This is a genomic window from Pseudomonas sp. GZJR-8 (genome assembly GCF_002916705.1).
Taxonomy (GTDB): Bacteria; Pseudomonadota; Gammaproteobacteria; order Pseudomonadales; family Pseudomonadaceae; genus Aquipseudomonas; species Aquipseudomonas synxantha_A.
The window spans coordinates 114,280-154,917 of the sequence record NZ_JXSI01000015.1 but is presented as its reverse complement, the minus strand read 5'-3'; the positions used below and the strand labels follow the sequence as shown (position 1 = coordinate 154,917).

Annotated in this window: 38 protein-coding genes and 3 pseudogenes; 21 read left to right on the top strand and 20 right to left on the bottom strand. The window is 59.7% G+C overall.

Annotated elements, in window-relative coordinates; genetic code table 11:
* On the bottom strand, positions 1-1,413 hold a 1,413-nt coding region (locus tag TK42_RS24415), incomplete at its 3' end, for a DUF6531 domain-containing protein (protein ID WP_256584796.1).
* Between the two features lie 273 nt (positions 1,414-1,686).
* Between TK42_RS24415 and TK42_RS24410 the strand changes: the two genes are divergently transcribed.
* The gene (locus TK42_RS24410; RefSeq protein ID WP_078820862.1) at positions 1,687-2,772 is read left to right on the top strand and encodes a DUF1615 domain-containing protein; all 1,086 of its coding nucleotides are present in this window, start codon (positions 1,687-1,689) and stop codon (positions 2,770-2,772) included.
* On the opposite strand, the gene TK42_RS24405 is transcribed toward TK42_RS24410, so the two are convergent.
* Entirely contained in the window at positions 2,773-3,567 is a 795-nt protein-coding gene (locus TK42_RS24405) for a DUF4349 domain-containing protein (RefSeq protein ID WP_032876770.1), read from the bottom strand. It abuts the gene before it with no gap.
* Between the two features lie 85 nt (positions 3,568-3,652).
* On the opposite strand from TK42_RS24405, the pseudogene TK42_RS24400 reads away from it, so the two are divergent.
* Positions 3,653-3,898: pseudogene (locus TK42_RS24400) on the top strand (PaaI family thioesterase); the annotation flags it as partial.
* Between the two features lie 245 nt (positions 3,899-4,143).
* Here the strand turns inward: TK42_RS24400 and TK42_RS24395 are convergent.
* Genes TK42_RS24395 through TK42_RS24385 form a run of 3 tightly spaced genes read right to left on the bottom strand, consistent with a single transcriptional unit; the run spans position 4,144 to position 6,726 of the window.
* Complete coding sequence (locus TK42_RS24395) at positions 4,144-5,325, bottom strand: acetyl-CoA C-acetyltransferase (protein WP_078820863.1); 1,182 nt, start codon at positions 5,323-5,325, stop codon at positions 4,144-4,146.
* 11 nt (positions 5,326-5,336) lie between these two features.
* Entirely contained in the window at positions 5,337-5,996 is a 660-nt protein-coding gene (locus TK42_RS24390) for a CoA transferase subunit B (protein ID WP_005786928.1), read from the bottom strand.
* A 31-nt stretch (positions 5,997-6,027) separates the two neighbouring features.
* Positions 6,028-6,726 (bottom strand): CoA transferase subunit A, encoded by a 699-nt coding sequence (locus TK42_RS24385; RefSeq protein ID WP_103735352.1) that lies wholly within the window; start codon positions 6,724-6,726, stop codon positions 6,028-6,030.
* 133 nt (positions 6,727-6,859) lie between these two features.
* Between TK42_RS24385 and TK42_RS24380 the strand changes: the two genes are divergently transcribed.
* Positions 6,860-7,762, top strand: coding sequence for a LysR family transcriptional regulator (locus TK42_RS24380; RefSeq protein WP_032876764.1), 903 nt, complete (start codon positions 6,860-6,862; stop codon positions 7,760-7,762).
* Between the two features lie 55 nt (positions 7,763-7,817).
* Here TK42_RS24380 and TK42_RS24375 read toward each other — a convergent pair whose 3' ends face one another.
* The 6 genes from TK42_RS24375 to TK42_RS24350 all read right to left on the bottom strand — a co-directional run bounded on the left by TK42_RS24375 (position 7,818) and on the right by TK42_RS24350 (position 15,545).
* Positions 7,818-8,147, bottom strand: a complete 330-nt coding sequence (locus TK42_RS24375; RefSeq protein ID WP_003190335.1) for a hypothetical protein — start codon at positions 8,145-8,147, stop codon at positions 7,818-7,820.
* A 469-nt stretch (positions 8,148-8,616) separates the two neighbouring features.
* Positions 8,617-9,471: an NAD-dependent protein deacetylase gene (locus TK42_RS24370; protein ID WP_103735351.1), complete on the bottom strand. Its 855-nt coding sequence runs from the start codon at positions 9,469-9,471 to the stop codon at positions 8,617-8,619.
* Between the two features lie 8 nt (positions 9,472-9,479).
* Positions 9,480-9,920: a CBS domain-containing protein gene (locus TK42_RS24365; RefSeq protein ID WP_103735350.1), complete on the bottom strand. Its 441-nt coding sequence runs from the start codon at positions 9,918-9,920 to the stop codon at positions 9,480-9,482.
* A 130-nt stretch (positions 9,921-10,050) separates the two neighbouring features.
* Positions 10,051-12,000, bottom strand: coding sequence for a DNA topoisomerase III (locus TK42_RS24360; protein ID WP_103735355.1), 1,950 nt, complete (start codon positions 11,998-12,000; stop codon positions 10,051-10,053).
* A 166-nt stretch (positions 12,001-12,166) separates the two neighbouring features.
* A complete protein-coding gene (locus TK42_RS24355) occupies positions 12,167-13,789 on the bottom strand; it encodes an MFS transporter (protein ID WP_005786943.1) in 1,623 nt (540 codons plus the stop codon).
* A gap of 88 nt (positions 13,790-13,877) precedes the next feature.
* Entirely contained in the window at positions 13,878-15,545 is a 1,668-nt protein-coding gene (locus TK42_RS24350; protein ID WP_103735349.1) for a GMC family oxidoreductase, read from the bottom strand.
* A 129-nt stretch (positions 15,546-15,674) separates the two neighbouring features.
* Here TK42_RS24350 and TK42_RS24345 point away from each other — a divergent pair, with 129 nt between their 5' ends.
* On the top strand, positions 15,675-16,568 hold the full coding sequence (locus TK42_RS24345; protein WP_032876753.1) for a LysR family transcriptional regulator: 894 nt from the start codon (positions 15,675-15,677) through the stop codon (positions 16,566-16,568).
* 123 nt (positions 16,569-16,691) lie between these two features.
* Here TK42_RS24345 and TK42_RS24340 read toward each other — a convergent pair whose 3' ends face one another.
* The 3 genes from TK42_RS24340 to TK42_RS24330 all read right to left on the bottom strand — a co-directional run bounded on the left by TK42_RS24340 (position 16,692) and on the right by TK42_RS24330 (position 20,644).
* The gene (locus TK42_RS24340; protein ID WP_103735348.1) at positions 16,692-18,551 is read right to left on the bottom strand and encodes a DUF3857 domain-containing transglutaminase family protein; all 1,860 of its coding nucleotides are present in this window, start codon (positions 18,549-18,551) and stop codon (positions 16,692-16,694) included.
* 177 nt (positions 18,552-18,728) lie between these two features.
* The gene (locus tag TK42_RS24335; RefSeq protein ID WP_103735347.1) at positions 18,729-20,075 is read right to left on the bottom strand and encodes a glutamine synthetase family protein; all 1,347 of its coding nucleotides are present in this window, start codon (positions 20,073-20,075) and stop codon (positions 18,729-18,731) included.
* 11 nt (positions 20,076-20,086) lie between these two features.
* On the bottom strand, positions 20,087-20,644 hold the full coding sequence (locus TK42_RS24330; RefSeq protein WP_032881000.1) for a helix-turn-helix domain-containing protein: 558 nt from the start codon (positions 20,642-20,644) through the stop codon (positions 20,087-20,089).
* A 268-nt stretch (positions 20,645-20,912) separates the two neighbouring features.
* On the opposite strand from TK42_RS24330, the gene TK42_RS24325 reads away from it, so the two are divergent.
* Both TK42_RS24325 and TK42_RS24320 read left to right on the top strand, forming a co-directional pair.
* Positions 20,913-21,221 carry an RcnB family protein gene (locus TK42_RS24325; protein WP_005786954.1) on the top strand — a complete coding sequence of 103 codons (309 nt, stop codon included), beginning with the start codon at positions 20,913-20,915 and terminating at the stop codon, positions 21,219-21,221.
* 88 nt (positions 21,222-21,309) lie between these two features.
* Positions 21,310-22,503: an MFS transporter gene (locus TK42_RS24320; RefSeq protein ID WP_032876744.1), complete on the top strand. Its 1,194-nt coding sequence runs from the start codon at positions 21,310-21,312 to the stop codon at positions 22,501-22,503.
* Here TK42_RS24320 and TK42_RS24315 read toward each other — a convergent pair.
* Together TK42_RS24315 and TK42_RS24310 are read right to left on the bottom strand one after the other, a co-directional pair.
* Complete coding sequence (locus TK42_RS24315; RefSeq protein ID WP_032876742.1) at positions 22,466-22,738, bottom strand: DUF1652 domain-containing protein; 273 nt, start codon at positions 22,736-22,738, stop codon at positions 22,466-22,468. The two genes, TK42_RS24320 and TK42_RS24315, sit on opposite strands and share 38 nt — an antisense overlap.
* 103 nt (positions 22,739-22,841) lie before the next feature.
* Positions 22,842-24,338 carry a PAS domain S-box protein gene (locus TK42_RS24310; RefSeq protein ID WP_032876741.1) on the bottom strand — a complete coding sequence of 499 codons (1,497 nt, stop codon included), beginning with the start codon at positions 24,336-24,338 and terminating at the stop codon, positions 22,842-22,844.
* A 203-nt stretch (positions 24,339-24,541) separates the two neighbouring features.
* Between TK42_RS24310 and TK42_RS24305 the strand changes: the two genes are divergently transcribed.
* From TK42_RS24305 to TK42_RS24295, 3 genes are all read left to right on the top strand, one after another.
* The gene (locus TK42_RS24305) at positions 24,542-25,510 is read left to right on the top strand and encodes a hypothetical protein (protein ID WP_103735346.1); all 969 of its coding nucleotides are present in this window, start codon (positions 24,542-24,544) and stop codon (positions 25,508-25,510) included.
* 78 nt (positions 25,511-25,588) lie between these two features.
* On the top strand, positions 25,589-26,209 hold the full coding sequence (locus TK42_RS24300) for a lipoprotein (RefSeq protein WP_032876738.1): 621 nt from the start codon (positions 25,589-25,591) through the stop codon (positions 26,207-26,209).
* A 263-nt stretch (positions 26,210-26,472) separates the two neighbouring features.
* Positions 26,473-26,724 carry a hypothetical protein gene (locus tag TK42_RS24295; RefSeq protein ID WP_103735345.1) on the top strand — a complete coding sequence of 84 codons (252 nt, stop codon included), beginning with the start codon at positions 26,473-26,475 and terminating at the stop codon, positions 26,722-26,724.
* A 59-nt stretch (positions 26,725-26,783) separates the two neighbouring features.
* On the opposite strand, the gene TK42_RS24290 is transcribed toward TK42_RS24295, so the two are convergent.
* Complete coding sequence (locus TK42_RS24290; protein ID WP_256584795.1) at positions 26,784-27,014, bottom strand: DUF6124 family protein; 231 nt, start codon at positions 27,012-27,014, stop codon at positions 26,784-26,786.
* A 407-nt stretch (positions 27,015-27,421) separates the two neighbouring features.
* On the opposite strand from TK42_RS24290, the gene TK42_RS24285 reads away from it, so the two are divergent.
* Together TK42_RS24285 and TK42_RS24280 are read left to right on the top strand one after the other, a co-directional pair.
* On the top strand, positions 27,422-27,766 hold the full coding sequence (locus tag TK42_RS24285) for an FKBP-type peptidyl-prolyl cis-trans isomerase (RefSeq protein ID WP_103735344.1): 345 nt from the start codon (positions 27,422-27,424) through the stop codon (positions 27,764-27,766).
* Positions 27,767-27,777: 11 nt separating this feature from the next.
* Positions 27,778-28,377 carry a GNAT family N-acetyltransferase gene (locus tag TK42_RS24280; protein WP_103735343.1) on the top strand — a complete coding sequence of 200 codons (600 nt, stop codon included), beginning with the start codon at positions 27,778-27,780 and terminating at the stop codon, positions 28,375-28,377.
* Between the two features lie 12 nt (positions 28,378-28,389).
* On the opposite strand, the gene TK42_RS24275 is transcribed toward TK42_RS24280, so the two are convergent.
* On the bottom strand, positions 28,390-29,127 hold the full coding sequence (locus tag TK42_RS24275; protein WP_032876730.1) for a helix-turn-helix transcriptional regulator: 738 nt from the start codon (positions 29,125-29,127) through the stop codon (positions 28,390-28,392).
* Positions 29,128-29,201: 74 nt separating this feature from the next.
* Here TK42_RS24275 and TK42_RS24270 point away from each other — a divergent pair, with 74 nt between their 5' ends.
* From TK42_RS24270 to TK42_RS24240, 7 genes are all read left to right on the top strand, one after another.
* The gene (locus tag TK42_RS24270; RefSeq protein ID WP_103735342.1) at positions 29,202-30,362 is read left to right on the top strand and encodes a cytochrome P450; all 1,161 of its coding nucleotides are present in this window, start codon (positions 29,202-29,204) and stop codon (positions 30,360-30,362) included.
* Positions 30,359-30,703, top strand: a complete 345-nt coding sequence (locus tag TK42_RS24265; RefSeq protein WP_032876723.1) for an antibiotic biosynthesis monooxygenase — start codon at positions 30,359-30,361, stop codon at positions 30,701-30,703. The genes TK42_RS24270 and TK42_RS24265 overlap by 4 nt, the downstream gene beginning before the upstream one ends.
* A gap of 508 nt (positions 30,704-31,211) precedes the next feature.
* The gene (locus TK42_RS26915) at positions 31,212-31,382 is read left to right on the top strand and encodes a hypothetical protein (RefSeq protein ID WP_158254351.1); all 171 of its coding nucleotides are present in this window, start codon (positions 31,212-31,214) and stop codon (positions 31,380-31,382) included.
* Between the two features lie 166 nt (positions 31,383-31,548).
* The gene (locus TK42_RS24255; RefSeq protein ID WP_005786976.1) at positions 31,549-32,265 is read left to right on the top strand and encodes an MgtC/SapB family protein; all 717 of its coding nucleotides are present in this window, start codon (positions 31,549-31,551) and stop codon (positions 32,263-32,265) included.
* Between the two features lie 290 nt (positions 32,266-32,555).
* Positions 32,556-33,182, top strand: a complete 627-nt coding sequence (locus tag TK42_RS24250) for a response regulator transcription factor (protein ID WP_032876719.1) — start codon at positions 32,556-32,558, stop codon at positions 33,180-33,182.
* 7 nt (positions 33,183-33,189) lie between these two features.
* Complete coding sequence (locus tag TK42_RS24245) at positions 33,190-36,804, top strand: transporter substrate-binding domain-containing protein (RefSeq protein WP_177464530.1); 3,615 nt, start codon at positions 33,190-33,192, stop codon at positions 36,802-36,804.
* Between the two features lie 135 nt (positions 36,805-36,939).
* Positions 36,940-37,362: a chemotaxis protein CheY gene (locus tag TK42_RS24240; RefSeq protein ID WP_103735341.1), complete on the top strand. Its 423-nt coding sequence runs from the start codon at positions 36,940-36,942 to the stop codon at positions 37,360-37,362.
* A gap of 40 nt (positions 37,363-37,402) precedes the next feature.
* Here the strand turns inward: TK42_RS24240 and TK42_RS24235 are convergent, their stop codons facing one another.
* Entirely contained in the window at positions 37,403-38,482 is a 1,080-nt protein-coding gene (locus TK42_RS24235; RefSeq protein WP_103735340.1) for a 3-deoxy-7-phosphoheptulonate synthase, read from the bottom strand.
* A 619-nt stretch (positions 38,483-39,101) separates the two neighbouring features.
* Between TK42_RS24235 and TK42_RS24230 the strand changes: the two genes are divergently transcribed.
* A complete protein-coding gene (locus tag TK42_RS24230) occupies positions 39,102-39,851 on the top strand; it encodes a carbon-nitrogen hydrolase family protein (protein ID WP_103735339.1) in 750 nt (249 codons plus the stop codon).
* On the top strand, positions 39,852-40,283 hold the full coding sequence (locus TK42_RS24225) for a GNAT family N-acetyltransferase (RefSeq protein WP_103735338.1): 432 nt from the start codon (positions 39,852-39,854) through the stop codon (positions 40,281-40,283).
* Positions 40,284-40,322: 39 nt separating this feature from the next.
* Here TK42_RS24225 and TK42_RS26860 read toward each other — a convergent pair.
* A pseudogene (locus tag TK42_RS26860) lies at positions 40,323-40,385 on the bottom strand (DNA-binding protein); the annotation flags it as partial.
* Positions 40,386-40,467: 82 nt separating this feature from the next.
* Between TK42_RS26860 and TK42_RS27215 the strand changes: the two are divergent.
* Positions 40,468-40,599 (top strand): annotated as a pseudogene (locus TK42_RS27215) (helix-turn-helix domain-containing protein); the annotation flags it as partial.
* Positions 40,600-40,638: the final 39 nt, after the last annotated feature.

Genomic DNA, 40,638 nt, shown 5'->3' with positions numbered 1-40,638 from the left:
CGACACACAAAGCCTGTGCGCCAGCGCATGACTCCAGCCAAACCCCAACCCGCAATCCAGTTCCACCGCACTGGTGCGATACAGCCGCGTCCACTCAAACGGCAAAATCCCGTCCAGCGCGCCATCGGTAAGGGTCAGCAATTCCTCGCCGGTGACCATCGACACCGGGCAACCATGAGTGACCGTCTTATCTGCTGGAGCCGCCGCATCTCCCTTCGGATTCGACGCCACGGCAGGCGCATCATCCACCGATTCCTGGCGGACCAACGTGGTGCGTTGGGTCTTGCTGCGCACCATCGACACCGGGTTCGAAACCAGCGTATCGCCTGCCTTCAACGGCACCACCGGCACGGCCTTGACCGGTGTCGCGGCACTGCTCAGTAACACCGGCTTGGCGACCTCGACATGCGGCCCCAACCCTGGCCCCACTACTTGCTTGGCCAGCAATTCCAACAACGCTCGTGCGCGCCCGGATTTGACGTGACTGAGCACACCAGCCCCCAATCGCACCACTACGCCCATCGCACCCAAGACGCGAATCAGCAGCAGATTGATCAGGACCTCACCGGTAATTTCGCCCCACAGTTCAGCCATCTCCGGCGGCGGGAGCATGCGCATCCAGCTGACCAGCGCCGATAGATAGATAAACAACAGCGGCTCATCACTGAGCACCAGCAAGCCCTGGGCGATCGCGTCACTGCTCAGTGTCAGCAGTTCATCGAGCTCAGTTTGAGAAAGGTATTGCAGCAGTTTTTCGCTGTTGGGCTTGAGGTCCGCCAGCAGCGCCGACAGCTCGCCAATGTTGTCCCACAGGCTGTAAAGCGCCTTGACCATGCCGCTGGCAAAGGCCGCCTCCAGCAGGCGGCGCCGCTCAAGCGGGCGAGCGTCTGCGTAACTTTTCCACTGGGCTTGGAAAGTGTCGGTCCACTCTTTGCGCAGCCGGGCTTCCAGCGCTGCGATCACCGACTGGTAGGAGGCATACAGCGCCTTGAGGTGATCCTGGGAAACGTTGGGGTAAAAGCTCACCCGATATTGCTGGTTGCGATCACACTCGGTGATCTCAAGGATGCCGCTCGGGCCGATGGTCTTGTGGATGGGCTCGCCCAGCGGACCGCCGTTTGGATCAACGCGTTGCAGCATCACCGCTGTGTCGCCGATCGGCACGAACCGCGTGCTCTGGAACATATGCACCAGGGTCAACGTACCGTTGGCCCGGCAGGTGGCGACGGTGCTGCTGGGAAACAGGGAGCGATTGATCGGGGCAACGAGCGTTACCTCATCGCCGACCTTGAACACCTGCTCAAGCTCCAGCGCCGAGAAGCTCCAGAAGCTATTGGCCCAATCGTCAAAGGTGTTCAAGCAATCGCGAAAGTCACGGAAGACGCCTTCAACGTCGACCGTTTTCACGTTCATTGGGGTCAGGGCCAGCCTGCCAATGACCGGGTTCAAGCGCCAACCCCATCAACCGGGGGCGTAACGAAAACAACCATCTGCAATCCCTCGCACTGTTCAATCAGGCGAGGGACTTTGCAGCGGTTCACAGGGCAGGGGAGTAGCGCTTATCCGGCAGTTATGTGGGATGTTTCAGCTAAGGCTAGGCATCCGCTTCGGCTCACCGACGAACCCCGGTTAGACTTACCTGTCGATATCAGCACTGCCCGGCCTGTCGTTAACCAAGGAAGCCTCATGTATCCAAGTCGTCTGTTCTTTTGCCTCATGCCTTTGCTGGTGCTGGCCGGCTGTTCCACCTCCCGTGGCCCGCAGCAACCCGAGCGCAGTGAGGCCGAGGTGAAGGCGCAGATCGTGCGCCTGCTGCCGGCCAAGGTGTCGGACCGCAACGGTTGGGCCCAGGACATCTACACCGCCTTCGACACCCAGAAAATCTACCCCAGCACCGAAAACATCTGCGCCGTGCTGGCGGTGACCGAGCAGGAGTCTACCTATCAGGTCGACCCGCCTGTGCCGGGCATGGGCAAGATCGCCCAGGATGAAATCCTGCGTCGCGCCGGCAAGGTGCATGTGCCCGCGTTCGTGGTACGCAGCGCCCTGCAATTGCGTTCGCCCACCGGCAAAACCTACGCCGACCGCTTGAATGCCGCACGCACGGAGAAGGACTTGAGCGCGATCTTCGATGACTTCATCAGCATGGTGCCCCTGGGTAATACCTTGTTTGGCGGCTTCAACCCGGTGCACACCGCAGGCCCGATGCAGGTCAGTATCGACTTTGCACAAAAACAGGCGCGGGGTTATCCCTACACGGTGGACGGTACGATTCGCCGTGAAGTGTTCACCCGTCGCGGCGGTATGTACTTCGGCATCGCCCATTTGCTCGGCTACCCGGTGAGCTACGACCAGCCGCTGTACCGCTTTGCCGATTTCAATGCCGGTTGGTACGCCAGCCGCAATGCTGCGTTCCAGGCCGCGGTCAGCCGCGTGACGGGCAAAGAGCTGGCGCTGGATGGGGACTTGATCCGCTATGGCTCCCTGCTGCCCGGCACCACCGAACTGGCAGTGCGCTCACTGGGGGCGAAGCTGGACATGCGCAACCCGAGCATCCGCAGCCAGTTGGAGCAGGGCGATCAGTTGGATTTCGAGGACACTACGTTATACAAGCGCGTCTTCAGCCTGGCCGACCAGGCGGCCGGCAAACCGCTGCCACGGGCGATCCTGCCGGGCATTGTGCTCAAGAGCCCGAAGATCACCCGCAACCTGACCACGGCCTGGTTTGCCAAGCGTGTGGATGAGCGCTATCAGCGCTGTATCAAGCGCTGATCAGCTGCGACGCTTGACGAACCGGCGCCACAACCCAACCCACAGCCACACCACCGGGAACGCCAGGATCACAAACGGCAGCACATAGCTGGCACGCTCCAGGGCGTCTGCCGTGCCGTTCACCAGGTTGTCTCCCAGGTGGCTGAACATCCGGCTGAAACGTGACGCTTGGTTCGCACCGTCAGAAGAGCGGAAATTCAGGGTCACGCGATTGGTATCGAGGCGGCGTTGCTGGCCGGCGGCAACCTGGGCCAATGCCTGCAACTCATTTTCAATACTTGCTTGCTCCTTGCTCAGAACGATCAAGTCACTGACGTTGATATCCTTGCGCTTGGCCAGTTCGTCGAGGCGTTGCTGCTGGGCTTGCAGGCGCTGCTGGCGGCGGCGCACATCGTCGACCGCATCGGCCAGGTCTTCGGCGGTAGTGATGCGCTGGCCGAGTTTGCCGCCTTCAGCCGCGAGGGCGACCATCGGTTCCACACCCGTGGGTGCGATCCGCAGGATGATCTGGCCGCCGTTGCTGTCTTCGGTAATGCCAAGGATATTGCAGGCACCAAAGCGTGCCGTTTCACACGCCTCGCGGGTGGCCTGCATACGCGGCGCGAGCAGGGCGCCGGGCAGGGCCAGGGTCAGTTCATGCTCATAGGCCAGTTGCGCCCCGGCCTTGCCCTGTTCGCCATTGATGACCGTGGCGCGAGAGTGGTCCTTGGGTGAGCAACCGGCCAAGGCCAGGCCAGCGAGCAAAATCAACAGCGGCGCGCGAAGCGGGTGGGAATTGCCGTCCAGGTGGCGCATTACGTTTCCTTGAAATGTGCAGGAGAAATTGATCGCGATTAAAGCCGGTCTGGTCCATTAACGCAAAGCATTGCCGGGGATTTGCCTGGCCGATATTGGCATGGGATACGCCATGGCGTTTTCCAGTGAGCCACCGCTGCCGTTGATTACTGCCAGCATGACCTTGGACTACCTGGGCGCCGTGCAGGTGGGGGAGTGGATGGTGGTACGTTTGGAAAGCCACAAGCGCGGGCGGCAGATGGCGTTTGCGACGCTGAGTTTGCAAGTGCAGGAGCGCATTGTCCTGCGTGCGAGTGCGGTGTTTGCGGTGCCACAGGGTGACAGGCAATGAGATCAAATGTGGGAGCTGGCTTGCCTGCGATAGCGGTGTATCAGTCAGCAATAATTTGACTGACACACCGCTATCGCAGGCAAGCCAGCTCCCACCGTCTGACCGAGTGCTTACAGGTAGGGAATCGATAAAAGAAAAGGCCTGGCTTTTCGTGGAACCGGGCCTTTTCTGTGTTGCTCTTATTGGCATGGGGCTACTACGCAGCCCAACGGGAGCAAGCTCCCTCGCCACAATAGCGATCCGATTCAGTTGCGCTCGAGCGCCAGGGCCACGCCTTGGCCGCCGCCGATGCACAGCGTCGCCAAACCTTTTTTGGCGTCGCGCTTGATCATTTCATGCAGCAGGGTCACCAGCACGCGGCAGCCTGAGGCGCCAATCGGGTGGCCGATGGCGATCGCGCCGCCGTTGACGTTGACTTTATCGGCGTCCCATTCCAGCTCTTTGCCCACTGCCAAAGATTGCGCAGCGAAGGCTTCGTTGGCTTCGATCAGGTCCAGGTCTGCCAACTGCCAGCCGGCCTTGTCCAGGCAGCGGCGAGTGGCCGATACCGGACCGATGCCCATGATGGCCGGGTCCACGCCCGCATTGGCGTAGCTGGCGATACGCGCAAGTACAGGCAAGCCGAGGGCGCGGGCTTTGTCGGCGCTCATCAGCAGCACGGCGGCGGCGCCGTCGTTGAGGCTGGAGGCGTTGCCGGCGGTGACGCTGCCGTCTTTCTTGAATGCCGGCTTGAGCTTGGCCAGGGACTCGGCCGTGGTACCGGCGCGGGGTTGTTCGTCCACCGCGAAAGCCACCGGGTCGCCTTTGCGCTGGGGAATCAGGATCGGGGTGATCTCGTCGGCAAAACGTCCGGCCTCAATGGCAGCGGCGGCTTTTTGCTGGGAGGCGGCGGCGAACGCATCCTGGGCTTCACGGCTGATGCCGTACTTGTCTACCAGGTTCTCGGCGGTGATGCCCATGTGGTAGTCGTTGAATGCGTCCCACAGGCCGTCGGTGATCATGCTGTCGATCATCTTCGCGTGGCCCATGCGCAAACCGGTGCGCGCGGCGGGTAGTACGTAGGGTGCCAGGCTCATGTTTTCCATGCCGCCGGCAATGATCACCTCGGCGTCGCCGCAACGAATGGCCTGTGCGCCCAGGTGCAGGGCCTTGAGGCCCGAGCCGCAAACCTTGTTCAGGGTCAGGCTCGGCACGGCGTGGGGCAGGCCGGCGAGGATCGAAGCCTGGCGCGCCGGGTTCTGGCCGCTGCCTGCAGTGAGCACCTGGCCGAGGATCACTTCATCGACTTGGGCCGGGTCCAGGCCGGTCTGCTCCAGCAGGCGACGGATCACCGCGGCACCCAGTTCCGGGGCCGGAATACTCGCCAGCGAACCTTGAAAGCTGCCCACGGCGGTGCGGGTGGCAGCAACAATCACGACGTCTTGCATGGAATCTGTCCTCACTGGAAGTGCATTTCTGGAACGTGGTCCGGGACGATCAGTTTACCGGCGGTCTTGCTCACAATCTCTTCAACACTGACGCCAGGTGCGCGTTCCTTGAGGACAAAAGCGCCATTTTCGATTTCCAGGTACGCCAGGTCCGTGAGCACACGCTTGATGCAGTTGGCGCCGGTCAGCGGCAGGCTGCATTGGCTGAGCAACTTGGACTCACCGTCCTTGGATGCGTGGGTCATGATCACGATGATATTTTCCGCACCGGCCACCAGGTCCATAGCACCGCCCATGCCCTTGACCAGCTTGCCGGGGATCATCCACGAGGCAATGTTGCCTTGTACGTCCACTTCAAACGCGCCGAGTACCGTGAGGTCGACATGCCCGCCGCGAATCATCGCGAAGGATTCGGCGGAGGAGAAGATCGAAGCACCGATGCGCGCGGTCACAGTCTGTTTACCGGCGTTGATCATGTCGGCATCAATGGTCTCTTCAGTCGGAAACGGTCCCATGCCGAGCAGGCCGTTTTCCGATTGCAGCATCACTTCCATGCCGTCGGGGATGTAATTGGCCACCAGGGTCGGAATGCCGATGCCCAGGTTCACGTAGTAACCGTCCTGCATTTCGCGGGCGACGCGTTGAGCCATTTGTTCGCGGGTAAGAGCCATGGTTGTTTCCTCTTATTGTTCTGGACGTGGATTATTTGCGGACGGTGCGCTGTTCGATGCGCTTCTCGAAGGTGCCGCAGATGATCCGGTCGACGTAGATGCCAGGGGTGTGGATCTGCGACGGGTCCAGCTCGCCCGGTTCGACGATTTCCTCGACTTCGACCACGGTGATCTTGCCCGCGGTGGCGGCCAGCGGGTTGAAGTTCTGGGCGGTGTGGCGGTAGATGACGTTGCCGAAGTGGTCGGCTTTCCAGCCTTTGACGATGGCGAAATCGCCGGTGATGGACTCTTCCATCAAATACGGGCGGCCGTTGAATTCGCGGGTCTCCTTGCCTTCGGCAACTGGGGTGCCGACACCGGTGGCGGTGAAGAAGGCCGGGATGCCGGCGCCGCCTGCGCGCATTTTTTCCGCGAGGGTGCCCTGGGGGGTGAGGACTACTTCGATTTCGCCGCTGAGCAGCTGCTTCTCGAACAAGGCGTTTTCACCCACATAAGAGGCGATCACCTTGCTGATCTGTTTTTCTTCGAGCAGCACGCCCAGGCCGAAGCCATCGACGCCGCAGTTGTTGGAAACCACCGTCAGGTCGCGGGTGCCTTTGCGCTTGATCTCGGCAATGAGGTTTTCCGGAATGCCACACAGGCCAAAACCGCCGGAGAGCACGGTCATGCCGTCTTCCAGGCCTGCCAGTGCTTCTTCATAGGACGCCACGCGTTTATCGAAACCTGCCATATGCACCTCTTTTATTGTTTGTGGTCCAGCCAGTGCGTTGAGTGTTGCGCCAGTGGATTGATTTGTTAAGTTGTTTTTTAAGGTTGATTGATTTAGAAAACAGCATAGTCCAACTGCTGTCTGGAGCTGCCTCATGACCGTCAAACAGATGCGTGCCTTTCTCGCCGTTGCTCAGAGTCTGAGTTTTGCTGCTGCCTGCGAGCGCCTGCACCTTTCTCAGTCGGCACTGAGCTTGACCATCAAGGGGCTGGAAGAAGGGTTGGGCGGGCGCCTGTTCAGCCGCAATACCCGTAACGTCGCGCTGACCCCCGAGGGCGAATCGCTGTTGCCCCTGGCGCGACGGTTGATTGCCGACTGGGACAACGCCGAGGACGAACTGCGCCAGCGTTTTACCCTGCAACGCGGGCGCGTGACGGTGGCGGCCATGCCGTCGTTTGCCGGTAACCTGTTGCCGCCGATCCTGAAGATCTTCCGCGCACGTTACCCTCAGGTGAACGTGACGGTGCATGACCTGATCAACGAGCAAGTGCTGGAGATGGTGCGCGACCGTCAGGTGGAGTTGGGCGTGGCATTCGAGCCGTCCGAAGGGTCATCGTTGGCATTTACGCCGTTATATCTGGATCGCTTTATCGCCGTGGTGCCAGGGGATTCGCCGTTGGCTCAGCGTGCCGAGATCGATTGGAAAACCTTGCTGGAGCAGCCGTTTATCACGTTACAACGCCCCTCCACGGTACGGGTGATGTTGGAAGAACACCTTGGCGCCTTGCAGATGAAATTGCCCGTAGCGTTGGAAAGCCATCAACTGGCGACCGTGGGGAAGATGGTCGCCAGCGGGCTGGGCGTCAGCGCTGTGCCAGCGTTATGTGCCCGGCAGATGGAGGAGGCGGGTGCTCATTGCATTACCTTGACCGGCCCGGTGATCGAGCGGCCAATTGGCGTGTTGACCAAACCGGGCCATGAGTTGTCGGCGGCGGCGCAAGTGTTGTTCGATATTTTTCGGGATGAGGCGGGGAAGGGCAGGTTTCCAACTTTCTAACGTTATAAAAAATGCGGGAGCTGGCAAGCCAGCTCCCGCATTGATTGAGTAATACTTAGTAGTAGCGGTCGATCACTTTAACTTGCGAGCTGTCTTTGAAAGATGCCCAGGCATTGTTGAGTGTATCGAACACCTGCTCGATAAAGTTTCGATCAGCCGCAGCTTTCTTTCCGACATAGCCCTGGCCACGGCGGTACATCTTCAGGCGCGCCGCCAGTTCACGGTTATTGCGGTCGAACTCGGCTTCTTCGGTATGGGGCGCCAGGCAGTCAATTTGCACTTCGCCCGATTTGCCAATCCACAGGATATGGTCGTCGAGTGTGTCTTTCTGCGCTGCGAACATCTCAGCCAATTCATCGATAGTTGGTTGGTTGTTCAGATTCATGTGTAAGCCCCTTGACCAGTTGGCGATCTATCAATTGATTCGTTAAAACTGCGTAGTTGTCTCCGGTTCCGAAAACCGGGCGTCAGTGACGGTCTGCCGAATACGGGCAGGGTCTTGAACCTGATGCATGTAGTCTTGCTGATGAACTGCTACGCAACGCTTTCATAACGAAGACAAGCAGCGTTTTAGCTCCTTGTACCGGACCCTTTCGGGGCTGGTCAGCTTCATCAATCTGCCTTGTGGGCAGTGCACATCCGGAAAAACAGCTCGGCGGTCAGACGAGCCTGTTCAAAACGCTTGTTACCAACGCTCCCGATCCGGGAGACGTCTAGATCATGCAAGGACAAAAAGGTTACGTCAACGATTATGTAGTGATTATTTTTGATCACTACATAATTTGTTGTGGGGGCGGGGGAATGCGGGAAAACGTGACTTGGGCGTCATTTTTTGGAGGTGCAGGTCGGGCGTTTCAACCCTCCTGTAGGAGCCGGTCGACGAGCAACGGCAGTAGCTGCTCGCAGGAGGCCTGGATTTTAACCTGCAGCAGCTCATCCCCGCGTGTCTTGCCCAGATTGATCGCAATCACCGGCTTACCCCGCTCGACCATGGCCTTGCACAATCGGAACGCCGAATAGGCCATCAGTGACGACCCCACCACCAGCAGGCCCTCAGCGTGTTCTACCGCCGCCATCGCCTTCAGCGCCGTCGCCGGTGCGACATTCTCGCCAAAGAACACCACGTCAGGTTTGAGCCGCTCGCCGTTGCAATGGGGGCAGTGGGGCACCTGGAAGTGTTGTTCAAACGCCGGATCGAGCAAGGTGTCGCCATCCGGCGCTTGCACGGCGTGAACCTGCGCCATATGCGGGTTATCAACTTCCATTTGCCGCTGGATCACATCGCGCTCGCTGCGCAGTTGGCAATCCAGGCACAGCACCCGATGCAAGCTGCCGTGCAACTCGATCACGTCATGGCTGCCGGCCTGGTCATGCAAGGTGTCGACGTTCTGTGTGATCAGCCCGCTGATATGGCCACGGTGTTGCAGTGTCGCCAGTGCCAGGTGAGCCTTGTTCGGCTGCGCAATGCGCACACGCGGCCAACCCAGCATCGCCCGTGCCCAGTAACGGCGTCGCGCATCCGGGGTGGCAAGAAATTCCTGGTACATCATCGGTGCTTTGCCCCGGCGTACACCTTCACTGTCGCGGTAATCCGGGATGCCCGACGAGGTGCTGATGCCTGCGCCGGTCAAGGCTAAAAAGCGTCGTTCAGCCATAGCCCGGTGCAGGATTTCGAGGTGGTCTGCCTGATGTTCCAGCGTGTCGAGCATGGTGTCTCCTATTCGCCGCGGATGTATTGCTCCAGCTGTTTGATCAGATCAGCCTGTTCGGCGATGGCTTCCTTCACCAAGTCACCGATGGACAGCAGGCCCAACAGTTCGCCGTCTTCGACCACCGGTAGGTGGCGCAGGTGACTGTCCGTCATGATGTTCATGCATTCCTCGACACTTTTATGGGTGTCGACGGTGATGACGGGAGAGCTCATAACATCGTCGACCCGAGTGGTCACCGACGACAGGCCTTTGAGAATGAGTTTACGTGCGTAATCACGCTCGCTGATGATCCCTACGACCGCACCTTCCTTGACGACTGGCAAGGCACCGACGTTTTTCTCCGACATCCGCACCAGCGCTTCGAACACCGTGTGGTCCCATTGAATGGTGTGGACGTCCTGGTTTTTCTGATCCTTGGCTTTGAGCAATTGTGCGACGGTTTTCATGGCGGCCACTCCGGTGTTGTTCTTAGGTAGTCAGGGTCCCCTAAAGAATCCTAGACGGCCTGCGGCAGGGCAAGACCCAAAGCGGCGTTAAACCTGTCGAAAAACGTCATTTGCCGGATTTTTACGCGTTCTAGCCCGCCGTTGTCGGTTTCTTTGTGCGCTTTGGACTGGCCGCAGCCCTGCGTGGAGCGCTCTTGCGTTTCTTCTTCCAGGGCGTGGCACCTCGACCTGCCGGGCTGGCGGGGCCGGTGATGGTCATGCGCATACCGTTACAGCGCGCCACCTGCTTGCTCATCCACGCCGCCTGCTTGGCAACGAATTCTTCCAGGCTCATTTCGCCGCTTTGCACCATGTCCAGCGCTTGTTCCCAGATGGCGGTGGTGCCTGGGTCGGCAATGGCGCGGGGCACCGCGTCAATCAGGCTGAACGCGGCTGGGGTTGCCGACAGGGCTTTGCCGTTTTTCATCAGGTAACCGCGGTCCAGCAAGCCCTGGATGATCCCGGCGCGAGTGGCTTCGGTGCCGATGCCGGTGGTGTCCTTGAGCTTTTGCTTGAGCAGCGGGTCTTGCACCAGTTTGGCGACGTTTTTCATCGCCTTGATCAGGTCGCCTTCGGTAAAGGGCTTGGGCGGTTGGGTCCACAGGTCCTTGAGGTTGACCTTGGCCACGGCGTAGTCCTGGTCCTGTACCAGCGTCGGCAAGGCCTGGGGGGCGGGTGCTTCACGGCCTTTGGCGGGCGCCAGTGCCTCGGGCAATGCGCGTTTCCAGCCCGCTTCGATGATGACCTTGCCCACCGCACGCAACGCCTGGCCGGCACAGTCGAAATCTGCCTGGGTGCGGTCGTATTCATGGTTGGGCAGGAACTGCGCCAGGTAGCGCGCGCGTATCAAGGTGTAGACCGCACGGTGCTTGCCGGTCAGTTGGCTTAAATCCTTGCCCGCCCCAGTGGGGATGATGCCGTGGTGGGCGCTGACCTTGGCGTCATTCCAGGCCCGCGAGCGGCGTTGAGGGTCGATGTGCGGCATCAATTCGTTGACCGCCGCATCCGCACGGCCCAGCGCCGAGAGGATCTTTGGCGCCTCACTGTGCTGGCTCAACGGCAGGTAGCCGCAATCGCTGCGCGGGTAGGTGATGACCTTATGAGTTTCGTAGAGGGATTGGGCAATATCCAGGGTTTCCTGGGCGCCCAGGCCGAGCTTTTTGGAACAGATTTCCTGCAGTGTGCCGAGGTCAAAGGGCAGGGGGGCAACTTCGCGCATGCGTTCGGTGCGCAGCTTTACCAGCCGCGCCGTGTTCGCGTTGCCCATGGCGTCGGCCGCGTCCCGCGCCAGTTGCGGGTTGAGGCAACGGTCCTGATCATCGCAGGCATCTTCATGGGCGCGCCACTGGGCGGTGAAGGTCATGCTTTCGTGACGCAGGTCGACATCAATGGCCCAATACGCCACCGGTACGAAATCGGCGATGCTGCGATCACGGTCCACCACCAGGCGCAGGGTCGGGGTTTGCACCCGGCCTACTGGCAATACGCCCTGATAGCCGGATTGGCGCCCCAGTAGGGTAAACAGGCGGCTCATGTTCATGCCGATCAGCCAGTCGGCGCGGGAGCGGCCCAGGGCCGAGTGATACAGGCTGAAGGTTTCGGCGCCCGGCTTGAGCGCCGCCAGGGCCTTGCGAATGGAGGCCTCGTCCAGTGCCGACAGCCATAGCCGCTGGATCGGCCCACGGTAGCGGCAATGCTCCACCAGTTCACGGGCGATCATCTCGCCCTCACGGTCAGCATCGGTGGCGATCACCAGCTCCTGGGCTTCCCCCAGCAAGCGCTTGACCGCCTTGTACTGGCTGGCGGTCTTGGGCTTGACCAGCATCTTCCATTTTTCCGGAACGATCGGCAGGTCGGCCAGCACCCAGCGTTTGTATTTGGCGTCGTAGGCGTCGGGCGGGGCAGTTTCCAACAGGTGCCCGATGCACCAGGTGACAGTAACTCCATTGCCCAGCCAGCAGCCGTCGCCGCGGCGTGTGGCGCCGAGCACGGCCGCGATATCCTTGGCCTGGGAGGGTTTTTCACAGAGGTACAGCCGCATGGTCATCACATCAGATCGGGTTGATGCCTTGCAGGATGCTTAGTCAGAAGGATTTGAGCAACCATTATCTGTATGGATGTACAGCAATTTGTATGAGCAACAACAACCAAAATGTGGGAGGGGGGCTTGCTCCCTCCCACAAGGGATCTTCGGTGTTCAAACGAACTCAGTTGTTATCGATATCCACATGCCGGGTTTCTTTGAGGCAGAACAAACCGACGATCAAGCTCACCCCAGTCACCACCACCGGGTACCACAGGCCATAGAAGATATCGCCGGTGTACACCACCAGGGCAAAGGATACGGTCGGCAGGAACCCGCCAAACCAGCCGTTGCCGATATGGTAGGGCAGGGACATCGACGTGTAGCGGATACGCGTCGGAAACAGCTCCACCATCAGCGCCGCCAATGGCCCGTAGCACATGGCCGCGATCAGGATCAGCACGACGATCAGCACCACCACCATCACCTTGTTGACCTGGGCCACGTCCGCCGAAGACGGGTAGCCGGCCAGGGTCACGGCGCCACGCAGTGCCGCCTCGTCAAAGCCGTCGATGCGCACATCACCCACGCTCACCTGCACCGGGCTGCCTGCCGGAGCGGCGGCACTGCTGTAGGGCAGGCCCTGCTTGACCAGGAAGGTCTTGACCTTGTCGCATGGGCTGTCAAAACGCGCCTTGCCCACCGGGTCGAACTGGAAAGTACAGGTGGCCGGGTCGGCCAGCACGGTAATCGGCGCCTGTCGGCTGGCCTGGTCCATCGCTGGGTTGGTGTAGTGCGCCAGGCCCTTGAAGATCGGGAAGTACAGCGCGGTCGCCAGCAGCAGGCCGAGCATCAGCACCGGCTTGCGCCCGACCTTGTCCGACAGCCAGCCAAACAGGATAAAGAACGGCGCGCCAATCACCACGCTGATGATCAGCAACATATTGGCCAGGGCCGGGTCCATGCGCAGGAACTGGGTCAGGAAGAACAGCACATAGAACTGCGCCGCGTAAAAGGTCACGGCCTGCCCGCCGTTGATACTGAACAGCGCGATCAATACGACCTTGAGGTTTTCCCATTTACCGAACGATTCGCGGATCGGCGCCTTGCTGGCCTTGCCTTCTTCTTTCATTTTCAGGAAGGCCGGCGACTCGTGCAGGCTCATGCGGATCCAGGTCGAGATGCCCAGCAGCACGATGGAAAACAGGAACGGAATGCGCCAGCCCCACACTTCGAACTGATCGCCCGTGAAGTAACGGCAGGCCAGCACCACCAGCAACGACAGCAACAGGCCGAGGGTGGCGGTGGATTGAATCCAGCTGGTATGCAGGCCGCGCTTGCCGGGTGGCGCATGTTCGGCCACATAGGTGGCCGCGCCGCCGTACTCGCCGCCCAGCGCCAAGCCCTGCAACATACGCAGTACGATCAGGATGATCGGTGCGGCGATGCCGATGCTGGCGTAGGTCGGCAGCAGCCCGACGCAGAAGGTTGCCACGCCCATCAAAATGATGGTGACCAGGAAGGTGTACTTGCGCCCGATCATGTCGCCCAGGCGGCCGAACACCAATGCTCCGAACGGGCGCACCACGAAGCCTGCGGCGAAGGCCATCAAGGCAAAGATAAACGCAGTGGTGTCGTTGACCCCGGCAAAGAACTGCTTGCTGATCACCGCCGCCAGGGCGCCGTAGAGGAAAAAGTCATACCACTCGAACACCGTCCCCAGGGACGAGGCGAAGATGACTTTTCTTGATTCGTTGGCAGTGCTTGCACTGGCCGCCGAGCCCAGGGGTTGAGCATGTTCTGACATTGGGTGTCCCTCACAGTGATTATTTATTGTTGTCCCACTGTCGGCGCCAACTTCGGCGCCGCTGTTTTTCTTCATATATCGTCAACGATTACGCGGGGTGCCCTGCGGTGCGCGGTGCGGGTGGGTTTTTCGCGAGCAAGCTCGCGCCTACAGTGTTCGGTGAAAGGATCAACTGCGCGGCCTTCTCGGCGATCATCAGCGTCGGTGAGCAGGTATTGCCGGAGGTGATGCGCGGCATGATCGACGCATCGGCAATGCGCAGCCCGGGGATGCCATGCACACGCAGTTGGCTGTCGACCACGGCGTCCTTGTCATCGCCCATGCGGCAGGTGCCCACCGGGTGGAAAATGGTGGTGCCGATGCGTGCCGCGGCTTCGTGCAGTTGTGCTTCTGTTTGCAGCGCATCGCCAGGCAGGTATTCCACCGGCTTGAACTGGCTCAAGGCGGGCGCGGCGACGATGCGCCGGGTCAGGCGGATGGCGTCGGCGGCCACGCGCAAGTCCTCGGGGTGGCTGAGGTAGTTGGGTTGTATCAGCGGGGCATCCGCCGGGTTGGCCGAGCGAATATCCACGCGGCCGCGGCTTTGCGGGCGCAGGTCGCAGACCGACGCGGTAAACGCCGGGAAGCCGTGCAACGGTTCGCCAAAGCGCTCCAGGGACAGCGGCTGCACATGGTATTCAAGGTTGGCCGACGTCTGCTCCGGCCCGGAGCGGGCAAATGCGCCAAGCTGGCTGGGCGCCATCGACAGCGGACCGCTGCGGTCGTACAGGTAGCGCAGGCCCATGCCCATCTTGCCCCACAGCGTGCCGGCGATCTGGTTCAGGGTGCGCGCATTTTCCAGTTTGTAGATCAGGCGCAGTTGCAGGTGATCTTGCAGGTTGCCGCCCACGCCCGGCAGTTCATGCACCACATCAATGCCCAACGGTTTGAGCACGTTGGTGGGGCCGATCCCGGAACGCTGCAGAATGCCCGGCGAGCCCACGGCACCGGCGCACAATATGATCTCCTTGCGCGCTTTCCAGCTGAGCTGTCGGCCGTGTTGGCGCCCGACAACCTGGGAGGCCCGGCCGTTTTCCAGCAGCACACGGTCGACCTCCACCTCCGTCAACACAGTCAGGTTGGGGCGTTGGCGGATCGGCTTGAGAAACGCCTTCGCCGCATTCCAGCGCACCCCGGCCTTCTGGTTGACCTGGAAGTAGCCGCAGCCTTCGTTGTCGCCCTGGTTGAAATCATTGATGTTGGCGATGCCGCTCTGGGCTGCCGCCTCACGAAACGCATCGAGGATTGGCCACGACAGGCGCTGCTGCTCGACGCGCCACTCGCCACCATCGCTGTGGAATTCCGAGCCACCGGCAAAGTGGTTTTCGCTGTGTTTGAACAGCGGCAACACATCCTTCCAGGCCCAGCCCGGGTTGCCTGCTGCCGCCCAGCCGTCGTAGTCCTGGGCTTGGCCGCGCATGTAGATCATGCCGTTGATGGACGAGCAGCCGCCGAGCACTTTGCCCCGTGGGTAACTCAGGGCGCGACCTTGCAGGCCGGCCTGCGCTTCGGTTTTGAAGCACCAGTCGGTGCGCGGGTTGCCGATGCAGAACAGGTAGCCGACGGGGATGTGGATCCAGGGGTAATTATCGCGGCCACCGGCTTCGAGCAGCAGGACGCGGTGGGCCGGGTTGGCGGACAAACGATTGGCCAGCAGGCAACCGGCGGGGCCGGCGCCGACCACGATGTAATCGTATTCAGCAGTTGCAATGGGCATCTGGGGGCTCGCTTGTTTTTCTTGTTGGCCCCATCCTAGTTGTTAGTTTTCGTCTTAAAAATGTTAGTTTTTACCCAGCTGCTGTGCGTTTTTAAACAGCGCGGTCCGGGCTCAGGCAATGGAGGCGATATGTTCGACTGGAATGACCTGCGGTTTTTTCTCGAGTTGCAGCGCAGTGGCCGCCTGCTCACCGCCGCGCAACGCTTGAAAACCACGCATGCCACCGTGGCCCGGCATATCGAGGCCATCGAGAAAAGCCTCGGCACCGCGCTGTTTGTGCAACACGCCCAAGGCTACGAATTGACACCCGCGGGCGAGGCGCTGCTCAAACATGCCGAAGTCATGGAGAACGTGGCGCTGCTGGCCGAAGACGAACTCACCCACTCAGCCGCGCCCTTGGGCAAGATACGTCTGGGGGTGGCCGAAGGTCTGGGCGTGATGTTCCTCGCCGGGCGCATGGGCGGGTTGTTCGAGCGTTACCCAGGTCTGGAAGTGGAGCTGGTGGCCGTACCGCGTTTTGTCAGCATCCTCAATCGCGAAGCGGAGATCAGCATCCACCTGGAACGCCCCAGCGTCGATCAATTGGTGACACGCAAACTCACCGACTACCGTCTGGCGCTGTATGCCAGCCGCGCTTATCTTGCGCGCAACCCGCCGATCGAAAAGCGCGAAGACCTCGCCGCCCATGCCTGGATCGATTACGTCGATGACCTGCTGTTCAGCCAGGAACTGAAGTTCCTCAACAGCTTCTGTCGCAACCCCAAGGTGGTGTTCCACAGCACCAGCGTGATCGCCCAGCACCAGGCGGCGCGTTCGGGGTTGGGCATTGCCGTGTTGCCATGCTTTATGGCGGCGGGCGACAAGGATTTGGTGCCGTTGCTGCCGGCAGAGAGCATCCAGCGCAGCTACTGGATCAGCTCGCGCCGAGAGCTGCACAAGTCTGTGCGGTTGCGGGTGTTGTGGGATTATGTGGTGGAGTTGTGTGCACGGGAGCAGCATTTACTACTCGGCGAATCCCGCTGACACACACGGACTAAAAGGTGCGAGCTGGCTTGCCTGCGATGGCGGTGTATCAGTCACTCATGTGCAAGCTGACCCGCCGCCATCGCAGGCAAGCCAGCTCCCACATTTGATCTGAGTTTGATTTTAGAGCTTGACTACCTGATGCACCTGCTCGGCACACGCCCGAGCCTCGTCAATCATCTTGCCGAACGCATCACTGGCCACTTCAGCATGGGTCAGCCAGCGTTTCTTCTGGCTCAGGCGATAGTGGTAGCGCAGCGAGCCATCCTGCAGTTTTCCGTCCAGGTCCAGGTCGTACCAGGGCGAGCGCACTGTGCAGCCGGGGATGGCTTTTTCCATCTTCCCGCCTGTCAGGGTGTAGGTGTAGTCGTAGGTTTCCGGGTTGCCCAAGTAAAGGTCGGCCTGCTGCCCCTGGCGGCGATAGTTGATGTAGCCCTCCCACCGGTCTTTCAACGACGGGTCGGTGTAGACATAGTCATTGGCCAGTTTTTCCAGGGCGCGCTGATCATTCATGCGCGCGGTGACGCTATAACCGTCATGCACCACAAAGCCGGTAGGTTCACGGGTGATCTGGCAGTCGCTGATGTCGTTGCCGAAGTTGGCGCAGATATTCTGGTCGGTGGCGGTGGTGCCTTGCTGGCGGTCGGCGACGCTCATTTGCATCAGCGGCAGGCGGCTGAAGGTGATAGTAGCTTTCACCGCGCCATCTCCTTCTTTGCCGTACTGCACCTGTTTGTCCAGGCGGATCGAGACTTCGGGCCGTTCCAATGGAATGTGTTCTTCGCGCACGTGGCCCAGGGCGTCGTTGACCAGCACCCAGCGGTCCTGAATGTCGGGCATGATCTGGCCCGGGGCGAAGACCGGATTGGTCGGGTCAAGCCACCACACCTGGTCATTCACTTCGGCACGCACGATGGCGTGGTTAGGCGCCTGGGTACCCGGAATCAGCAAGGAGTCGACCACATCGCCACGGCTCACCCACGCGGTCTCGGCCTTGATGCCACTGGCCTTGAGCATGGCCGTCAGCAGCGTCGCCAGGTCCTTGCAGTCGCCGTAGCCATGCTGCTCGATTTCCGCCAGGCTGAATGGCACATAACCACGCTCGCTGGCCCGCCAGTCACCCAGGTAGCGGTAGTGATCATTGATGTGCTGCATCAGCGCAGCCACTTGCTCGGCCGGTGCCAGGCTGCGTGCGGCGGCCACGGCGGCGGCGGCTTGCGCCGGCAGGTTGGCGCCGAGAATCTGGTTGTAACGCTGGGCGAAATCACCGAAGTAAGCCTGGCGTTCCACGGCGCTACCGACTTCCAGGCGTGGGATGCGCAGCAGGGCGGCAGCGGAGGATTCATTGATGTAGTTGAGGTAGATCGGGGCTTTAAGCGCCACGTCCAGGGCCTTGCCGTTGCTCGAAGGGGTCACGTTGAACGCGTCGAACATTTCACTGCGCCACTGGATCGGGCGTTCGGCGGTAAAGCGCGCCTTGAAGCGATCACGGCGGGCCGCGCCGGGGCCGAACTTGAGCACGTAATGGAACTGGGTCATCAGCGGTTTGGCCGGGTAGTGCTGGCGTACGGTGTAGCGGATCTTTGTGCCCACGCGCAAGTTGGGGAAGGCCAGGGAGGTTTGTTTGTCGCGGCTGAAGCCCTGGTCCGGGTTGGGCGCGCTGCGCGTGTCGATTTGAGTGGCCGCCAGGGGGACCGGCTTGGCGCCAGGCTGGGTGGACTGTGCGCTGATCACCTCAAAGGTATCGCCTTCGGAGTAATCGAAGTCGATGCGCGAAAGCATTTCGCGGCCGTTGGGCTTGAGGATCGTGTAGCGGTAAGTGGTGGTGCAGTCGGTACTGGCGTCGCGGTTGAAGTGGCAGTGCAATTCGGTGTCGTTGGCCAACGGCGCTTCGGCAATAGGTTGCAGGGCAGCGCTGACGGAATGGGAAACAAGCCCCAGACTGATGGCAATCAAAGGGCGGTGAAACGAAAAACGGTACATGGGCGCCTCGGGTGACACATTGAAACAGCTACCCGGCGGGTAGCGAGAAGGCGCCGGATGATAATGGGTCTCAACGGCAAAAGCCAGGATTGTTCGACAATTTATCCGTCTGAAAGGCCCGTGCTAGAGCCTTTCTTTGATTTAAGTCAGGTTTTTGGCAAGTCAGTTTCGGCGGTTTTAAAGAAACCAGCGATATTCCCGCGCATGAATCTCTTGCTGAAAAGCCAAGTGATCCTGGCGCTTGTTCTCGCAATATACATCGACAAATTCCGCGCCCAGCTTGTCGCGCACTACCGGTTGCTGCTGCATGGCGCGCACGGCGTCGAGCATCTCCACCGGGAAATCGGTACCGCTGTTACGGTCTTCGTTCAGCGATGTGATCGGCTCGCGCTTGGCCTCAAGCCCATGCTCCAGGCCCATCAGGATCGCCGCCAGCACCAGGTAGGGGTTGGCGTCGGCGCTGGCCAGGCGGTGCTCGATCCGCAGGTTGCGCGGGTCGGACTCGGGGATGCGCACGCACGCGTCACGGTCTTCAAAGCCCCAACTGGCGCGGGTGGCGGCGTTGACGGTACCACCCAGGCGGCGCAAGGCATTGTGGTTGGGCGCGAAGATCGGCATGCAATGCGGCAGCAGCTCCAGGCAACCGGCCACGGCGTGGCGCAGCGGTTGCTGTTGATGAGCGGCAAGCAGGTTATTGCCCGCCGCGTCGTAGAGGCTGACATGCACATGCATGCCGCTGCCGGGAAATTGCAGGTAGGGCTTGGCCATGAAACTGGCGCGGTAACCGTGCTTGAGTGCCACGCCCCGGGTGCTGCGGCAGAACAGTGCGGCCCAGTCGGCGGCGCGCAAGCCGTCGTCGCAGTGGCCAAAGTTGATCTCGAACTGGCCGGGACCAATCTCGGCCGTGATCACGGTGATGTCGATACCCTGTTCCTGGGCGGTTTGCGCCATGTCGTCGAGCACTTCGCTGAAGCGCGAGAGCCGCTCGATATGCAGGTTGGGCTGGTCGTCGGCGTCACCACTGAGCGGGTCTCGGGCAAATTGCGGCAGGCCGTTGTCGAGCTTTTTATCGAACAGGTAGAACTCCAGCTCAAACGCAACCACCGGGTGGATGCCCTTGTGCTGCAAGCGTTCCAGCACCTTGGTCAATACTTCGCGGGGCTCGAACTCGATCGGCGCTGCGGTGCCGTCCGAGGTGATGAGCATTTGCCCCAAGGGCTGCGATTCCCAGCTAACCGGCTTCAATGTGCCCGGCACCAGGCGGCGATTGGCATCCGGGTCACCGTCGTTGAAGCAGTAGTCGCCAATCTTGAACAACCCGCCTTGAGCCCCCAGCAATACCGCGTTCTGCGGCAACTTCAACGGGCTGCCGGCGGCGACTTTTTCAAGCATCTCCACCGGGTAGCGCTTGCCGTAGAAATGCCCGGGAATGTCCAGGGCGATCAGGTCGACATAACGCACGTCGGGGTGGTTCTGGCGAAAGGTCCGTACTTCGGCCAGCAACGTTGCAGATGGGCTTTTCACGGGTGCAGCTCCTAGTTGTAAACCCACAGGACGCGGGCGGGCAGGTCGGTCAGGTTGGCGTAGCGGCAGTGGGCGAAACTGGCCAGGTGGAAACTGTCGCCTTCGTAGAGGGTGACTGCATCGGACTCACCCTCAACCCACAGGGTCAGCTCGCCCTCCAGCACAAAGCCAGCCTGCTCGGCGCGATCGCTCATGCTTTGCTCGCCGCTGTTGGCACCGGGGGCCAACAAGCTGTCGAGCATCGAGAAAGCACCGTTCATGCTCGGCGACACCAGGATGTCGGTGATGCCATTGGCGTAATACACCGTGCGCCGCTCGTTGGGGCGGGTCACCCAGTCCACCGCCTTGGGTTTGGGCAGGCTGTAGAAATAGGTGGTGGGCACATCGAGGGCATGGCTGATGGCGGTCAGGTCGGCGACGGTGGGTTGCGACAACCCGCGTTCCACTTGGGACACAAACCCCACCGAGCGCTCGATCTTTTGCGCCAATTGCGCCAGGGTGAGTTTCTTGTGCTTGCGCAGGTCGTGGATCAGGGTCGCGAGAGTGGCGAGTTCTTGTTGCTGGTTCATGAAATTTAGTTCGAATAATTTCATGAAAAATTACATGATTAATTTCATGGAGGCAATCGGGAGGGAGTTTGAAGCGTATTTATTCTTGCTGGAACAGGAGCTGCAGGGGTGTAGCACGCGATCGGATGCGGATCGGGTGGGACAATTGTTGGCCGGACTTTATGGGTCAGCAAGGCCGAGCTGGCCACAGGGGAAACTGAGCGGGCTGAATGATTCTGCGCCGCCGCGGTCGGAACCTGGGTACGCACCATTAATTGAAGGAGCACCCATGAAGTCGAAAACCTTAGCCGCTTGCCTGCTGGTCGCTGCCAGCTTTTCCACCGCCAGCGCTGTAGTGCAAGCCGGCGATACCCCTCAGGAAACCGTGCAACCTTCAAACATCAACGCCCGTGATTTGAAAGAAGGTGATCGCGCCCCGGACATGTTGATGCGCGAGGAATCAGCGATTAAAGACTGGAAAAAGCGCGGCCTCAAACAGCCTGAGGATGAGAGCCAATGGGCGCGTGTAGGCGACAAGTACGTCCTGCTCAAGACCACCAACGGCACCATCCTTGAGATTACGCCGGTCAAGAAATAATTCTGCCGGGCCACCTGCTCGTTTCGTGGTTCATGCGTTAAGGTAACCGACCGCAATGGTCGCGTTACCTTCACAGGAAAGAAGCAGGATGCTTGCCACAATAAGAACCTACCCCCGCACGGTGAACCTGCTGCTGTGCGCCACCTTGCTGCTGACGTTGGCCAAGGCCATCACCTTTCCCTACCTGGTGATCTACCTCACCAGCCACTTCGCCCTGGACATTACCCAGGTTGGCCTGGTGATCGGCAGTTCGCTGATCGTCGGCTCGCTGCTCAGCGTATACGGCGGCTTCCTGGTCGACCGCATCAACAGCTATCGGCTGTTGCTCGCATTGAGCCTGGTGTTTGTACTGGGGTTTATCGGCACGCTGTTGGCGCAGGATATCTGGGCGTTCTATGGCTGCCTGATCCTGATCAACCTGGCCTACGCGGTCATCGACATTGCGGTGAAAGCCGGCTTCGCCAGCCTGCTGCCCGAAGACGCACGCAGTGAAGTGTTTTCCATCAAATACACCCTCACCAATATCGGTTATGCCGTGGGGCCGGCCTTCGGGGCGATGGTGGCCAAGCTGGATATCAGCCTGCCGTTTATCCTGTCGGCACTGCTGGGGCTCGGTTTTTTCCTGCTGTATTGGCGGTGGGGCGACCGCACCTTGGCCACTGTGGATGCCACGCAAAAACCGGTGCCGTTTCTGGCCGTCGCCCGTGTGCTGCTGCAAGATCGTCGCCTGGTGTGTTTCACCCTCGGCGGTTTGCTCAGTGCGGTGGTGTTCGGCCAGTTCACGGCCTACCTGTCTCAATACCTGGTAACCACCACCACCGCCGAATACACCTACACCGTGATCAGCGCAGTGCTGACCACCAACGCCGTGCTGGTGATTGCCTTGCAGTACCTGATTGGTCGGCGCATTTCGCATCGCTATCTCAGCCAATGGCTGATCGCGGGCTTGAGCATGTTCATGCTGGGGTTGATCGGTTTCGCGCTGTCCACCAGCGTGTTGTGGTGGGTATTGGCAATGGCGGTGTTTACCGTAGGGGAAATCATCGTGTTCCCGGCCGAGTACATGTTTATCGACCGAATCGCCCCGGACCACCTGCGGGGCATGTATTACGGGGCGCAGAACCTGTCCAATCTCGGTGCCGCGCTGGGGCCGGTGCTGTGTGGGCTGGTGCTGGCCAGCCTGCCGGCCCACTACATGTTCTATATGCTGGGGGCGTTTATCATTGGCGGCGGGGTGTTCTATTTCATGGGGGCGGCGATGAAGGCAAATCATCCAGCGTGAGCTTGCCGACGTTGTTGCTTTGCAGTTCGTAGCGCAACTCATCCACCATCTTCGCCACTTCCTGCGGGGTTTGCAGGCGATTGGTGCTGATGCCGGTAACCACCAGGTCGACACGGCCGGTTTCTGCGTCGTAGACCTTGAGGGTCAAGGACGCATCCCGGCACAGGGTGAATTCGCACGTCAGCGGTGACAGGCCTTCTTCGATGCAGTTGCGCAGTTGAGAGAGGGTAAACATGCAGATTCCTTCAAGGCATAAATACGATCCCTTGAAGGTTATGGCGTGCACCCGCGCGCCATAAGGCGAATTCGCACTAGGTGGACTAGTGCATTTGCAAGGGTCAGGGTTTGTTTTTAAGGCGCAATTCACCGGCGAACAGCCCGCGTTCACGGGCCCAAACGATGGCCGCGCTGCGGCTGTGCACCCCCAGCTTGGAATACACCGTGGCCACGTGGTTGCGTACGGTATTGGGCGCCAGTTTCAGGCGCGAGGCGATTTCCTTGTCTGCCAGGCCCTCGCAGATCAGGCCCAGCACATCACGCTCACGGGCGGTCAGGTCGGTGAATGAGACGTTCGGCAGGTTGGGGCTGTTGACGCTCTTGGCGTTGGCCAGTTTCTCGATCAGGGTCTGGCTGAACCAGGACGCGTCCTGCATGACTTCCTCGATGGCCGCCACCAGTTCCAACTCCGAACGTTTGCGTTCGGTGATGTTCATCAGCACCATCAGGTAGCAGGGCACGTCCTGGATGATCACCGTGTCGGCTGACACCACGCAGTCGATCACCTCGTTGCCTTTCTTGCGCACCTTGAGGTCCTGGCCGTCCAGGTTGCCGGCTTTTTCCAGGGTGGCGAACAACTGCGCGCCGGCCTGGGGGCTGTCGATAAAGTTGATGTCTTCGATGGATTTGCCGATCAACTCCTCGCTGATGTAGCCGGTGATGGTCATGAAGGCTTCGTTGACATCCACCACCTGGCGGTTGTCGGCGCTGCACACCAGGGTCGGCACTGGCGTCAGGCGGAAGGATTTGGCGAAGCGCTCTTCACTCTGGCGCAGGGCAATTTCCGCTTTGCGTCGCGGCTCAAGGTCAGTGAAGGAAAACAACATGCAGTCTTCCTCGTTCATGTCCAACGGTTGGCCGGCGACGATCACCAGTTTGCTGCCACCTTCGGGCAATCTCAGTTCGGCCTGCATCTGCGGAATAGTTGCGCCTTCGCCCAGGCGCTGGATCGCCAGGTCCTTGCGCTCGGCCTGTTCCAGCACGTCCAGTTCATACACGGATTTGCCGATGACCTGGTCACGGTTGTAGCCGGTCATCTCCAGAAAACCCTGGTTGACCTTGATGTAGCGCAGGTCGCTGAGGCGGCAGATCACGGCGGGTGCGGGGTTGGCGTTGAAGGTTTTTTCAAAGCGTTGCTCGGCGCTCGCCCATTCGGTGGCGTCGCTGAGGATCAACACCAGCAACTCCGGCTCACCCTGCGCGTCGGTCAGCACCAGGCTACGCAAGCGGTGCACCCAGTAGCGACTCTCGTCGGCGGCAGGGGTGACTTCCACCACCACATCGCTGAACTCTTCACCAGCGGCCACGCGGCTTAACGGGTAGCTGTCCAGCTGTAAAGGATGGTTATTGCGATAGCGCAAGGCGAAACGCTCGGCGTAGGCCTCGGTATTGGCGCCCAGGTCCTCGACGGCGCTGACCCCGTGCATGGTCAAGGCAGCGTCATTGGCCCAGAGGATGGTCTGGTCGACCTCGGCCAGAATCACACCGTCGGACAACCCGGAAATGATCTGCTGCAACTGGCGGCGATTGGTTTCTTTGGCGAGAACATCGTGGGTCATAACGTCTCCGAAGGGGCGAGGCTTGAGTGCATTCGAGTACGACATCCCGGCTTCAGGATAGTGCAGAGAATTTGCCTTGGGAGGAGTGCGAATGCACCACCCGGCCTGGTGCATATGAGCCAGGACTGAACGTATGTCGTTTCGCCACACTCACACTCAACAAGGCGCATTGCCTTGCTTCTAAATTTGAAAAGGACCTTTGTATGACCACTGTCTATGAAACCAATCGATCGCTATTTCGTGTGTCATGGAGCTCGGTATTGGCCGGTAGTGCAATCGCACTGGTGACCTACCTGGTGTTGAGTGTGTTGGGTACGGCTATCGGCGCCAGCGCCGTTGACCCGATGGAAGCAGGTAACCCGTTGAGCGGCTTCGGCACGGGTGCGGGTATCTGGTTGTTTGTCTCGACCTTGGTCGCCATTGCGTTGGGTGCGTTTGTGGCTGGACGCACGGCGCCGGATCGCGGCGGCCTGCACGGGGTGCTGACCTGGACCCTGACCACCTTGCTGACCACCTGGCTGTTGGCAGGCTTGGCTTCCAGCGTCGTCGGCACCGCCGGCAACGTCGTGGGTAAAGGCTTGTCTGCTGCCGGAAGTGGCATTGCGGCCGCAGCGCCGGGGATCGGCAACAGCATCAAGCAGCAGTTGAACGAGCAGGGGATCGAGCTGGACTGGAACAGCCTGCAAGGCCAACTCGATACCTTGCTCAAGCAAAGCGGCAAGGCGGAATTGGACCCGGCCAACGTTGAGCAAAAAGCCGACCAGGCGGCTGCCGATGGCAAACAATCGGCCACCGATGCAGCGACCAACCCTGCCCAGTCCGGTGACGAGCTCAAGCAGTGGTTTGAACGCGTGAAAGCGTCCGGCGAGCCAGCCTTGAATGCAGCGGATAAAGAGGCCCTGGTCAACATCGTTGCGGCCCGTACCGGCAAGAGCAAAGAAGAAGCCACCCAGATTGTCGACAACTATGCCCAGGCTTATCAGCAAGCCATGCAGAAGGTCGATGAGCTGAAAAAACAGGCTGAACAAAAAGCCCGTGAAGCCGGTGAAGTGGCGGCCAAGCAATTGTCCCGCGCTGCATGGAGCACCTTGGCCATGCTGCTGTTGGGCGCGGCTTTGAGCTTCTTTATTGGTCGTATCGCGTTGACTACCCGTCGCGTGCCTTTGGCGTAAAACTGTCTGCGGCAAGGACGCCGCCTGTGGGAACGGGTAAAATGCTGGCCTTTTACCCGTATCCCGCAAAGGTGCCCCTTGAGCGCAGGCAAAGCCGTTGGACTGTTATTACTCACTTCTCTGTTGGCGGCGTGTGGCACCTCGCCGCCACGCACGCCCAATGACCTGTGCGGCATCTTTCGCGAAAAAGATGACTGGTACGACGCCGCCAAGGTCACGCAAAAGCGCTGGGGCGTGCCGATCCAGGTGCCGTTTGCGATCATGTATCAGGAGTCGGGCTTTCGCTACGACGCCAAGACCCCGCGTAAATACCTGTTGTGGATCATCCCCTGGGGCCGAGTGTCCACCGCTGCGGGCTACGCCCAAGCCAAGGATGAAGTGTGGAACGACTACCGCAAAGCCACCGGCCGCAGCGGCGCTGATCGCGAAGACTTCGACGACGCCATCGATTTTATCGGCTGGTACATGGACAAGACTTACACCATCAATGGCGTCTACAAATACGACGCCTATGGTCAATACCTGAACTACCACGAAGGTTGGGGCGGCTACCGCCAGCGCACCTACGCCAGCAAAGCCTGGTTGCTACCGGTGGCGAGCAAGGTGCAGGCGCGTTCGCAGATGTATGCGCGGCAATATGCCGGGTGCAAGGATGAGTTGGGGCGAGGCTTCTGGAGCCGGTTCTGGCATTGGTTGTAGAAACCGGGGCTGCACGCAAATCAATATGTGGGAGGGGGCTTGCTCCCGATAGCAGGGTGTCAGTCAATGATGCAGGGGCTGTTGCGCCGCCATCGGGAAGCTGCCTCCCACCTTAGACCGCACCAGTGCCATAAGTGCTGTACGCTGGTCGTGGCATTGGTTGTAGTCACTCGTACAGACCTGTTATCTCTGACAGTAGGCAAGGTACACCGATCTTCGTAGGCTGCTGCGTGTGCAGTACAATCTGAAGATGGAGCTTTGCAATGAAAAAGTCTGAGTTCAGCGTTTACCTTGAAGAACAAATTTTCAGTGCCCGTACACGTATTTCACCTAAGTTGAGCAAGTCTGATCGGGTGGATTCGGGCAGGTTGGATTTTTTGACCGCGTTGAAGAATGTGGTCGATGGGGCCGCCAACCCTGAAGACTTTGGGACTGTCGGCGCTGTCAATGATGTATTGCAGGAGCTGGAGTTGCTTTCGGGCTCCGAGACCTTGCTGGCAAGGCTTAAACCTTGAGTCATTGATGGTTTCATGTGATGAGGGGACTCTCCCTCATCACAACATGTGTCGCCGGGTCAGCGCGGCTGTATGTATTCCAGCGAGCGGTCCACCATCACGCTGGCCATCTCCACCAGGTGCGTGACCGATATCACCAGGGTGCGTGATGTGCCATCCAACTGCTCACCCGCCGTCTGCGCGGCAACGGCTGCGCAACGCAATACGCTGCTGGCATGGGCCAGGGTCGAAGCTGAGGTCGGGTGTGGTGGCGAAGAATTGCAGTTCTGGGGCGGGTGGTGCGGGGACAAGTTTGTCCATTTTGAAGCTCCTCTAGTCGGTAAGGAGCCGTCACCATCGCTGCTAAACGATTGAAGGGTGGCGGCCATACGCAGGTTAGCAGACCGGTGACTAGGAACCCGGTGCACCCGAGGGTGCCCTGCGCACGGCCACCATGAAGCGTGGGCCGAAAAAAAGCGCCCTGCAAAAGGTGGCGCTTAGCGCCTAGTCACATCGGCGGGCTGCTAAACCCGGTCACTGAACTGGCAGTGACCGACGAAGACTAGCCACGCAATGTGAGCGGCGCAAGCGGTTGGGATTCTCTCGGAAACGTCCTTCAAGTTAAAGGGAAATGTCATTGTTCCGACTGTTCCTACACTTGCCAAACCCAGCCGATTCTGGGAAAACCCCAGCCTTTCACGCCTTCAATGAGACCCCCATGAGCAACGACGAACTGCAGATCACCAACATCCGCCCGGGCACTGGAAAAACCGTGGTCAAGGGCGCGCTGATCACCACCCAATACACCGGCACCCTGGAAGATGGCACAGTGTTCGATTCGTCGTGGGAGCGGGGCAAGCCGTTCCAGTGCGTGATTGGCACCGGTCGCGTGATCAAGGGCTGGGACCAGGGGTTGATGGGGATGCAGGTCGGCGGGGTACGTGCGTTGTATGTGCCGGCGCACCTGGCCTATGGCGAGCGTTCCATGGGCGCGCATATCAAACCCAACAGTAACCTGCGTTTCGAAATTGAATTGTTGGAAGTGCTGACCCGGGATGATTGAAGAGATTGAACATGGACGTTGACCCACAGGTGTTGCCTGGCTGCTCCCTCAAAGACATTCGGGTGGTTGAGCTGCTTGGCTGCGATGAGGCTGAGTTGCAGCAGTTTTTTGAACAGGCACCGGATTACTTCCTCGCGGTGAATGGCGAGCCGGCTACCCCGAGCGAAGCACGGGAAGAATTACACGGTCAGTTACCCGCTGGCTGGCAGTGCAGCCGCATGTACTGGCTGGGCTACCGCGATACGCAGGATCAACTGGTCGCCGTGGTGAATATTGCCGCGGACTTGCTCGCTGCCGGGGTATGGCATATCGGCTTGCTGCTGGTGCATATGCGCTGGCACGGCAGCGGGCTGGCGCAGCGCTTGCACTCGGACCTTGAGGCATGGGCGGCGGCCAAGGGTGCCCAATGGCTGCGACTGACGGTGGTGGTGGGCAATACCAGGGCCGAGCGTTTTTGGCCCAGGCTTGGGTATGTACAGGTGCGAACTCGCGAGGGCATCACCATGGGGCGCCAGGTGAACAGGGTGTCCATCCAGATCAAACCTCTCGGCAACGAGACCATTGCGGGCTATCTGGCGTTGGTTGAACGGGACCGCCCCATCACCCTGTAGCACGTACCGGTCTCATGGGCGCGCGGTGCCTGATTTCTCCAGCTCCTTGCTTTCAACCGTGATCCCAAATCTGCCGTACAGCTCCTTTCGCCCCTTGGGCGTCAAGGCCAATGCTCGACTATCAAGGTCCTGGATCACCCATTTGCGGCTTATAACGGCTTGTAGAACAGCGGCCCCCAGTGCGCCGGCGAGGTGAGGGCGGCGCATGCTCCAATCCAGGCATGAGCAAGCGAAACGACGTCGCTGCGCCCTTACGGTTTCTATCTCGACACCGAGCCCCGTCATCGCTTTTTCGCCCTCCACGCTAAGCTGATAAGTACCGTCACCAGCGACCGGCATGCTCAACCAGCCGGCGTCGATGAAATAGTCGTGCAGTTGTACAGCCAGGGATCCTGCCATGTGGTCATAACAGGTCCGCGCCAACTGCAATCGACCGGGGGCCGTCGAAACGAACTGGGTCTGCGCGTTTCGGCTGATCACCATGAGAGCTTCAATAGCTTGGGCCACGTGCGCGTCTGCCAGGCTGAAGTAGCGGTGCCTGCCCTGCGTGTGCAGTTTTATCAAACCGTCCTCTTTGAGCCTTGCCAAGTGCGCGCTCGCCGTGGATGCACTGACATCGGCGATGACTGCCAATTCGGTGCTGGTACGGGCGTGACCGTCCATCAGCGAACAAAGCATTTTCGTCCTCGCGGGCTCCGCAATGGCGCCTGCGACACGGGAAATAGCAGTGTCATTGCTTTGGGAATCCATATTTCGTTCCTGAGCGAATTGTGGGGGGGGCGATTGCTCGATAGTAGCCGTTCTTTGTGAAAAGGACTGCCAAAATGACGCCGTTTGAAGCCGCTACTCATGTCGATCCCTACGTTTATTACTCATGCCTCAGGCAGCAAAGGGAACTGTTGTTCGATGCAGATCTTGGTGTATGGATTGCCAGTGGCGCCGGCGTTGTCGAGGCCATTCTGGAACATCCCGACTGCCTTGTACGTCCACTGCACGAGCCGATTCCAACTGCCCTTGCGCAAGGCGCCGCAGGCCATGTTTTCGGTCGTTTGATGCGCATGAACGAGGGGACGCAACATCAGTGCCCGCGCAGGGTTATCGAGCCCATCCTGGCCTCGATGGGCACGCAAAACATCGCAGGCCTCGTGGCGCAGGTCGTCGAGACATTTGATATCTCGGGCGATAACCCGAATGAGTGGATGTTCACGTTGCCGGTTTCGGTCATTGCATCCTTGATAGGTTTCACATCCAGCCAGCTAAAGGAAGTCGTGCAGCTGACACGGGATTTTGTTGCCTGTCTGTCGCCGTTAAGTGACGAGGCTCAACTCGGTAAAGCCCATTGCGCGGCGGCACGGCTGAGCCAAATGTTCCAAACGCTGCTGAGTAACGATGATAAAGGTAGTGGTGTGTTGGGCCGTCTTTATAGCGATTACGACGCTTCAGCCTGGGAAGACGATGATGCATTGATCGCGAATCTGATCGGGCTATTGTCACAGACCTGCGAAGCCACCGCCGGGCTGATCGGCAACACCCTTATAGCGCTCCAACGTAAGCCTGAGCTGTTTGAAGGCATGCAAGCCACACCGACGCTTGTCGCTGGGTGGGTGGCAGAGGTCGCGCGCCACGATTCACCGGTACAAAACACTCGGCGGTTTGTTGCCAGGCGATGCAAGATTGGCGACAGCGTTTTAGAGGCGGGCGATACCATTTTATTATTGCTCGCTGCTGCCAACCGAGACCCCTGCGCCAACCCAGACCCCGACAGCTTCTTGCTCAAGCGGGCGCGACGACGAACCTTCAGCTTCGGCTCAGGCAGACATCAATGTCCAGGCCAACCCTTGGCATTGGCTATTGCCTCAGAAGTGATTTCGGCATTCTTGCATCGACAGCCCAACGCTTCTGCCCGTGATTATCGCTGGCGTTATTTGCCTTCCCTGAATGGCCGTATCCCACAGTTCTGCCGTGATGAGGAGACTCAACAATGATCGCTGTTATTTTTGAAGCCTGGCCGCACGAGGAGCACTACCAGCGTTATCTCGACCTCGCTGCCGAACTCAAGCCCCTGCTGGCTCAAATCGATGGTTTCATTTCAGTTGAGCGTTTCCAGAGCCTGAGTGAACCTGGAAAACTGCTGTCGCTATCATTCTGGCGTGACGAGGAAGCAATCCAGCAGTGGCGCAGCCTTGAGCTACATCGAGCAGCTCAATCAGCAGGCCGTCGGCAGGTTTTTGCTGACTACCACCTGCGTATTGCTCAGGTAGTGCGCGATTACAGTCTCGAAGATCGTGTCCAAGCGCCGGCCGATAGCAGGCAAGCTCATGAATGAAAGCACAGCACCTGGCCCATAGCTGGGGCGTACCTGCGAATTCAGTGTGTCAGGCAGTGAATGCGTAGCTGACACACCTCTTCGGGAGCAAGCCCCCTCCCACATTTGCTGGCAGGTGGGGTTGAGAAAGGCATTCCTGAACCCATCCTGAAGAATTTTCGTGTTCTCCATGTGGGCACCTTCCTACGGTTTACTCGGCCACCATCGGGGCGTAAGCTTCGCGCGTTTTCATTAATAGCGGAGACCCTCAGTGGGTACTTGTTCGAGTGACAGTCGTCGGCCGGTTTCGGTAACCGGCATCTACTTGGCAAGGTAACGCGCATTTTCCAGATGCCGTTGTCTCGCCTCACAAAGCGAGAAGCGGTATCCCGGCAGTGGCCCGTCCTGGCGCCTGCCTGAATCCCTCTCATCGACGCTGACCAGCACCGGGGTAACGCCTGGATGCTACGGACGCGCCTGCCTTTTACGGCCGGCGGGCCATTTTCTCCGCCTGGAGATGCTTGAGACTGTGACTGACGCCAGTGTCAGCCGCGAAGTACCGCCCAGCCTGGCGCACTACTTCACATTGCAGGCGCTGGCGTCGCTGTACTTCGTATTTTTGCCCGCGATTTTGCTGGCGTACATGGTGCTGATCCAAGCGGTGAAGGGCTACTACATCCGCAAGTTTGGCTGGCAGTAATACGTTTTATGCAACACCGCAAAAACTGTGGGAGCCGGGCTTGCCCGCGATGACGGTGTATCAGTCGCCTGATTCATTGGCTGACGCGCCGCTATCGCAGGCAAGCCAGCTCCCACAGGGACCTGCGGTGCTTCCAATTTGCCACTGCATTCATGGAGATTTTTTTATGCAGGCAATCAACAACATTAACCTCAACTCCCTGATCGATACCGTGGTCAGCCTCAGCGCGGCGTTTATTCTGGGTGGTTTGATCGGCTTCGAGCGCCAGTACCGCCAGCGCACCGCGGGCTTGCGTACCAATGTGCTGGTGGCGGTGGGCGCGGCGATTTTTGTCGACATGGCCAACCGCCTCGGTGGTGCGGAAGGCGCTGTGCGTGTAGTCGCTTACGTGGTGTCGGGCATCGGCTTCCTGGGGGCCGGTGTGATCATGCGTGAAGAAGGCAACGTGCGCGGCCTCAATACGGCGGCCACCCTGTGGGCTTCGGCGGCGGTGGGCGCCTGTGCCGGTGCCGACCTGATCCTTGAGGCATTGCTGGGCACGCTGTTTGTGCTGGCGGCCAATACCTTGCTGCGACCGATCGTCAACAACATCAACCGTCAGCCACTGGACGTGGTATCGGCAGAGGTCACCAACATCCTTTACGTGATTGCGCGGCGCAGCCAGCAACAGGCAGTGATGGTCCTGTTGGAAGCCGAGCTGGCGCGCTGTAACTACCCGGCCAGCGATGTCGACGTGCGACCATTCGGCAGTGAAGAAGTGGAAATCGAGGCCACTCTGGCCGCAACGTCGGTCGATGGCGATGAGCTGGATGCACTGGTGACGCGCATCTCCACGTCAACCCTGGTGGTACAGGCCTTCTGGAGCCCGAGTACCACCGACTGATCCCTCTGGGCACGCCAGGATTGGCTAAGCTTAGTTGTGGAAAAATCCTACATATAGTCAGGAATATCCCTTCAATTGAAACATCTTGGCGTTGGTAAGGTTGGGCACTTGCGGCTGTTGGGTCGTTGTGGTCCGGCGTCCGTGGTTATGCTGAGTTAATTGAAGGGGCCAGACATCGCCTGGTTATCGCCATGAGGGTATGCAGTGCCGCTCGTCGGAACTGTCATTTCTCACAGGTATCCAGTCCCGGTGTTATGTGTAAGGGTATTTTGTCCACATAGGGAAGTTTTATGAGCAAAGCATTAATTGTGGATGACCATCCATTTATCTGCGCGACGGTCAAACACCTTCTGAAATCGGAAGGGTTTACTGAAATCTACCAAGCAGGGGATGGGGCAGATGCAATGCAGTTGGCCAGGGAGCAACGTCCCGAGCTGATCATTCTCGACCTTGCGCTGCCGAAACTGGGTGGGTTGGAGGTTATCAGCCGGGTCAAGGCACTGGCCCTGCCGTGCAAGATTCTGGTGCTCACCTCTTACATGGCGGTGTTCTTTTCTACCCGCTGTATGCGTGCCGGAGCGATGGGGTTCGTGGCCAAGACCGGGGAGTTGGACGAGTTGATCAAAGCCATCAGGGCGATCAGGTCGGGCTACAGCTGCTTCCCCAGTTTGCCGACCAGTTCGGTACGCCGTGATGACCTGCAGGAAACGGAACGACAAATGATCGAGTCATTGTCGGACCGTGAATTGACCGTATTGCAGATGCTGGCCCTGGGGCTGGGCAATAAGGAAGTGGCCGCGAAAATGCTGCTGAGCCACAAGACCATCAGCACCTACAAGACTCGACTCAAGGAGAAGTTACGTATGTCCTCGGTGGTGCATTTGTCCAAGTTTGCCCAGCGCAACCATCTGATCTGAGCTGCAAATGATCACCACCGCGTTGACCAGGTTCGTCGCGATCCTTTGGATGAGCCTATTACCCCTGATCGCGGTGGCCTTTGAAGAGCCCCAGGCTTTGCAACTGTTGGGGCACTCCCACCTCGAAATCCCCAAAGTAGAGATGACCGAGGCTGATTGGCGCTGGCTACGCGAGCGGCGCACATTGGTCATGGGGATTTCTGCCCCCGATTACGTGCCTTTTGACCTGACCAATAACAACGACGAACTCGAAGGTATCACGGCCGACTTTGCCGCGCTGATTGGCCAGGCCCTGCATATCTCCATCGAGGTTCGGCGTTACGAAACCCGTGATGATGTGGTCCAGGCCCTGAAGCAGGGTGACGTGGATTTTCTCGGTTCCGCCAATGGCTATGAGGCTGCCGACAAGCAATTGCAGTTGTCTCGTTCCTACGCCAACGATCAACCGACCCTGGTGACTCGCAGCGGTGACAGCCAAGCGTTGAGTGACGACCTGGCAGGCAAGCGGGTGGCAATGCTGTATCACTATATGCAGCCCGACGCCGTCCGGGCATTTTACCCCCGTGCACAGTTGGAGCTTTTCGCCTCGACCTTCGAGGCCATTGGCGCCGTGGCGTTTGGTCGCGCCGATGTATACCTGGGCGATGCCATCAGCAGCAATTACCTGATCAATCGCAACCACCTGAACAATGTACGCATGGCTGATTTTTCCACCCTGGAGGTCAACCCGTTTGCGTTTGCCGTCACCCGGGACAATACGCGGCTGCTGCAGATCATCAATGCGGCGCTGGAGGCCATTCCCGCCAGTGAGCACATGGAGATCCTGCGCCGCTGGAGCGGTGGCAACCTGGGCATCGTGGGCATCGACCGGCTGCACTTGAGTGCCAATGAACAACGCTGGGTGCAGAAAAATCCACGGGTCACAGTCGCGGTGCTAAACGACTTTCTGCCATTGTCTTTTATCGGTGACAAGGGGCAATTCGAAGGGCTGAGTGCGGAGGTGTTGTCGCGCATCAGCTTGCGTACCGGTTTGAAGTTCGATGTGGTACCGGGCAGTTCGTTGCCGCGCCAGGTCAATATTGTCAGTGCGGGCACGGCGGATATGCTGGCGGTGGTTACCCCCAGTACGGAACGTGCCGACAAAGTGCGCTTTACTCGGCCCTACCTGACCAGCCCGTTTGTGCTGGTGACCCGCGACAGCCCTGATAGCCCGTTCACGCTGGAGGATATGGTTGGCAAACGCCTGGCCATGGTGACCGGCAATGGCCTGCATGATGAGATAGCGCAAAACTTTCCAGGGGTTGCGTTTATCGACGTTGAAAACCCGCTGCAAGCCATGGCGCTGGTGGCCAATGGCGACGCCGAGGGCGCCGTGAACTCGCTGATCAGTGCGCGCTATCTGATCACCCGGCATTACCGTGACCGCTTGCGTATCACCAGTACGGTCGGCACTGAACCGGCGCGCGTGACCTTCGGGGTCAACCGCAGTCAGTTGGAGCTGTATTCGATCCTGGACAAGGCACTGCTGAGCATCACACCGCAGGAAATGGATGAATTGATTGGCCAATGGCGCAGCGAAGTCATCATCGAGGACAGCTACTGGCTGCGTTATCGCAACGTGATCATTCAGGGCTTCGGGTTGGCCGCACTGTTGTTGGTGGTCACGCTGGGTTGGATCATCTACTTGCGCAGCCTGATTCGTAAGCGCGTGCAGGCCGAGCGGGCGCTCAGCGATCAGATGCGGTTCATGAGCGTATTGATCGACGGCACCCCGCATCCGATTTATGTACGCGACCGCCAGGGTCGGTTGATGGCCTGTAACAATGCGTACCTCGATGTGTTTGGTTACAAGCTTGAAGACGTGATCGGCAAGACGGTGATGGAAACCGACGTCAACAATCCTCCACAGGCCCAGTCGTTTCATGAGGATTACCTGCGCTTGATGGCCGCCGGTGAACCGCAGATTCATGACCGGATACTCAAGGTGCCCAACGGCGACGTGCTGACCATTTACCAATGGATGCTGCCGTATCGCGACGGCGACGAGAAGGTGGTGGGCATGATTGCCGGTTGGGTGGATGTCAGCGAGCGTCATCGCTTGCTGGGCCAATTGCAGGAAGCCAAGGACGATGCCGACGCCGCTAACCGCGCCAAGACTACCTTCCTGGCGACCATGAGCCACGAAATCCGCACGCCAATGAACGCCGTGATCGGCATGATCGAGTTGGCCTTGAAAAATGCCGAACAGGGGCGGGCCGACCGTGATGCCTTGGAAGTGGCATCCGTGGCATCGCGCGGCATGCTGGAGTTGATTGGCGACATTCTCGATATCGCGCGGATCGAGTCCGGGCATTTGTCGCTGACCCTGGAGCCGGCCAATCTGCGTGAGCTGCTGGCATCGGTGGCGCGCGTGTTCGAGGGATTGGCGCGAGCCAAGGGGGTGGCGCTGCAAGTCCAGCTGGAGTCCTTGGTTGAGCGGACGGTGCTGGTCGACCCGCTACGCTTCAAACAGGTGGTGTCGAACCTGTTGAGCAATGCCATCAAGTTTACCGCCAGCGGCCAGGTAAGCCTCGGGGCGCGGGCGGTAGTCGAGGGCGACCGGTTGAATGTGCAGCTATGGGTGCAAGACACCGGCATTGGGATCAGCGTCAAAGATCAGCAGCGATTGTTCAGCCTGTTTATCCAGGGCAGCAATAACCAGCAGTCGGCCCGCAGCGGTTCTGGCCTGGGGTTGGTGATCAGCCGCAGCTTGTGCGAAATGATGGGCGGCCAGTTGCACTTGAGCAGCGTGTTGGGGCAGGGCACCCGGGTGGATGTGACACTGGCGCTGGCCCTGACGGACAGCTTGCCGACCCATGCCGCACACACTGCTGATGCCGTGCCAGAGGGCCGCGCACTGCGCATCCTGGTGGTGGATGACTACCCGGCCAACCGCTTGCTGCTGGCGCGCCAGTTGACCTTCCTGGGCCACCAGATCACTACGGCCGAAGATGGCGTCCAAGGGTTTGAGCAGTGGCGGGCGGGACAATTCGACGGTGTGATCACCGATTGCAATATGCCGTTCAAGAATGGCTACCAGTTGGCGCGCGAGATTCGTGCGCAAGAACGTGAACGGGGTCAGGCACCTTGCCTGCTGTTGGGGTTCACCGCCAACGCCCAGCCGGAGGAAACCGAGCGCTGTCGGCAAGCCGGCATGGACGGCTGCCTGTTCAAACCCACCGGGCTGGACGACTTGCGCTCGGCATTGGCTTCGCGTTCAGCCGAGTTGGGCCCGCCACAAATGCAGGCGTTTGACTTGAGCACCCTGGTCGCATTGACGGGGGACGATCGCCCCGCGCTTATCGAGTTGCTGGTGCCGTTGCTCGACAGCCTGGAAACGGACCGTGCCTTGCTCTCACAGCTGTCAAGCCAGGCCGACTTTGCCAAGCTGCACGACCTGGCCCATCGCGCCAAGGGTGGCGCACGGATGGTCAAGGCGCAGGGGTTGGTCGCGTGTTGTGAAACATTGGAGGCGGTGTGTGAACAGCGGGACCGCCTGGCATTGGGCCTTGCGGTTGATGGCGTCAGTGAAGCGATTGGTATTTTGCAGCAAGGCTTGAACGCGTATTGCAATCGGCCTTGACCGCGGTTGATCACCATTCAGGCGATTTGGGAAAACTCTTACGTGAACGGGGAAAATGCCTGATTTTGTCGTCGGCATATGTCTGGAAAATGGGCGACGCTCACTGCCGAGCACTGCCTGCCCCAGGGGTTTGCCATGCCAAACAAAGCACTGACTGTCCTGATTGCCGATGAACAGCATCTGCGACGCCTGTACATCGAGAAAATGCTCAACCAGTTGGGGTATTACCGGATCGTGCCGGTGCAAACGCTCGAAGAAGTCCAGATTCTGACCTCCATTCCAGCCGAACCCTTCGATGCGCTCATCATCAATGCCGGGTTGCTGGACCATGCCATTGGGCTCCAGCAGTCAGTGCACCACGTGTTGGTATACGAGCACATCGACCTGGGCGAGCCTGCCGGTGCAGCGTCAGCGGTGCGGGTGCGTCTGCCGGGCGTGCCGGACAACGTCAGCCTCGAACACTTCATGGACATCGTAGACCCATGCGAGGCTGCCCATGGCCTGCGGGTACTGCCGTGGCTACGGGAGTTGTCCCGGGCGCGGGTGGCCCGGGCCTAGCTTCGCTTCAACGCTGCTGCCGCATGTTGATCCACACCCGTCAGTTGGTTTTGTGAGAGGCGCGCAGGCGTTCGGCCGCACTGCGCAGCAACTGCTCGGTCGCGTCCCAACCCAGGCAACCATCGGTTACCGACACGCCGTATTGCATTGACGCGCTCAGCGGCTGACAGCCTTCGAACAAGTGGCTCTCAAGCATCATGCCGATCAGCGACGTATCACCCTGCAAGCGCTGCTCCAGTACGTCATTGAACACTGCCGGTTGGCGCAGTGGGTCCTTGCCGCTGTTGGCGTGGCTGCAATCGACCATGATCCGCGCCGCCACTTTGGCCTTGGCCAGGTCATGTTTCACCTGGGCCACGCTCTGTGCATCGTAGTTTGGCCCACGGTGACCGCCGCGCAGTACCAGGTGCGTGTCGGGGTTGCCTGGCGTCTGGATGATGGCGGGATGGCCTTGGCTGTCGACACCGAAATGGCGATGCGGGTGGGACGCTGAGCGCATGGCATCACAGGCAATCGCGACGCCGCCGTCGGTGCCGTTCTTGAAACCTACGGGCATGCCCAGGCCGCTGGCCATCTCGCGGTGAATCTGCGACTCGGTGGTGCGTGCGCCGATGGCGACCCAACTGAGCAGGTCATCGAAGTAGCCGGCAGCCATGGGTTGTAACAGCTCGGTGGCGACCGGCAGGCCCAGGCGCAGCATTTCACGCATCAGTTCGCGGGACAGGGTCAGGCCGGCGGCCATGTCATCGCTGCCGTCCAGGTGCGGGTCGTAGGCCAGGCCTTTCCAGCCGATGGTAGTGCGCGGTTTTTCGATGTAGGCGCGGATCACCAGCAGCATCTGATCGCTGACTTCAAGCGCGAGTTTCTTCAGGTTGCGTGCGTATTCCATGGCCGATTGCGGATCGTGGATCGAACACGGGCCGACAATCACCAGTAAGCGCGAGTCTTCGCCATTGAGGATGGCACGCACGGCCTGGCGATGGGCGTGGATCTGGTCATGGAGGAACGGGCTGAGGGGCAGCTGGTGTTTCAGCTCAAGGGAGCTGGGCAGGCGCTGGGTCAGGGCTTCATTGGCGCTGTTGAGGGTGCAGACGGGCAAAGCGGCGACGGAGGAGTTCATATTCAAGGCTTCCTGGGCAAGCGGCGGGTTGTTCCCGCGCGCTTGGCCTACTGGGGTGTTCGACAATTGGCCGTACTGGCGACGTGTGTTGGTTTGCCACCAATAGGTGACCGATCGGAGGCGGCAGGCTGTCCCGAACGGAGCTGGCTAAATCGCCATGCAGTGCAAGTGTCGAAGCGGTAATAAGTGGCGTAGTTCATGGCGTGATTCCTTTAAGTGTTCTTGAACAAACAAAATGGTTAGCGGCTGAAAAACAAAACCCCCGGTCGGGGAGCCGACCGGGGGTTTAGATTTCTCTGGTAGGCGACCCCTTGAGTAGTGGGCGCCGATTTCAGGTATCAGGCGCGCCAGTGGCTAAACCAATACCCAAAATAAAAGCCGGCCAGTGCGCTCGAACCGTTCACGCGGGTAGCCGACACCAAGCGCAAGGCGCTGGCAGCAGGGCAAACCTGAGTGTGGGTGAGTTGCAACATGGTGGCTCTCCAAATGATGGGGGGAGCTTACTAGAGGCGCACGGGTGGATTCAATCAGTAATTTCTATTGCTTGAGGGTACTTACGGCTATGGGGTGAGTGTCGCTATGCTGGTGGCTCATAAACGATGATTGCCAGGACGCGACCATGACTGCCTTGACCCTTGCTGCGGCGCAAACCCTTTCCATTGCCGGCGACGTTGAAGCCAATATCGCACGGCACCGGGTGTTCATGCAGGCTGCGGCAGAGCAGGGTGTGCAATTGCTGGTGTTTCCGGAGCTGTCTTTGACCGGTTATGAACCCACGCTGGCCGCTGACTTGGCCATCGCTCCCGATGCGCCAGTGTTGGCGCCCCTGCGCGAGATGGCGCGCGAGTTGCAGCTGACGGCGGTGGTGGGTATGCCGATCCGCCTGGCCCCGCAAGCGGATGTTTTGATTGGCGCCCTGGTGCTGGGGGCCGACGGCTCACTGGCGGTGTACACCAAGCAGCATCTGCATCCAGGCGAAGACGTGGCGTTTGTGGCCGGGCAGGGTGGTGAGGCACTCCAATGGGGCAATGACCGTATTGCCCTGGCGGTTTGCGCCGACTTCTCCCACGCCAGTCATCCACGTCATGCGGCGCAAGCGGGCGCCAATGTCTACGCAGCAGGCGTACTGATCAGCGAAGGCGGCTACGCAAAAGACAGCGCGCTGCTGCAGGGCTATGCCGCGGAGCATCGTCTGCTGGTGCTGATGGCTAACCACGGTGGCCCATCGGGTGGCTGGACCTGTGCAGGTCGCAGCGCGATCTGGGCCGCGGACGGCCGTTTGCTTGCAGCGGTACCCGGTGTCGGCGAAGCGCTGGTGATTGCCCGTCGCGACGGCGAGCATTGGGTGGGCCAAGTGGTGGCCGTGTAAATGGCTTTTCACCTGCGTGCTGCCACAGAACAGGATCTGCCGTTTGCGCGGGCCCTGACCCACGAGGCGATGAACCGCTACTACGTGCAAAACCAGCTGATTTGGTCCAATGCCGGCTTCGACACGGCCTGGGCCGGTCGGGAAAACTGGCTGATTTGCCGAGATGACCACACGTTGGGATTTATCAGCCTCAGTCGCGACGGTGGCGCTCTATACATCCGTGAGTTGCATTTGATCCAGGCGTATCGCGGGCAGGGCGCAGGCACTTGGGTGCTGGAGCAGATAGCGCTGAAGGCGCAGGCGCTTGGGCTGTTGCGGTTGACCGTGTTCAAGACCAATCCGGCCAGAAGGCTCTATCAACGCATGGGGTTCAGCATTGTTGGCGAGGAGGATGGTTTCTGGCGGATGGAGCGTGTCTGTCGCGTACGCTAAACCCTGTACAAAATCCTAATAAGCGCATACTGATTCAGGAACCGACTTCCCTTGATGTTCCAGCCAGGCCTTGGCTTGTGCAGCGGTGCAGATTCCGGGCATGGTTCAAAACCGTTCAAGTTCGTTCGACGAAGAGATGAGGGCGTCACCTCTTGATGTGTGCAAAATGGGATCATGCATCCAAATGAGTGGAATCGGTTCGCGTTTAAGGCAAGAAAGAGAGCGACTCGGCCTGTCGCAGAAAGTTTTTGGTGAAATCGGAGGCGTTGAAGCCAACGCTCAAGGCAAATATGAAAGCGGCGGGTGTGCGCCCCAGGATTTCTGACCTTTTGCCCAATAAATTCGGTCGTCCACC

Bases quoted from the DNA above. Each gene is read 5' to 3' on its own strand.
- TK42_RS24410 (WP_078820862.1), top strand. From the start codon at position 1,687: ATGTATCCAAGTCGTCTGTTCTTTTGCCTCATGCCTTTGCTGGTGCTG.
- TK42_RS24405 (WP_032876770.1), bottom strand. From the start codon at position 3,567: ATGCGCCACCTGGACGGCAATTCCCACCCGCTTCGCGCGCCGCTGTTG.
- TK42_RS24395 (WP_078820863.1), bottom strand. From the start codon at position 5,325: ATGCAAGACGTCGTGATTGTTGCTGCCACCCGCACCGCCGTGGGCAGC.
- TK42_RS24390 (WP_005786928.1), bottom strand. From the start codon at position 5,996: ATGGCTCTTACCCGCGAACAAATGGCTCAACGCGTCGCCCGCGAAATG.
- TK42_RS24385 (WP_103735352.1), bottom strand. From the start codon at position 6,726: ATGGCAGGTTTCGATAAACGCGTGGCGTCCTATGAAGAAGCACTGGCA.
- TK42_RS24380 (WP_032876764.1), top strand. From the start codon at position 6,860: ATGACCGTCAAACAGATGCGTGCCTTTCTCGCCGTTGCTCAGAGTCTG.
- TK42_RS24375 (WP_003190335.1), bottom strand. From the start codon at position 8,147: ATGAATCTGAACAACCAACCAACTATCGATGAATTGGCTGAGATGTTC.
- TK42_RS24370 (WP_103735351.1), bottom strand. From the start codon at position 9,471: ATGCTCGACACGCTGGAACATCAGGCAGACCACCTCGAAATCCTGCAC.
- TK42_RS24365 (WP_103735350.1), bottom strand. From the start codon at position 9,920: ATGAAAACCGTCGCACAATTGCTCAAAGCCAAGGATCAGAAAAACCAG.
- TK42_RS24360 (WP_103735355.1), bottom strand. From the start codon at position 12,000: ATGCGGCTGTACCTCTGTGAAAAACCCTCCCAGGCCAAGGATATCGCG.
- TK42_RS24355 (WP_005786943.1), bottom strand. From the start codon at position 13,789: ATGTCAGAACATGCTCAACCCCTGGGCTCGGCGGCCAGTGCAAGCACT.
- TK42_RS24350 (WP_103735349.1), bottom strand. From the start codon at position 15,545: ATGCCCATTGCAACTGCTGAATACGATTACATCGTGGTCGGCGCCGGC.
- TK42_RS24345 (WP_032876753.1), top strand. From the start codon at position 15,675: ATGTTCGACTGGAATGACCTGCGGTTTTTTCTCGAGTTGCAGCGCAGT.
- TK42_RS24340 (WP_103735348.1), bottom strand. From the start codon at position 18,551: ATGTACCGTTTTTCGTTTCACCGCCCTTTGATTGCCATCAGTCTGGGG.
- TK42_RS24330 (WP_032881000.1), bottom strand. From the start codon at position 20,644: ATGAACCAGCAACAAGAACTCGCCACTCTCGCGACCCTGATCCACGAC.
- TK42_RS24325 (WP_005786954.1), top strand. From the start codon at position 20,913: ATGAAGTCGAAAACCTTAGCCGCTTGCCTGCTGGTCGCTGCCAGCTTT.
- TK42_RS24320 (WP_032876744.1), top strand. From the start codon at position 21,310: ATGCTTGCCACAATAAGAACCTACCCCCGCACGGTGAACCTGCTGCTG.
- TK42_RS24315 (WP_032876742.1), bottom strand. From the start codon at position 22,738: ATGTTTACCCTCTCTCAACTGCGCAACTGCATCGAAGAAGGCCTGTCA.
- TK42_RS24310 (WP_032876741.1), bottom strand. From the start codon at position 24,338: ATGACCCACGATGTTCTCGCCAAAGAAACCAATCGCCGCCAGTTGCAG.
- TK42_RS24305 (WP_103735346.1), top strand. From the start codon at position 24,542: ATGACCACTGTCTATGAAACCAATCGATCGCTATTTCGTGTGTCATGG.
- TK42_RS24295 (WP_103735345.1), top strand. From the start codon at position 26,473: ATGAAAAAGTCTGAGTTCAGCGTTTACCTTGAAGAACAAATTTTCAGT.
- TK42_RS24285 (WP_103735344.1), top strand. From the start codon at position 27,422: ATGAGCAACGACGAACTGCAGATCACCAACATCCGCCCGGGCACTGGA.
- TK42_RS24280 (WP_103735343.1), top strand. From the start codon at position 27,778: ATGGACGTTGACCCACAGGTGTTGCCTGGCTGCTCCCTCAAAGACATT.
- TK42_RS24275 (WP_032876730.1), bottom strand. From the start codon at position 29,127: ATGGATTCCCAAAGCAATGACACTGCTATTTCCCGTGTCGCAGGCGCC.
- TK42_RS24270 (WP_103735342.1), top strand. From the start codon at position 29,202: ATGACGCCGTTTGAAGCCGCTACTCATGTCGATCCCTACGTTTATTAC.
- TK42_RS24265 (WP_032876723.1), top strand. From the start codon at position 30,359: ATGATCGCTGTTATTTTTGAAGCCTGGCCGCACGAGGAGCACTACCAG.
- TK42_RS24255 (WP_005786976.1), top strand. From the start codon at position 31,549: ATGCAGGCAATCAACAACATTAACCTCAACTCCCTGATCGATACCGTG.
- TK42_RS24250 (WP_032876719.1), top strand. From the start codon at position 32,556: ATGAGCAAAGCATTAATTGTGGATGACCATCCATTTATCTGCGCGACG.
- TK42_RS24245 (WP_177464530.1), top strand. From the start codon at position 33,190: ATGATCACCACCGCGTTGACCAGGTTCGTCGCGATCCTTTGGATGAGC.
- TK42_RS24240 (WP_103735341.1), top strand. From the start codon at position 36,940: ATGCCAAACAAAGCACTGACTGTCCTGATTGCCGATGAACAGCATCTG.
- TK42_RS24235 (WP_103735340.1), bottom strand. From the start codon at position 38,482: ATGAACTCCTCCGTCGCCGCTTTGCCCGTCTGCACCCTCAACAGCGCC.
- TK42_RS24230 (WP_103735339.1), top strand. From the start codon at position 39,102: ATGACTGCCTTGACCCTTGCTGCGGCGCAAACCCTTTCCATTGCCGGC.
- TK42_RS24225 (WP_103735338.1), top strand. From the start codon at position 39,852: ATGGCTTTTCACCTGCGTGCTGCCACAGAACAGGATCTGCCGTTTGCG.